The sequence below is a fragment of the Streptomyces sp. NPDC041200 genome, assembly GCF_055591805.1.
In genome coordinates this window covers 54,419-108,951 of the sequence record NZ_JBVIZF010000010.1, presented here as the reverse complement: position 1 = coordinate 108,951, position 54,533 = coordinate 54,419, and the positions used below count along the sequence as shown (strand labels likewise).

The window sequence follows — 54,533 nt, the reverse complement described above, 5'->3', positions numbered from 1 at the left end:
GGTTCGAGTTCCAGACCCACGGCCTTGGCCGGGCCGGTCACCGCCTCGCGCAGCTCGGCGGCGGTCAGCGGGCCGAGCACCATGTGGCGGTGCTGGAGCGCGTCGGCCAGTTCGGGGTACGCCAGGCACTGTTCGTAGAAGTCGGCGCGTATGCCGAGGACGACGAGGACGGGCGCCGGGTCGCCGGGCCCGGCGGGCGAGCACGCGGCGTGCAGCAGCTGGATGAACGTACGCCGGTCCGCCTCGTCGGTGGCGAGGGTGAACGCCTCCTCGAACTGGTCCACGATGACGACCGGACGGGCCGCGGCGGACGTCTCACGCTCCGCCCACGCCGTGACGGCCTCCCGCACCGCGCGCGTGAACCGCGGCGTATCGGCCTCTTCCCCGGTGCGGACGAGGCCCGCGAGCTGGGGGACGCGGCGGGTCAGCTCCGCGAGCGGATCGCCGCCCGGCGCCAGCTGGAGGACCTCCCGCGCCCGGCCGTCCCCGCCACCCAGCGCGCCGTTCTCCAGCGCGGGCACCAGGCCGGCGTTCAGCACCGAGGACTTCCCCGCCCCCGAGGCGCCCACGAGCATGACCAGGCCGCCCGTCTTCTCCGCCGCACCCAGCTGGGTGACGAGCGCCTCCGTGCTGCGCTCCCGGCCGAAGAACCACCGGGCGTCCTGCTGCCGGTACGCGGCCAGCCCCCGGTACGGGCACACCGCGCCGGGGACGGACGGGGCGTCGGCCGGGGGCCGTACCTCCTCGTCCGCGGCTGCCGGGGGGCGCATCCCGACCGGGTCGGCCACCGCGCGCTCCCACAGGCGCTGCCACTGGCCCATGTCGTACAGGCCGGTGGACACCGGCGCGGGCCGCAGCCGCCGTGCGTCGGGGATCAGTACGTGCAACACCGCCGCGAGCGCAGCGAACTGAGCGGGTACGTTCTTGGCACGCCGCCAGTCGCTGATCCGCTGAGCGGACACCCGTACGGGCCGCCCCCGCTCGTCGACCCGCTGGAGCCGGACGACCGCCTCGGACACGCTCTTGAGGGGAGGGTTGCCGGCCTCTCGGTACAGCAGCGCGAGACGTTCCGCGAAGGCCGTGCGTACCCCTGAGTCGGAACTCAAGGTCTCCACTCCCTACTTCCCCCACGCCTGGATATCCGGACCGGAAAACTCACTTTATACGGATGACCTGCGACGACGGCCGTGCACCCGAACCGGTATCTCCTCGGCGGAACGCGTAGCTGGCAGGATCACAGCCCTGCAGCTCTCCCGAGATCCGCACCCGAACGGGGGGGTGCGGATCGGCACCGCCCCACCGTTCGGCACCGGTCCCCGCGTGGGGAGGGACCGGCGCCGAACGCCGTGGGGTGTGCGGACGGGGGCGGTGCGCGGCGTGCTGACGCTCAGACATGCGTCGATCCCATGGCCGCCGCCGCCGAAAGGCAAGAGGGTCGCCCGGAATTCCGGCCATGATGGCCGGAATCTTGGCGTCAGACCGTCCGGTCCTTGTCGGCTTTGTCGAAGTCCAGCTCCAGCATCCGGATCGCGTTGCCGCGCAGGATCTTGTACGTGGTCTCCGGCGGCAGCCCCGCGACATGCTCGGCCGCGACCCGCTTGGTGTGCGGCCAGGTGGAGTCCACGTGCGGGTAGTCGGTCTCGAACGTGGCGTTGTCCACGCCGACCGTGTCGAGCGAGGCGACGCCGTGCCGGTCGCGGAAGAAGCAGCAGTAGATCTGCCGGTAGTAGTACGTGGACGGCGGCTCCGGGATGAGGTCCCGCACGCCGCCCCACGCCCGGTGTTCCTCCCATACGTCGTCCGCGCGCTCCAGGGCGTAGGGGATCCAGCCCATCTGGCCCTCGGCGTACGCGAGCTTCAGCCTCGGGAACCTCACCAGGACGCCGCTGAAGAGGAAGTCCGTCATCGAGGCCATGGCGTTGTTGAAGCTCAGCGCCGCCTGCACGGCGGGCGGGGCGTCGGGGGAGGCGGCGGGCATCTGCGAGGACGAGCCGATGTGCATGCACACGACCGTCCCCGTCGCCTCGCACTCGGCGAAGAACGGGTCCCAGTAGCCGCTGTGGATGCTGGGCAGGCCGAGGTAGGTGGGGATCTCGCTGAACGTCACCGCCCGCACGCCCCGCGCCGCGTTCCGGCGGATCTCCCGTACGGCCAGCTCGACGTCCCACAGCGGGATCAGACACAGCGGGATCAGCCGCCCGCCGCTGTCACCGCACCACTCCTCCACCATCCAGTCGTTGTACGCCCGCACACAGGCCAGCCCGACCTCCTTGTCGTCCGCCTCGGCGAACGTCTGGCCGCAGAAGCGGGGGAAGGTCGGGAAGCACAGCGACGCCTCGACGTGGTTCATCTCCATGTCCGCGATCCGGGCCTTGGGATCCCAGCACCCGCGGCGCATCTGCTTACGGGTGATGCCCTCCAGGGTCATCTCGTCGCGCGAGAAGCCGACGGCCGCGATGATCCGCTTGTACGGGAACAGCCCGCCCTCGTACTCCCACCAGTCCGTGAGCGGGCCGTCCGGGTCGGTCGTGATGCGGTACTTGCCGCCGACGTACGCAAGTTCCCCGATCCCGGCCGTGAGCGGCTTCGGCCCGCGGTCCCGGTACCTGGCCGGGAGCCAGGTCTCGAAGAGATGGGCGGGCTCGATCACATGGTCGTCCACGCTGATGACCATGGGCAGCTCGGTCGCGCCGGTCGTCTCGCCCGTCATGGCCTCATCTCCCCGATAATCTGACGATCCGTCAGATTCACAGTAGAGGTGATCGCCTCAGGCAACAAGAGAGGGCCGCTCCCGTTTCCGCCGACCCGTCCGGGGCAAACGCCGCACCAGCGGCCGGGTTCGGACATCGGAGGTAAACGGTGAACGTGTCGTCGATCGCACGAGGACTGGGACCGGCACCACGCACCGGAGCCCCGCACCGCGCCATCGAGGCCGCGGCCCGCGGCGGCCTCACCGCCCGCGGCGTCCTCTACCTGCTCGTCGGCGTCATCGCGCTGCGCATCGCCTTCGGCGACGGCGGCAAACAGGCCGACCGGAGCGGGGCCCTCCAGATCCTCGCCCAGCAGCCGTTCGGCGAGGCGCTGGTCTGGGCCGTCGGGGCCGGGCTGGTCTGCATGGCGCTGTGGCGGCTGTCCGAGGCGGTCTTCGGGGCCGCCGGGCCGGACGGCCGCAAGGCCACCAAGCGCCTCGCCGGCGCCGCCCGCGCGGTCTTCTACGCCTTCGTCGCCTACTCCGTCCTCGCCTTCGCGGCCGGGGAAGCGGGCAGCGGCTCCAGCGACCGCCAGTCCCAGGACGTCACGGCCCGCGCCCTAGCCCTGCCGGAGGGACGGTGGCTGGTCGGCCTGGCCGGTGCGGTGGTCGCCGGGGCCGGGGTGTGGATCGCCGTACGGGCCCTGCTGCGCACCTTCCGCAAGCACCTGGCGCTCTCCCGGATCCCCCGCCGGGCCGAACGCGCCGTCGAGGCCCTGGGCGTGTGCGGCGGTGCGGCACGCGGCGCCGTGTTCGCCGCGGCGGGCTGCTTCGCCGTCTCGGCCGCCGTACGGTACGACCCGGACCGGGCCAAGGGCGTCGACGACACCCTGCGCACCTTCGCCGCGACCTCGGCCGGGCCGTGGCTGCTGGTGGCGGTCGCGGTGGGGCTGGCGCTGTTCGGCGTGTTCTCCTTCGCCATGGCCCGCTGGCGCCGCGTCTGACCAGGCGCCGGGCCGGGTTCCTCTCCCCTGCCCCGCCCCTCCCCGAAACCGGGGACACCCGGCCCCCGACCTGCTCGCGCTGTGCCCCCGCCCGACACCTGCCCAGCGCGAGCCGGGACCGGACCGCACGCCGGGCGGGGGCGCCCCGCCCCCGCCCCCGCACCCGTCAGCCGCCCACGGCCCCGTCCGCGGCCGCCCGCACCGCCTCCGCCACCGGCGTGGAGCCGCCCAGCAGCTCCAGGGTGCGGCCCGCCGTACGCGGTTCGTCGAGGAGGGCGGCCAGGACGGCGGCCACGTCGTCGCGGGTCACCTCGTCCCGGCCGGTGTGCTCGGCCAGCCGCACCAGACCCGTACCCGGGCCATCGGTGAGGCGCCCCGGGCGCAGCACGGTCCAGTCGAGGGCGCCGCGCGCCCGGACGTCGTCGTCCGCGGCCCCCTTCGCGCGCAGGTAGGCGGCGAAGACCGGGTCCGTACCGGGCGGGGGCTCGTGCCCCGCGCCCATCGCGGACACGGTGAGGAACCGCCGTACGCCCGCCCGCTCGGCCGCGTCCGCGAACAGCACCGAGGCCCCGCGGTCGACGGTCTCCTTGCGGGCGGCCCCGCTGCCGGGACCCGCACCGGCGGCGAAGACCGCCGCGTCCGCGCCCTCCAAGTGCTTGGCCACGTCGTCCACGGAGGCCGATTCGAGGTCGCAGACGACGGGTTCGGCGCCCGCCGCCAGCAGGTCGCCCGCCTGTTCCGGCTTGCGGATGATGCCCGCCACTTCGTCTCCGCGCGCGGAGAGCAGCCGCTCCAGCCGCAGCGCGATCTGTCCATGTCCACCAGCGATGACAATGCGCATGATCCCGACCGTACGCCGCTTGGGCTACGCCTGCGCGTCGCCGTCCGGAGGGCGGGACCGGGGGCGGGACTGGCGGGGGAGGTCGAGGGCGACCGCGGCGGCCGAGTCGCAGTACTCCCGGACCGCGCTGGTGCGGGCGACCACCCGCCCGTCGTGCACCACGACCCGGCTGTACGCGAGCGACAGCACCCCCGCGAGCCCGTCGCCCCGCACCGCCAGCAGCTCCGCGGGGAACCCGGCCTCCACCCGCACCTCGGGCAGCCCCAGCGCGGCCCGTGCCCGGGCGCAGACCGCGTCGTAGGCCTCCGCAGGCCCCAGTTCGCCCCGGGAGGCGAGCAAGTAGGCGGCCTCCAGGGGATCGCCGCGCCCCACCGGGTTCACGGTGTCGCGCAGGGCGCCGCTCCCGGCGGTCACCCGGACGCCCGCGGCCCGCAGCAGCCGCACCGGCGCGCACCCGGCCACGCGCGCCCCCTGCTCGCCCCGATCCTCCAGCCCGACGCAGTCGCCCTGCGGCAGGCAGACCACGGTGACGCCCGCGGCCGCGAGCCGGTCGGCGATCCGCCCCGCGACGTCCCGGGGCAGCCGGGCCAGCCCGCCGCAGGGGCCGATGGTGACGCCGGGCCGCAGGCCCCCGGCCATCGCCGCGAGCCGGGCCAGCCGGGCCGGGTCGTCACCGTCCGTGTGGAGGTCGACGGCGCAGCCGGTGCGGGCGGCGAGGTCGAGGAGGGCCTCGGCGTGACCGGTCGGGTCGGGGTCGAGGTCGGGGCAGCCGCCGATGGCGGAGGCGCCCATCCGTACGGCGTCCCGCAGCATCGCGAGCCCGTCCGCCCCGGCCGCCCCGGTCAGCACCCGCGCCACCGCGACCGCGCCGAGGTCGATGAGTCCGCGCAGGCTGTGCCGGGCCTCCAGGACCGCCTCCAGGGAGCGCAGACCGTGCACCCCGCCGATCCGCACATGGGTGCGCACGGCGGTCGCCCCGTGGCCGAGGTGCAGCAGGGCGGCCTCGGTGGTGCGGCGCTGGACGTCCTCGGCGGCGTCCGGGACGGGGCCCGCGATGTCGGCCGTCAGGGCGGTGTCGCAGTGCGCGTGCGGTTCGGCGGGGGCCGGGAGCAGCAGATAGCCGCCGAGGTCGAGCCGCGGCCCGGGGACCAGGCTCCCGGTCGTGCCGACCGCCTCGATCCGCCCGCCGCTGAGCCGTACGTCCACCGTTCGGCCGTCGGCGAGCCGGGCGCCGCCGAGGACCAGCGCGGTGGGGCCGCCGGTCGCCCCGCCGTCGTTGCCGGAGGGCTGCTGCTGATGGCTCTCGGGCGGCTGGCTCTCGGGCATCGCACTCCTGGGGCGGCGCAAGATCACTCGGGGCGACCCGAGCCTAGGACCAGGCGGCGACGGCTTCGCGGAGGAGCCGAATAGTCGTACCGGTGTGGTGCGTGAGGTGGTGCGTGAGCACGCTGTGTCGCACGCGATCGCCCTGGGCCGATACGGATTTCACCTTCGGCGGCCGAGCGTGTAATGTCTTCATCGCTCGCCCCAATAGCTCAGTCGGCAGAGCGTCTCCATGGTAAGGAGAAGGTCTACGGTTCGATTCCGTATTGGGGCTCTGATGTGCGAGGTATCCCGTTCGACTCCGGTTGGACGGGGTCCTGATCACATCGAAGCGGTGTAGCTCAGTCGGTAGAGCAAGCGGCTCATAATCGCTGTGTCACCGGTTCAAGTCCGGTCACCGCTACACACAGTAGCCGATTGTGGGGTCGGTCCTCCGGTCGGCTACTCTTTACTGCGTTCTTCTGTCCTATCCGTTCGTCAAGGAGCACTCAACGTGGCTGCCACCGACGTCCGCCCGAAGATCACGCTGGCCTGCGTGGAGTGCAAGGAGCGGAACTACATCACCAAGAAGAACCGGCGTAACGACCCGGATCGTCTTGAGATCAAGAAGCACTGCCCGCGTTGCAACGCGCACACCGCGCACCGCGAGACGCGATAGCAATAAACTCTCATTCGAGGCCGCCCCCACTAGCGGGGGTGGCCTCGTTTCGTTAGTCATCAACCGCAGGAGGTGCCGAGGCGATGGCGCTTGATCCGTCTTTCGTCGGGCGGACCTACCCGCCCACCGACCCGTATGAGGTCGGCAGGGAGAAGATCCGCGAATTCGCCGAATCGATCGGCGAGACCAATCCGGTCTACACCGATCCGGAGGCGGCCAAGGCGCTCGGCTACTCCGATGTGATCGCCCCGCCCACGTTCGTCTTCGCGATCACCTTCAAGGCCGCACGGCACCTGGTCGTCGGCGACCCGCAGCTGGGCCTGGACTTCAACCGGGTGGTGCACGGCGACCAGAAGTTCACGTACACCCGGCCCATCGAGGCGGACGACCGGCTCACCGTCATCACCAGGATCGACGACATCAAGTCCCTCGCGGGCAACGATGTGATCCTGATCAGCGGTGAGGTGCGCGACGCCGCGGGCGAGCACGTGGTGACCGCGATGACGAAACTGGTGGCGCGCGCCGCCGAAGCGGAGGACAGCAGATGACCGCCAAGATCTCGTACGACGCCGTCGAGGTCGGCACCGAACTTCCCGCGCAGATCTTCCCGGTGAACCGCGCCGACCTGATCCGGTACGCCGGTGCCTCGGGCGACTTCAACCCGATCCACTGGAACGAGAAGTTCGCCAAGGAGGTCGGCCTCCCCGACGTCATCGCCCACGGCATGTTCACCATGGCCGAGGCGATCCGTGTGGTGACCGACTGGACCGGTGACCCCGGGACCGTCGCCGACTACGGCGTGCGCTTCACCAAGCCGGTCGTCGTCCCGAACGACGACAAGGGCGCGCTCATCGAGGTCGCCGCCAAGGTCGCCGCCAAGCTGGACGACGAGGCCCGCACCGTCCGGGTGGACATCACGGCGACCAGCGAGGGCCAGAAGGTGCTGGGCATGGCCCGCGCCGTCGTCCGTCTCGCCTAGGCCCTGTCCGGCGGGGCCCTCGCGTCCACGCCGCACCGCCCCCGGCACCGCGCCGGGGGCGCCCCCGTACTCTGGAGCGCGTGCAGGAACTCCATGACGCCCCCCTCGCCCCCCTCACCACCTTCCGCCTCGGCGGCCCGGCCACCCGGCTGATCACGGCCACCACGGACGACGAGGTGATCGCCGCGGTCCGCGAGGCCGACGCGACCGGCACCCCGCTGCTGCTGATCGGCGGCGGCAGCAACCTGGTCATCGCGGACAAGGGCTTCGACGGCACGGCCCTGCACATCGCGACCACCGGCTTCATCCTCGACGGCACCCGGCTGGAGCTGGCCGCGGGCGAGAACTGGTCCGCCGCGGTGGCCCGTACGGTCGAGGCGGGCCTCGCCGGGATCGAGTGCCTGGCCGGAATCCCCGGCTCCGCGGGCGCGACGCCGATACAGAACGTCGGGGCGTACGGTCAGGAGGTCTCCGCCACCCTCAGCGAGGTGGTCGCCTACGACCGCCGCGAGGACGCCGTGGTGACGATCTCCGCCGCCGACTGCGACTTCTCCTACCGCCACAGCCGCTTCAAGGCCGAGCCGGACCGCCACGTGGTGCTGCGGGTCCGCTTCGAGCTGGAGGACGCGGGCGGGGCGTCCGCGCCCATCAAGTACGCCGAGACCGCCCGGGTGCTCGGCGTCGAGGTGGGCGACCGGGTGCCCGCCGACACCGCCCGCCGGACCGTGCTGTCGCTGCGCGCGGGCAAGGGCATGGTGCTCGACCCCGAGGACCACGACACCTGGTCCGCGGGATCGTTCTTCACCAACCCGGTGCTGACCGAGAGCGCGTACGAGGCCTTCCTGGCCCGCGTCGCCGACCGCCTCGGCACCGACATCGCCCCGCCCGCCTTCCCGGCGGGGGAGGGGCGGATCAAGACCTCCGCGGCCTGGCTGATCGACAAGGCGGGCTTCACCAAGGGCTACGGCACCGGCCCGGCCCGCATCTCCACCAAGCACACCCTCGCCCTCACCAACCGCGGCGAGGCCACCACCGAGGACCTGCTGGCGCTGGCCCGCGAGGTGGTGGCCGGGGTCGAGGAGGCGTTCGGCGTACGGCTGGTCAACGAGCCGGTGACGGTGGGCGTGAGCCTGTAGCCGCGAAGCCACCTCCGAATTTTCGGAAGTGGTCTCCTCAACCCGCCAGCCACCCGTCGATCCCGGCCAGCAGCTGCCCCCGCACATCCTCCGGCGCCGCCGACCCCCGCACCGACTGCCGCGCCAGCTCGGCCAGTTCCTCGTCGCTGAACCCGTGGTGCTCGCGCGCCAGCTGGTACTGGGCCGCCAGCCGCGACCCGAACAGCAGCGGGTCGTCGGCGCCCAGCGCCATCGGCACCCCGGCCTCGTACAGGGTGCGCAGGGGTACGTCCTCGGGCTTCTCGTAGACCCCGAGCGCGACGTTGGAGGACGGGCACACCTCGCAGGTCACCCCGCGGTCGGCCAGCCGGGCGAGCAGCCGCGGGTCCTCGGCCGCACGCACCCCGTGGCCCACCCGGGCCGCGACGAGGTCGTCCAGGCAGTCGCGGACGCTGCCCGGCCCGGACAGCTCGCCGCCGTGCGGGGCGGCGAGCAGCCCGCCGTCCCGGGCGATGGCGAAGGCGCGGTCGAAGTCGCGGGCGAAACCGCGCCGTTCGTCGTTGGAGAGCCCGAAGCCGACCACCCCGCGGTCCGCGAAGCGCACCGCGAGCCGGGCCAGGGTGCGGGCCTCCAGGGGGTGCTTCATCCGGTTCGCGGCGACCAGGACCCGTATCCCGAGCCCGGTGTCCCGGGAGGCGCTTTCGACCGCGTCGAGGATGATCTCCAGGGCCGGGATCAGCCCGCCCAGGCGCGGGGCGTACGAGGTGGGGTCGACCTGGATCTCCAGCCAGCCGGAGCCGTCCGCGACGTCCTCCTCGGCGGCCTCGCGCACCAGCCGCTGGATGTCCTCGGGCTCCCGCAGACACGACCGCGCGATGTCGTACAGCCGCTGGAAGCGGAACCAGCCGCGCTCATCGGTCGCCCGCAGTCTCGGCGGCTCGCCGCCGCTCAGCGCCTCGGGCAGGTGGACGCCGTATTTGTCGGCGAGTTCGAGGAGCGTGCCGGGGCGCATCGAGCCGGTGAAGTGCAGATGCAGATGCGCCTTGGGGAGCAGATGTACATCGCGTGCCATCTGCAGATTTTGCCGCACGTCCGGAGCCGCCGGTACCGCTTTCGCCGAACGTGGGCTTGCCCGTACATGAATCCGAGTCCGGACCGGGCCCGAACGAGAGCGGGCGCCCAGCCGTGGCCGGGCGCCCGCTCTCATGGGGGAGGCGCTTAAGCGCGCGCCTCCGCCAGCAGCTTCTGGACCCGCGAGATGCCCTCGACGAGGTCCTCGTCGCCCAGTGCGTAGGACAGCCGCAGATAGCCCGGTGTGCCGAACGCCTCACCCGGCACCACGGCGACCTCGGCCTCTTCCAGGATCAGCGCGGCCAGCTCGACGGTGGTCTGCGGCCGCTTGCCGCGGATCTCCTTGCCGAGCAGCCCCTTCGCCGACGGGTAGGCGTAGAACGCGCCCTCCGGCTCCGGGCATTCGATGCCGTCGATCTCGTTGAGCATGCGCACGATGGTGCGGCGACGGCGGTCGAACGCCTCGCGCATCGTGGCGACGGCGTCGAGGTCACCGGAGACGGCGGCCAGGGCGGCGGCCTGCGCGACGTTGCTCACATTGGACGTGGCGTGCGACTGGAGGTTGGTCGCGGCCTTCACCACGTCCTTCGGGCCGATGATCCAGCCGACCCGCCAGCCGGTCATCGCGTACGTCTTCGCGACACCGTTGACCACGACGCACTTGTCGCGCAGCTCGGGCACCACCACCGGCAGCGAGTGGAACGTCGCGTCGCCGTAGACCAGGTGCTCGTAGATCTCGTCGGTGAGCACCCACAGCCCGTGCTCGGCGGCCCAGCGGCCGATCTCCTCGATCTGCTCGCGGCTGTAGACCGCGCCGGTCGGGTTGGACGGCGAGACGAAGACCAGCACCTTGGTGTGCTCGGTGCGGGCGGCCTCCAGCTGCTCGACGGAGACGCGGTAGCCGGTCGTCTCGTCCGCGACGACGTCCACCGGGACACCGCCGGCCAGCCGGATCGACTCCGGGTAGGTGGTCCAGTACGGCGCGGGGACGATGACCTCGTCGCCCGGGTCGACGATCGCGGCGAACGCCTCGTAGATCGCCTGCTTGCCCCCGTTGGTCACCAGGATCTGGGACGCCTCGACCTCGTAGCCGCTGTCGCGCAGCGTCTTGGCGGCGATGGCGGCCTTCAGCTCGGGAAGCCCGCCGGCCGGGGTGTACCGGTGGAACTTGGGGTCACGGCAAGCCGCCACCGCCGCCTCGACGACATAGTCGGGCGTCGGGAAGTCCGGCTCGCCCGCGCCAAAGCCGATCACCGGGCGCCCGGCGGCCTTGAGGGCCTTGGCCTTGGCGTCGACGGCGAGGGTGGCGGACTCGGAGATGGAACCGATCCGGGCCGACACCCGTCGGTCGGTCGGGGACTGTACTGGGGGAGTAGCAGCGGTCATAGAGGCATCGTCGCAGACGGGCGAAAAGGGCGGTACACGGGTTTAACGAGACTCACACAAGTCCCCTGCCGAAACCCGAGCGGAAGCCGAGTGGAAAGCTGACCGAAGGGCGCGGGCGCTTCTCGTTCGACGCCTGGCCGTCAAGCACGTACACTCAACCGTCGTTGGCCGCTCAACAGACGTATCCGACCCGCACACTCCGTGCAGCGGGATGGATGCGGTAGGTTGGGGGTTGCCGCAAAGGGTCGTAGCTCAATTGGTAGAGCACTGGTCTCCAAAACCAGCGGTTGGGGGTTCAAGTCCCTCCGGCCCTGCTACACGCACTTGATCGTCAGGGTGCGTGCATGCGTACGCAAGGACAAGCACCGCTGTGCGGCCGGGCCGGACGCGGCACGGCCACGACCCGGATTCAGGTGAGGACGAGTGACGGAAGCCCTTGGCTCCACCGCGACGCCTGAGAGCGGTCGTCCCGACGAGGACGAGGTGGCGACCAAGAAGGGCCGCCGTGGTGGCAAGCGCGCGAAGAAGGGGCCGTTCGGCCGCCTCGCGCTGTTCTACCGCCAGATCATCGCCGAGCTGCGCAAGGTCGTCTGGCCCACGCGCAGCCAGCTGTCGACGTACACCAGCGTGGTGATCGTCTTCGTGCTGATCATGATTGGCATCGTGACCGTGATTGACTATGGGTTCAACAACGCCATCAAGTACGTCTTTGGCTGAGATCCCGCGGAGGGCGGCCGTGTCCCGGCAGCGCCCTTTCGCACGTTCCACCCCTTGAAGCCAGGAAGAAGCAGCCACCGTGTCTGACCCGAACCTGAACGACGCCGCCGAGCCCGTCGAGTCCCGTGAGGACGAGCTCGACATCGTCGAGGCGGCGGACTCCGACCAGGCTGAGGCCGCTGACGCCGCGGCGGGCGAGCCCGCCGAGGAGGCCGCGCTGCACGTCGAGGACGAGGCCGAGGCCGTCGTCGAGGTCGCCGAGGACGAGACCGCGGAGGCCGCCGAGGTCGAGGTCGACGTCGACCCGGTCGAGGCGCTCCGCGAGGAGCTGCGCGGGCTGCCCGGCGAGTGGTACGTGATCCACACCTACGCGGGCTACGAGAAGCGCGTGAAGGCCAACCTGGAGCAGCGTGCCGTCTCGCTGAACGTCGAGGACTTCATCTACCAGGCCGAGGTCCCCGAAGAAGAGATCGTCCAGATCAAGAACGGCGAGCGCAAGAACGTCCGCCAGAACAAGCTCCCGGGCTATGTGCTGGTGCGCATGGACCTGACGAACGAGTCCTGGGGCGTCGTGCGGAACACCCCCGGCGTCACCGGCTTCGTGGGCAACGCCTACGACCCGTACCCGCTGACCCTGGACGAGATCGTCAAGATGCTCGCCCCGGAGGCCGAGGAGAAGGCCGCCAAGGCCACCGCCGAAGAGGGCGGCGCCCCGGCGCCCAGCCGCAAGGTCGAGGTCCAGGTGCTGGACTTCGAGGTCGGCGACTCCGTCACCGTCACCGACGGCCCGTTCGCCACGCTGCAGGCCACGATCAACGAGATCAACGCCGACTCGAAGAAGGTCAAGGGCCTGGTCGAGATCTTCGGCCGGGAGACCCCGGTCGAGCTGAGCTTCGACCAGATCCAGAAGAACTGACGCTTCTTCCCCCACCCTTCCGACAGGTCAGACGGGCCCTTCCGGGGCCCGTCTGACCTGCTCGGTTTTAAGCCGCGCATCCATACCCGTTATCGTTGTGCGGTATGCCTCCATCCGGATGACCGGAACGGAGGCGGACCACCTCTCACTAGGACCCGGAGAGAGCATGCCTCCCAAGAAGAAGAAGGTCACGGGGCTGATCAAGCTCCAGATCCAGGCCGGCGCCGCGAACCCGGCCCCGCCGGTCGGCCCCGCGCTGGGTCAGCACGGCGTCAACATCATGGAGTTCTGCAAGGCCTACAACGCCGCGACCGAGTCGCAGCGTGGCATGGTCGTGCCGGTGGAGATCACGGTCTACGAAGACCGTTCCTTCACCTTCATCACCAAGACTCCGCCGGCCGCGAAGCTGATCCTCAAGGCCGCGGGCGTGGAGAAGGGCTCCGGCGAGCCGCACAAGACCAAGGTCGCCAAGATCACCCGCGACCAGGTCCGCGACATCGCCACCACCAAGATGCCCGACCTGAACGCCAACGACCTGGACGCCGCCGAGAAGATCATCGCCGGCACCGCCCGTTCCATGGGCATCACGGTCGAGGGCTGACAGCCACCCCGTAGCACCACCGTGGCAGGACCAATGCGCGGTCCGGACCACGACTCCGAACTCATATCTCAGGAGCAGAGTTGAGCAAGCGCAGCAAGTCCCTCCGCGCTGCGGACGCCAAGATCGACCGGGAGCGCGTGTACGCCCCGCTCGAGGCCGTCCGTCTCGCCAAGGACACCTCCCCGAGCAAGTTCGACGCGACCGTCGAGGTCGCCATGCGCCTGGGCGTCGACCCGCGCAAGGCCGACCAGATGGTCCGCGGCACCGTGAACCTGCCGCACGGCACCGGTAAGACCGCCCGGGTCCTGGTCTTCGCGACCGGTGACCGTGCTGCGGCCGCGGAGGCCGCGGGCGCCGACATCGTCGGCTCCGACGAGCTGATCGACGAGGTGTCCAAGGGTCGCCTGGACTTCGACGCCGTCGTCGCCACCCCGGACCTCATGGGCAAGGTCGGCCGCCTCGGCCGGGTGCTCGGTCCGCGTGGTCTGATGCCGAACCCGAAGACCGGCACCGTCACCCCGGACGTGGCCAAGGCCGTCACGGACATCAAGGGCGGCAAGATCGAGTTCCGCGTCGACAAGCACTCCAACCTGCACTTCATCATCGGCAAGGTGTCGTTCGGTGAGGCGCAGCTGGTGGAGAACTACGCCGCGGCGCTCGAGGAGATCAACCGTCTCAAGCCGTCCGCCGCGAAGGGCCGCTACATCAAGAAGGCGAGCCTGAGCACGACGATGGGCCCCGGCATCCCGCTGGACGCCAACCGCACGCGCAACCTGCTGGTCGAGGAAGAGGCCGTCTGAGCCTCCCCCTGACTGGAACCGCCGGGCCCCCGCACCTCGTGAAAGGTGCGGGGGCCCGGCGCGTTGACGTCGGTGACCCCCTCGGTAGGGTCATGAACCGACAGTCGTAAAAGAAAAATCAGGGGGAACCGTGCGCGGTACTCATATGGGCGTGCGATGCGTGATCGCGGCCTGTGGCGTTGTTCTGATGGCCGGGCTCACCGCGTGCGGGAGCGACAGCAAGTCCAGTGACGACAAGGCGGGCGACAAGGGCGGCAACGGCGGCCAGTCGGTGGGCAGTCCGCTGGCGGCGCTGAAGCTCGCCTCGCAGCGTACGGACCAGCAGCACTCGGCCAAGGTCGAGGGCAGCACCCAGAACGGTCCCATGAACATGGACATGAACGGCTCGATGGACTGGTCCGACGGCATGCGCGCCACCATGGTCCTCACCCAGAAGGGCGGCGCCAGCTCCTCCACTCCCGGGGGCGGCGCGGCGCCCATGAAGGCCCGCTACACGCCGGACGCGATGTTCGTGAACCTGGGCCAGAGCTTCCCGCCGCAGGCCACCAGCGGCAAGAGCTGGATCAAGTACGACTACGACGCCTTCGCCAAGCAGACGGGCGCCTCCGGGGCCTTCCTCAAGGACCAGATGCAGAACAACAACCCGTCGCGCTCGGTGCAGCTGCTGATGGCCTCGGGCAAGGTGAAGAAGGTCGGCTCGGAGAGCGTCAAGGGCGCCGAGGCCACGCACTACACCGGCACGGTCGAGGTCTCCGAGCTGGCCAAGATGCAGTCCAAGGACCTGAGCCAGTCGGACCTGGACGCCCTGCAGCGGCAGATGGAGCAGTCCGGCATGAAGACCGAGACCATCGATCTGTGGATCGACAGCAAGAACCTGCTGGTCAAGAAGCGTGAGCAGGCCAAGAGCAAGAACGGCGTCTACGACTCGACGGTCTTCTACTCGGACTACGGCACCAAGGTCACGGTCGAGGAGCCGGCGGCCTCGGAGACCGTGGACTTCCAGGAGCTGCAGGGGACGCAGCAGTAGCTGATTTGCCCGGCCGAGGCCCGTTCGCGTAATCTGCTGCAGAAGCCAAAGACCGCTGGTTGTCGCTGTGTCTCCGCAAGGGGAGACGGCGGCTGAAGGATCCGCTAGCTGCGGACGACCCGCGCAGGTGACTGTGGTGAGAACTCCCGAACGGGCCGTTGGTCCGTGCGGTCGAGTCACGCCCCGTGCGCCTGCGCCGGGGCGTTTTCGTGTTGTTCAGCCTCCTTCCTTCAGGCCGTTGCGGTCCTCATCACCCGGAAGGAGGCCGAGGCTCATGGCGAGTCCCGACAAGGTCGACGCCGTCGACGAGATGCGGGAGAAGTTCAGCACCTCGAACGGCGCCGTTGTGACCGCGTACACCGGTCTCACCGTCGCGCAGCTCAAGGAGCTGCGCCGTTCGCTCGGTGAGAACGCCCAGTACCGTGTGGTGAAGAACACGCTGACCAAGATCGCGGCCAACGAGGCCGGGATCAACCAGATCGACGACCTGTTCACAGGTTCGTCGGCCGTCGCCTTCGTGACCGGTGACCCGGTCGAGGCGGCGAAGGGTCTCCGTGACTTCGCCAAGGACAACCCCGCTCTCGTCATCAAGGGCGGTGTCCTTGACGGCAAGGCGTTGTCCGCCGACGAGATCAAGAAGCTCGCGGACCTCGAGTCCCGCGAGGTGCTGCTCTCCAAGCTGGCGGGCGCCATGAAGGCCAAGCAGTCTCAGGCTGCCGCGCTCTTCCAGGCCCCGCTCTCGAAGTTCATCCGCACCGCGGAGGCGCTTCGGGCCAAGGTTGACGAGCAGGGCGGTGCCGGCGAGCCGGCTCCCGCCGAGGCCGAGGCCGCCGAGTAACTCGGCCCCGGTCGCAGCGGGCCCGGAAGAAGCCCGCCACCATTTTCATCCGGCACCTGCCGAACTAGTGGAAGGACCGCCATCATGGCGAAGCTCACCCAGGACGACCTGCTCGCGCAGTTCGAGGAGATGACCCTCATCGAGCTCTCCGAGTTCGTGAAGGCCTTCGAGGAGAAGTTCGACGTCACCGCCGCCGCCCCGGCCGCCGTCGTCGCCGCCGGTGCCCCGGGTGCCCCGGCCGCCGCCGAGGCCGAGGAGGAGCAGGACGAGTTCGACGTCGTGCTCACCGGCGCCGGCGACAAGAAGATCCAGGTCATTAAGGTCGTGCGTGAGCTGACCTCTCTGGGCCTGAAGGAGGCCAAGGACCTCGTCGACGGCACCCCGAAGCCGGTCCTCGAGAAGGTCAGCAAGGAGGCCGCGGAGAAGGCCGCCGAGTCCCTCAAGGGCGCCGGCGCCTCCGTCGAGGTCAAGTGATCTCACGGGTCGGATGACCCGCTGTGCCGTGAGGGCGATCACCCGTTGGGGTGGTCGCCCTTCGGTGTTCTTGTGACGGCTACGCTGACTTTCCGGTTCCGGCAGGTATGGTGATCTTCGTTGCCCGTCGCCACGCCCTGTGACGATCTCGGCGGAGTGGGGGGCCTTGACGAACGGCACGCAGCGCGCAATTCTCGGGACGCGACGTCACACCGATCCGTAAGTCCGAGGCATGGATCGTCGGCGAAGCGGGCAGTATCGATATGCGCTGGCGAAGCGCGGGCTGCCGATCAGGCGGGTGAAGGACAACGAGGGGCGTGCCCCCTCACCGGAGGGAGAGATTGGCGCTGCCGGTCTCAGAAACTCGGCGCTGGACATCAGTGTGCCAAGTGGCTACACTGACCCTTTGCGCTGCCTGTTAGCTGCTCCCTGCCCGTCACCAGGGGCATACCCACCTTTGAGCACTGCCGATGAAACCGCCCTGACAGGGGATTTCATCCATGGGTTCGCGGTGGGACCGGTACGCGCGTAGTGAGTCCGAGCCCTCGGAAGGACCCCCTCTTGGCCGCCTCGCGCAACGCCTCGACTGCCAATACGAACAATGGCGCCAGCACCGCCCCGCTGCGCATCTCCTTTGCGAAGATCAAGGAGCCTCTCGAGGTTCCGAACCTCCTTGCACTGCAGACCGAGAGCTTCGATTGGCTGCTCGGCAATGCCGCCTGGAAGGCTCGCGTCGAGGCTGCGCTGGACAGCGGTCAGGACGTCCCCACCAAGTCCGGTCTGGAAGAGATCTTCGAGGAGATCTCCCCGATCGAGGACTTCTCCGGGTCGATGTCCCTGACCTTCCGTGATCACCGCTTCGAGCCGCCGAAGAACTCGATCGACGAGTGCAAGGAGCGCGACTTCACGTTCGCCGCGCCGCTCTTCGTCACCGCCGAGTTCACCAACAACGAGACCGGCGAGATCAAGTCCCAGACGGTCTTCATGGGCGACTTCCCGCTCATGACGCCGAAGGGCACCTTCTGCATCAACGGCACCGAGCGTGTCGTCGTCTCGCAGCTGGTCCGCTCGCCGGGTGTGTACTTCGACTCCTCCATCGACAAGACGTCCGACAAGGACATCTTCTCGGCCAAGATCATCCCGTCCCGGGGTGCCTGGCTGGAGATGGAGATCGACAAGCGCGACATGGTCGGCGTCCGCATCGACCGCAAGCGCAAGCAGTCCGTCACCGTCCTGCTCAAGGCGCTCGGCTGGACCACCGAGCAGATCCTCGAGGAGTTCGGCGAGTACGAGTCCATGCGCGCCACCCTGGAGAAGGACCACACCCAGGGCCAGGACGACGCGCTGCTCGACATCTACCGCAAGCTGCGCCCGGGCGAGCCGCCGACGCGTGAGGCCGCGCAGACGCTGCTGGAGAACCTGTACTTCAACCCGAAGCGCTACGACCTCGCCAAGGTCGGCCGCTACAAGGTCAACAAGAAGCTCGGCGCGGACGCCCCCCTCGACGCCGGCGTGCTGACCACCGACGACGTCATCGCGACCATCAAGTACCTGGTCAAGCTGCACGCCGGGGAGACCGAGACGGTCGGCGAGGCCGGCGACATGATCGTCGTCGAGACCGACGACATCGACCACTTCGGCAACCGCCGCCTGCGGAACGTCGGCGAGCTGATCCAGAACCAGGTCCGCACCGGTCTCGCCCGTATGGAGCGCGTCGTCCGCGAGCGGATGACCACCCAGGACGTCGAGGCGATCACGCCGCAGACCCTGATCAACATCCGGCCGGTCGTCGCCTCCATCAAGGAGTTCTTCGGCACCAGCCAGCTGTCGCAGTTCATGGACCAGACCAACCCGCTGTCGGGCCTGACCCACAAGCGCCGTCTGTCGGCGCTGGGCCCGGGTGGTCTGAGCCGTGAGCGGGCCGGGTTCGAGGTCCGTGACGTGCACCCCTCGCACTACGGCCGCATGTGCCCCATTGAGACGCCGGAAGGACCGAACATTGGTCTGATCGGCTCGCTCGCCTCCTACGGCCGGGTCAACGCCTTCGGCTTCGTCGAGACCCCGTACCGCAAGGTCCACGAGGGTGTCGTCACCGACAAGGTGGACTTCCTCACCGCCGATGAGGAAGACCGCTTCGTCATCGCCCAGGCGAACGCGCCGCTGGCCGAGGACAACACGTACGCCGAGAACCGCGTCCTGGTCCGCCGCCGTGGCGGCGAGGTCGACTACGTGCCCGGCTCCGAGGTCGACTACATGGACGTCTCGCCGCGCCAGATGGTGTCGGTCGCGACCGCCATGATCCCCTTCCTCGAGCACGACGACGCCAACCGCGCGCTCATGGGCTCGAACATGATGCGTCAGGCCGTGCCGCTGATCAAGGCGGAGTCCCCGCTGGTCGGCACCGGCATGGAGTACCGCTGCGCGGTCGACGCCGGTGACGTCATCAAGGCCGACAAGGACGGTGTCGTCCAGGAGGTCTCCGCCGACTACGTGACGGTGGCCAACGACGACGGCACCTACACCACGTACCGGATCGCCAAGTTCTCCCGCTCCAACCAGGGCACCTCCTTCAACCAGAAGGTCGTCGTCGATGAGGGCGCCCGCGTCATCACCGGCCAGGTCCTGGCCGACGGCCCGTCCACCGAGGACGGCGAGATGGCGCTCGGCAAGAACCTGCTCGTCGCGTTCATGCCGTGGGAGGGCCACAACTACGAGGACGCGATCATCCTCAGCCAGCGGCTGGTGCAGGACGACGTCCTCTCCTCGATCCACATCGAGGAGCACGAGGTCGACGCCCGGGACACCAAGCTCGGCCCCGAGGAGATCACCCGGGACATCCCGAACGTCTCCGAGGAGGTCCTGGCCGACCTCGACGAGCGCGGCATCATCCGCATCGGCGCCGAGGTCGTGGCCGGGGACATCCTGGTCGGCAAGGTCACCCCGAAGGGTGAGACCGAGCTGACCCCGGAGGAGCGCCTGCTGCGCGCGATCTTCGGCGAGAAGGCCCGTGAGGTCCGTGACACCTCGCTGAAGGTGCCGCACGGCGAGATCGGCAAGGTCATCGGCGTCCGCGTCTTCGACCGCGAAGAGGGCGACGAGCTGCCCCCCGGCGTGAACCAGCTGGTCCGCGTCTACGTGGCGCAGAAGCGCAAGATCACCGACGGTGACAAGCTCGCCGGCCGCCACGGCAACAAGGGCGTCATCTCGAAGATCCTGCCGGTCGAGGACATGCCGTTCCTGGAGGACGGCACCCCGGTCGACATCATCCTCAACCCGCTGGGTGTCCCGTCCCGAATGAACCCGGGACAGGTCCTGGAGATCCACCTCGGCTGGCTGGCCTCCCGCGGCTGGAAGGTCGAGGGCTCCGAGGAGTGGATGCAGCGGCTGCAGGCGATCGGCGCCGACGAGGTCCAGCCCGGCACCAACGTCGCGACCCCGGTCTTCGACGGTGCCCGTGAGGACGAGATCGCCGGTCTCTTCGAGTCGACGATCCCGAACCGCGACGGGGACCGCCTGGTCCAGTCGTCCGGTAAGGCCCGGCTCTTCGACGGCCGCTCCGGCGAGCCGTTCCCGGACCCGATCTCGGTCGGCTTCATGTACATCCTCAAGCTGCACCACCTGGTGGACGACAAGCTGCACGCCCGGTCCACCGGCCCGTACTCGATGATCACCCAGCAGCCGCTGGGCGGTAAGGCTCAGTTCGGTGGCCAGCGCTTCGGAGAGATGGAGGTGTGGGCGCTGGAGGCTTATGGCGCCGCGTACGCCCTCCAGGAGCTGCTGACCATCAAGTCCGACGACGTCACCGGCCGCGTGAAGGTCTACGAGGCCATCGTCAAGGGCGAGAACATCCCCGAGCCCGGCATCCCCGAGTCCTTCAAGGTGCTCATCAAGGAGATGCAGTCCCTGTGCCTCAACGTGGAGGTGCTGTCCAGCGACGGCATGTCCATCGAGATGCGCGACACCGACGAGGACGTCTTCCGCGCTGCGGAGGAGCTCGGCATCGACCTGTCGCGGCGCGAGCCGAGCAGCGTCGAAGAGGTCTGACGGGTCTGGCCGGGGCGGCACGTACGCACCCGCCCCGGCCTCTCCCCGGACCCCCAGTCAGACCCGAAGACACGACCCTGAAAGAGGGATTGACGACAAGTGCTCGACGTCAACTTCTTCGACGAGCTGCGGATCGGCCTCGCCACTGCTGACGACATCCGTCAGTGGTCCCACGGCGAGGTCAAGAAGCCGGAGACCATCAACTACCGCACCCTGAAGCCCGAAAAGGACGGACTCTTCTGCGAGAAGATCTTCGGTCCGACCCGGGACTGGGAGTGCTACTGCGGCAAGTACAAGCGCGTCCGCTTCAAGGGCATCATCTGTGAGCGCTGTGGCGTCGAGGTCACCCGCGCCAAGGTGCGCCGTGAGCGGATGGGCCACATCGAGCTGGCCGCTCCCGTCACCCACATCTGGTACTTCAAGGGCGTCCCGAGCCGTCTGGGTTACCTGCTCGACCTCGCCCCGAAGGACCTCGAAAAGGTCATCTACTTCGCCGCCTACATGATCACGTGGGTCGACGAGGAGCGCCGCACGCGCGACCTGCCCTCGCTGGAGGCCCACGTCTCCGTCGAGCGCCAGCAGATCGAGCAGCGCCGCGACGCCGACCTGGAGGCCCGCGCCAAGAAGCTCGAGGCGGACCTCGCCGACCTGGAGGCCGAGGGCGCCAAGGCCGACGTGCGCCGCAAGGTGCGCGAGGGCGCCGAGCGCGAGATGAAGCAGCTGCGCGACCGCGCCCAGCGCGAGATCGACCGTCTCGACGAGGTGTGGAACCGCTTCAAGAGCCTCAAGGTCCAGGACCTGGAGGGCGACGAGCTGCTCTACCGTGAGCTGCGTGACCGCTTCGGCACGTACTTCATGGGCGGCATGGGCGCCGCTGCCCTGCAGAAGCGCCTGGAGTCCTTCGACCTCGACGAGGAGGCCGAGAAGCTCCGCGAGATCATCCGGACCGGCAAGGGCCAGAAGAAGACCCGTGCGCTCAAGCGCCTCAAGGTCGTCTCCGCCTTCCTGCAGACCCGCAACAGCCCCAACGGCATGGTGCTGGACTGCATCCCGGTGATCCCGCCGGACCTGCGTCCGATGGTGCAGCTGGACGGTGGCCGCTTCGCGACCTCCGACCTGAACGACCTGTACCGCCGTGTGATCAACCGGAACAACCGCCTCAAGCGTCTCCTTGACCTCGGTGCGCCCGAGATCATCGTGAACAACGAGAAGCGGATGCTGCAGGAGGCCGTCGACGCGCTGTTCGACAACGGCCGCCGCGGCCGCCCGGTGACCGGGCCCGGTAACCGTCCGCTGAAGTCCCTCAGCGACATGCTGAAGGGTAAGCAGGGCCGGTTCCGTCAGAACCTGCTCGGTAAGCGCGTCGACTACTCGGCCCGTTCGGTCATCGTCGTCGGCCCGCAGCTCAAGCTGCACCAGTGCGGTCTTCCCAAGGCCATGGCGCTGGAGCTCTTCAAGCCGTTCGTGATGAAGCGCCTGGTGGACCTCAACCACGCGCAGAACATCAAGTCGGCCAAGCGCATGGTCGAGCGCGGCCGCACGGTCGTGTACGACGTGCTCGAAGAGGTCATCGCCGAGCACCCGGTGCTGCTGAACCGTGCGCCGACCCTGCACCGCCTCGGCATCCAGGCCTTCGAGCCGCAGCTGGTCGAGGGCAAGGCCATTCAGATTCACCCGCTCGTCTGCACCGCGTTCAACGCGGACTTCGACGGTGACCAGATGGCCGTGCACCTGCCGCTGTCCGCGGAGGCCCAGGCCGAGGCCCGCATCCTGATGCTGTCCTCGAACAACATCCTCAAGCCGGCCGACGGCCGGCCGGTGACCATGCCGACCCAGGACATGGTGCTGGGTCTGTTCTTCCTCACCACCGACGAGGAGGAGCGCAAGGTCATCGGCGAGGGCCGGTCCTTCGGCTCCAGCGCCGAGGCGATCATGGCGTTCGACGCCCGGGAGCTGTCGCTCCAGGCGAAGATCGACATCCGCTTCCCGATCGGCACGGTCCCGCCCCGCGGCTGGACCCCGCCGGCTCCCGAAGAGGGCGAGCCCGCCTGGCAGCAGGGTGACAGCTTCCGGCTGCGCACCACGCTGGGCCGCGCGCTCTTCAACGAGCTGCTGCCCGAGGACTACCCGTTCGTCGACTACTCGGTGGGCAAGAAGCAGCTCTCCGAGATCGTCAACGACCTCGCCGAGCGCTACCCCAAGGTCATCGTCGCGGCGACCCTGGACAACCTGAAGGCGGCCGGTTTCCACTGGGCCACCCGCTCCGGTGTCACCGTGGCCATCTCCGACATCGTCGTGCCCGAGGCCAAGAAGGCCATCATCACGGGCTACGAGGCGCAGGACGAGAAGGTCCAGAAGCAGTACGAGCGCGGTCTGATCACCAAGGACGAGCGCACCCAGGAACTGATCGCGATCTGGACCAAGGCGACCAACGAGGTCTCCGAGGCGATGAACGCGAACTTCCCGAAGACCAACCCGATCTTCATGATGGTCGACTCGGGCGCGCGCGGAAACATGATGCAGATGCGTCAGATCGCCGGTATGCGTGGTCTGGTGTCCAACGCGAAGAACGAGACCATCCCGCGGCCCATTAAGGCGTCGTTCCGTGAGGGTCTCTCCGTGCTGGAGTACTTCATCTCCACCCACGGTGCCCGTAAGGGTCTCGCGGACACCGCCCTGCGTACCGCCGACTCGGGTTACCTGACCCGTCGTCTGGTGGACGTCTCGCAGGACGTGATCATCCGCGAGGAGGACTGCGGCACCGAGCGCGGCCTCAAGCTGGCGATCGCGACCACGGGCGCGGACGGTGTGCTGCGCAAGACCGAGGACGTCGAGACCAGCGTGTACGCGCGCTGCCTCGCCGAGGACATCGTCGTGGACGGGAAGGTCCTGGCCCCGGCCGGCACCGACCTGGGCGACGTGCTCATCGACGAGCTGGTCCGGCACGGCGTCGGGACGGTCAAGACCCGCTCGGTGCTCACCTGCGAGTCCGCCGTCGGCACCTGCGCCATGTGCTACGGCCGCTCGCTGGCGACCGGCAAGCTGGTGGACATCGGCGAGGCCGTCGGCATCATCGCCGCCCAGTCCATCGGTGAGCCCGGCACCCAGCTGACGATGCGTACCTTCCACACCGGTGGTGTGGCCGGTGACGACATCACCCAGGGTCTGCCGCGTGTCGTCGAGCTCTTCGAGGCCCGTACGCCCAAGGGCGTCGCGCCGATCTCGGAGGCGGCCGGCCGCGTCCGGATCGAGGAGACCGAGAAGACCAAGAAGCTCGTCGTCACCCCGGACGACGGCTCCGACGAGACCGCCTACGGCGTCTCCAAGCGGGCCCGTCTGCTGGTGGGCGAGGGCGACCACGTCGAGGTCGGCCAGGCGCTGACCGTGGGTGCCACCAACCCGCACGACGTGCTGCGCATCCTCGGTCAGCGCGCCGTCCAGGTGCACCTGGTCGGCGAGGTCCAGAAGGTCTACAACTCGCAGGGTGTGTCGATCCACGACAAGCACATCGAGATCATCATCCGGCAGATGCTGCGCCGGGTCACGATCATCGAGTCCGGCGACGCGGAGCTGCTGCCGGGCGAGCTGGTGGAGCGCACGCGCTTCGAGGGTGAGAACCGTCGTGTGGTGCAGGAAGGCGGCCACCCGGCCTCCGGCCGTCCGCAGCTGATGGGTATCACCAAGGCCTCGCTGGCGACCGAGTCCTGGCTGTCGGCGGCGTCCTTCCAGGAGACGACCCGGGTGCTCACCGACGCGGCGATCAACGCCAAGTCGGACTCCCTGATCGGCCTCAAGGAGAACGTCATCATCGGTAAGCTCATCCCGGCCGGTACGGGCCTGTCCCGCTACCGCAACATCCGGGTCGAGCCGACCGAGGAGGCGAAGGCCGCGATGTACTCGGCCGTCGGCTACGACGACATCGACTACTCGCCCTTCGGCACCGGCTCCGGCCAGGCCGTTCCGCTGGAGGACTACGACTACGGTCCGTACAACCAGTAAGAGCGTCATCTGTTCGCAGGGCGGTCACCCCATGGCGGGGTGGCCGCCCTGCGGCTATGCTCCGGGTTGGTGTGTCCAGCGCGTGTGCATTTGTTTTGACCGGAGCGGATGCGGTAGGTACGCTCTGACCTTGTGCCTGGGGTGTCCCTGGGCTCCCGTATGCGCTCAGCGCTGCCGGGGGGCCGAGGTGTCGACACCAACAATTCGCACTCTCCTGACTTTCGCAGGGGGCTGCGGTGTGCGACACACCCGACCGCGTGGGTCGGAGAAACCCCAGGTTAGCTTTATCGAGATCGGCACACAGAAACCGGAGAAACGGTGCCTACGATCCAGCAGCTGGTCCGCAAGGGCCGCCAGGACAAGGTCGAGAAGAACAAGACTCCCGCACTGGCGGGGTCGCCGCAGCGTCGTGGCACGTGCACTCGCGTGTTCACCACGACGCCGAAGAAGCCGAACTCGGCGCTCCGCAAGGTCGCGCGTGTCCGGCTGAGCAGTGGGATCGAGGTCACCGCCTACGTCCCGGGTGAGGGTCACAACCTGCAGGAGCACTCCATCGTGCTCGTGCGCGGCGGTCGAGTGAAGGACCTGCCGGGTGTTCGCTACAAGATCATCCGCGGCTCCCTCGACACGCAGGGCGTCAAGAACCGCAAGCAGGCTCGCAGCCGCTACGGCGCCAAGAAGGAGAAGTAAGAATGCCTCGTAAGGGTCCCGCCCCGAAGCGCCCGGTCATCATCGACCCGGTTTACAACTCTCCTCTGGTGACTTCCCTCATCAACAAGGTCCTGCTGAACGGCAAGCGCTCCACCGCCGAGCGCATTGTCTACGGCGCCATGGAGGGCCTGCGTGAGAAGTCCGGCAACGACCCGGTCATCACGCTCAAGCGCGCGCTGGAGAACGTGAAGCCGACCCTCGAGGTCCGCTCCCGTCGTGTCGGTGGCGCCACCTACCAGGTGCCGGTCGAGGTTCGTCCTGGCCGCTCCTCCACCCTCGCGCTGCGCTGGCTCGTGGGTTACTCCCGCGCCCGTCGCGAGAAGACCATGACCGAGCGCCTGATGAACGAGCTGCTGGACGCCAGCAACGGTCTCGGCGCCTCCGTCAAGCGTCGCGAGGACACCCACAAGATGGCCGAGTCCAACAAGGCCTTCGCGCACTACCGCTGGTAGTCGCTACCCCCATCGAGACCGAGAGAAGACTGAAGCCTTATGGCTACCACTTCACTTGACCTGGCCAAGGTCCGCAATATCGGGATCATGGCCCACATCGACGCGGGCAAGACGACGACCACCGAGCGGATCCTGTTCTACACCGGTGTGAGCTACAAGATCGGTGAGGTCCACGACGGCGCTGCCACGATGGACTGGATGGAGCAGGAGCAGGAGCGCGGCATCACGATCACGTCGGCCGCGACGACCTGTCACTGGCCGCTTGAGGACACCGATCACACGATCAACATCATTGACACCCCGGGGCACGTCGACTTCACGGTCGAGGTGGAGCGTTCGCTGCGCGTCCTCGACGGTGCCGTGACGGTGTTCGACGGTGTGGCCGGCGTGGAGCCGCAGTCCGAGACCGTTTGGCGTCAGGCGGACCGCTACGGCGTGCCGCGGATCTGCTTCGTCAACAAGCTCGACCGCACCGGTGCCGAGTTCCACCGCTGTGTCGACATGATCACGGACCGCCTGGGCGCGGTCCCGATCGTCATGCAGCTGCCGATCGGCACCGAGGCCGACTTCAAGGGCGTCATCGACCTCGTCACCATGAAGGCGCTGGTCTGGAACATCGAGGCCTCCAAGGGCGAGATGTACGACACCGTCGACATCCCGGACAGCCACAGCGAGGCCGCCGACGAGTGGCGCGGCAAGCTGCTGGAGACCGTCGCCGAGAACGACGAAGAGATGATGGAGCTGTACCTGGAGGGCGAGGAGCCCTCCGTGGAGCAGCTGTACGCGGCGATCCGCCGCATCACCATCGCCTCCGGCGTGGGCGGCGGCACCACCGTCACCCCCGTGTTCTGCGGCACCGCGTTCAAGAACAAGGGTGTGCAGCCCCTGCTCGACGCGGTCGTCCGGTACCTGCCGTCGCCGATCGACGTCGAGGCGGTCGAGGGCCACTCGGTCAAGGACCCCGAAGAGATCATCAAGCGGCGTCCGACCGAGGAAGAGCCGCTGTCGGCGCTGGCGTTCAAGATCGCGAGCGACCCGCACCTCGGCAAGCTCACCTTCATCCGGGTCTACTCGGGCCGTCTCGTGGCCGGCACTCAGGTGCTGAACTCCGTGAAGGGCAAGAAGGAGCGCATCGGCAAGATCTACCGGATGCACGCGAACAAGCGTGAGGAGATCGAGTCGGTGGGTGCCGGTGACATCGTCGCCGTCATGGGTCTGAAGCAGACCACCACCGGTGAGACCCTCTGCGACTCGTCGAGCCCGGTGATCCTCGAGTCCATGGACTTCCCGGCCCCGGTCATCGAGGTGGCCATCGAGCCGAAGTCCAAGGGCGACCAGGAGAAGCTGGCCGTCGCGATCCAGCGGCTCGCCGAGGAGGACCCGTCCTTCCGCGTCAAGACTGACGAGGAGACCGGCCAGACCATCATCGCCGGTATGGGTGAGCTCCACCTCGACGTGCTCGTCGACCGCATGAAGCGCGAGTTCAAGGTCGAGGCCAACGTCGGCAAGCCGCAGGTGGCCTACCGCGAGACGCTGAACAAGGCGGTCGAGCGGTACGACTACACGCACAAGAAGCAGACTGGTGGTTCCGGCCAGTTCGCCAAGGTGCAGATCGCGCTGCAGCCCCTCGAGGGCGATGGCTACGAGTTCGAGAACAAGGTCACCGGTGGCCGCATCCCGCGGGAGTACATCCCGTCCGTGGACGCGGGCTGCCAGGAGGCCATGGAGTTCGGCGTGCTCGCCGGCTACCCGCTGACCGGCGTCAAGGTCGTGCTTCTCGACGGTGGCTACCACGAGGTCGACTCCTCCGAGATGGCCTTCAAGATCGCCGGTTCGATGGCCTTCAAGGAGGCCGCCCGCAAGGCCAGCCCGGCCCTGCTCGAGCCGATGATGAAGGTCGAGGTCACGACGCCCGAGGACTACATGGGTGACGTGATCGGCGACATCAACTCCCGCCGTGGTCAGATCCAGTCCATGGAGGACCGTAGCGGCGCCAAGCTGGTGATCGGTCTGGTCCCGCTGTCGGAGATGTTCGGCTACGTGGGCGACCTGCGCAGCAAGACCTCTGGCCGCGCCAGCTACTCCATGCAGTTCGACTCCTACGCCGAGGTTCCCAGGAACGTCGCCGAGGAGATCATCGCGAAGGCCAAGGGCGAGTAACGCGGCTTCATCCGCATTCCTCACCCTTTAGGCTGGAGCAAGAGGCATCGGGTGTTCCGTCATAGATCGTCCACCGTGGCGGTCCATGGCGGGGCCCCGGCCGCCGGCCCCCATAACGAATACGGCGAAGGGCATCCCCCTCGGGGTCCTGGCCGGTTCGGTAAGACCACCTGAACCCGTCCGCAAGTCGCGGATGCGTTACAGAACCACTCCGTAGGAGGACCCCAGTGGCGAAGGCGAAGTTCGAGCGGACTAAGCCGCACGTCAACATCGGCACCATCGGTCACATCGACCACGGTAAGACCACTCTTACCGCGGCGATCACCAAGGTGCTGCACGACGCGTTCCCGGACCTGAACGAGGCCTCGGCCTTCGACATGATCGACAAGGCGCCGGAAGAGCGCCAGCGCGGTATTACGATCTCCATCGCGCACGTCGAGTACCAGACGGACTCGCGTCACTACGCGCACGTTGACTGCCCCGGTCACGCGGACTACATCAAGAACATGATCACCGGTGCCGCGCAGATGGACGGCGCGATCCTCGTGGTCGCCGCCACCGACGGCCCGATGCCGCAGACCAAGGAGCACGTGCTCCTGGCCCGCCAGGTCGGCGTTCCGTACATCGTCGTCGCCCTGAACAAGGCCGACATGGTGGACGACGAGGAGATCCTGGAGCTCGTCGAGCTCGAGGTCCGTGAGCTGCTCTCCGAGTACGAGTTCCCGGGCGACGACGTCCCGGTCGTCAAGGTCTCGGCGCTCAAGGCGCTCGAGGGCGACGCCGAGTGGGGCAAGTCCGTCCTCGACCTGATGAAGGCCGTCGACGACGCCATCCCGCAGCCGGAGCGCGACGTCGACAAGCCGTTCCTCATGCCGATCGAGGACGTCTTCACCATCACCGGCCGCGGTACGGTCGTCACCGGCCGTATCGAGCGTGGTGTGCTGAAGGTCAACGAGAACGTCGACATCATCGGCATCAAGAACGAGAAGACCTCGACCACCGTCACCGGTATCGAGATGTTCCGCAAGCTGCTCGACGAGGGCCAGGCCGGTGAGAACGTCGGTCTGCTCCTCCGCGGCATCAAGCGCGAGGACGTCGAGCGCGGCCAGGTCATCATCAAGCCGGGCTCGGTCACCCCGCACACCGAGTTCGAGGCCCAGGCGTACATCCTGTCCAAGGACGAGGGTGGCCGCCACACGCCGTTCTTCAACAACTACCGTCCGCAGTTCTACTTCCGTACCACGGACGTGACGGGCGTTGTGACCCTCCCCGAGGGCACCGAGATGGTCATGCCGGGCGACAACACCGAGATGTCCGTCCAGCTGATCCAGCCGGTCGCCATGGAGGAGGGCCTGAAGTTCGCCATCCGTGAGGGTGGCCGGACCGTCGGCGCCGGTCAGGTCACCAAGATCACCAAGTGACCTGACGCTCTTCGGAGCACGCTCCCCGGAGCACCGAGCCCCACTCGCCTTCACCGGCGGGTGGGGCTTTTCCGTATCTGGGTACCCGGCCATCCGCATCGAAGCTGAGTTCGACTTCGGGAGTACGGATGATGACCAATGGAAAGATCGCGGTCGCGATCACGGGAGGCTACCTCCTGGGGCGCACCAAGAAGGCCAAACTCGCCATCGGGCTGGGCATGTTGCTCGCCGGGAAGAAGATCACCCTCGATCCGCAGCAGCTGGCCCGGGCGGTCGCCGATTCCCCGCTGCTGAGCGGTCTGAACGCGCAGGCGCGCAAGGAGCTGACCGGGGCCGCCAAGAAGGCCGCGACCTCGGCCCTGTCCACCCGCATGAACGGCCTCGCCGATTCGCTGCACGACCGCACCCTGAGCCTTCGGGGCGAAGCGGACGACGGCGCCGAAGCCGAGGACCGCGAGGACGAGGAGCCGGAGGACGACGAGCCGGCCGACGAGGAAGGCGAACGGAAACCGCCGCCCCGCAAGGCACCGCAGGCCAAGACGCCGCAGGCCAAGGCGGCCAAGGCCCCGGCCGGACGGGCGCGCAAGGCCGCCGCCTCGTCCTCCGCGCCCGCGAAGAAGACGGCCAAGAAGGCCGCGAAGAAGACCGCGAAGACCGCTGGGGGCCGCAATGGCTGACACGTTGGGCAAGCTGAAGGACGACATCGTGCGCAGCCCGGCCGCGGACCGCCTCAAGGACGAGCTGCAGTCCTACGTCCAGGCCCGGGCGACCCACGCGATCTCCGGGCTCGGCAGCGGCCTCGCGAAGGGCACCCAGGCGCTCGCCGAGGGGAAGTCGCCGGGCCAGGCCGTGTTCAAGGCCGGAGCCTCCCAGCTGAAGGATTCGCTGAAGGACAAGATCAAGGGGGCCTTCGGCAAGGCCAAGGGCGGCGGCAAGAGCGGCGGCGGCAAGTCCAAGAGCGTCACGGTGGTCGAGGACATCGACGTCGGGGTGCCGGTCCGCGAGGCGTACGACCAGTGGACCCAGTTCCAGGAGTTCAGCACCTTCGCCAAGGGCGTCGTCAGCGTCGAGAAGGCCGACGACACCAGCAGCAACTGGAAGGTGAAGGTCGCCAAGTCCACGCGCAGCTGGAAGGCCAACGTCACCGAGCAGGTGCCCGACGAGCGGATCAGCTGGACGACCGAGGGCGCCAAGGGCACCGTCAAGGGCGTCGTCACCTTCCATCCGCTCGGCGACAGCCTCACCCGGGTGCTGCTGGTGCTGGAGTACTTCCCCAAGGGCCTGTTCGAGAAGACCGGCAACATCTGGCGTGCCCAGGGCCGCCGGGCGCGGCTCGATCTGAAGCTCTACCGCAAGTTCATCATGATGCGCGGCGAGGCCACGGACGGCTGGCGCGGGGAGATCCGGGACGGCGAGGTCGTGGTCGACCACGAGACGGCCGTGGCGGAGGAAGAGGAAGGGCGCGACGAGGAGGCCGGGGGAGAGGCCGATGAGCCGGGGGCCGAGCAGGACGACGAGGACGCGGCGTACGAGGACGAGCCGGAGGCCGAGGACGAGGGTGAGGAGGAGCCCGCGTACGAGGCCGAATCCGAGGGCGAGGGCGACGAGGCCGAGCTGGCCGACGAGGACGAGGAGGCGGCGTACGACGAGGACGCCGACGCCGAGGCTGAGGACGCCGAGCCCGAGGAGGAGTACGAGGAGGAGCCCGACGAGGCCGACGAGCCCGCCGAGGACGCCGAGCCCGAGCGCCCGCGGCGCCGTACCGCGGCAGCTCGCCGCTGACGTCCCCTCCGCGCCACCGCTGGGGCGCCCCCGGCCGACAACGGGCCGGGGGCGCCCGTTACGCCCGCGACGTGGGGCGGGGGCGCCAGATCCAGGGCGTGGCGTTCGGCGCGACGCCCACCACGCAGGTCTCCTGATGAGGGCCGGTCAGCAGGGCGGGGGCGCCGACCGGGGTGAGGTGGCCGGGGGAGCGCAGCGGGCGGTCGCCGGGGCCGGTGCCCCACTGGACCTGGACGTCGCCGTCGAGGCTGCGGCCGAGCAGGAGCAGGGTGGTGGCCTTGCCGTCCTCGCCGTTCCCGCCCTCCTTGCCGGGCTCGGGCACGGTGTGCGCGGCGATGGCCCCGTACCCCTCGAAGTGCGGAACCGTGCGGTTCTTCGCGCCGTTCTCCGCGCCGTGGAGGGCGGGCACGGTGGCCGCGGGGGTGCGGTAGACCAGCGAGAGCGAGCCGCTCTGGTCGAACGCGGCGCCGATCTGGTTGCCGCCGGGGCGGGGCAGTCCGGTGGCGGCCCGCAGGGTGACGGGGCCGCCCGGCCTCTCCTGCGACCAGTGGTGCACGGTGTCGCGGCCCGGGGCGATGACGTGGGCCCGGCCCTCGCGGTCGACCAGGGCGGTCAGCCCGTCCTGGATCTCCGCGCCGCCGAGCCGTTCCCAGGGGCCCCAGCGGCCGCCGGCGTCCCGTACCCGGGTGGCGAGGCCCTTCTCGGCGGTCCGTACGAAGAGGTGGACCTTCCCGTCCGGGGTGGCGACCGCCGCGGGGCAGCCGACGCGGCGGCCGTGCTCGGGGTCGGCCTCGGGTGTGCCGAGCCCGGTCCAGGCGCGGAACGGCCCGTCGGGGCGGCTCTGTTCCAGCGCCACGATCTCGCGCAGGTTGGCTCCGCCCTGGCCGTCCAGCGCCGCGAACCGCAGCGCCAGCAGCACCTGGCGTCCCGCCCTGTCACGTACGGCGCTTAAGGCGGGGGCCAGCGGCCCGCCGCCGAGCCCGAGCGGCGCCCCGAAACGCCCGCTGCCGCGGGCGGTTTCGCGCCACTGGACGGCCTGGGTGCCGAGGACGCCGTACGCGACGAGACGGCCCTCGCGGTCGGTGGCGGGGGTGGGCAGGGCGCTGGGGTAGCGGTAGTGGGTGGAGCGTATCCAGCCCTTGCGGTTCTTGAGCGGCCGCACGCCGCCCTGGCTGTAGTCGCCGCAGCCCGCGCTCTCACCGCACTTCCACTCGGGTGAGCCGCCGTACGCCTTGATCACGCGGGCCTTCTGGGCCAGCACGGCGGGCGGCAGATTGTGCGGCCAGCGCTGGTTGTAGTAGCCGCGGAAGGACGTGGTGGTGAAGCGCGGCGCCTCGTGGTCCCGCCGGGTGGACTCGGCGGCCCACTGCGCGATCGCCTTCCAGGTGAACAGCGCGACGGGGGTGTGGTCCCGGTGGTCCGAGCAGCCCGGCTGGTCGTTGTCCTTGGGGTGCAGCGCGTCGTGGACCTGGAAGTCGGGGTCGGGGTCGAGGGTGTGGATGAGCGTGGGCCGGTAGCGGTCCATGATCTCGGCGAGCACGTCGACCAGGGTCTGGTGGACGTACGAACTGGGGTGCGCCACCGGGGAGCCCTCGGCCAGCAGCGTCCGCATGGCCGTGCCGGGGGTGTCCCACAGGTCGGGCATGCGCAGGTGGCCCTCGGACAGCATGGCGATGTTGAGGAAGATCAGCCGGACTCTGCGGGCGCCGTTGGCGAGCACGTTCGTCTCCGCCTTGACGCCGCCGGGCAGGTTCAGCACCGACCGCTGCCACGGCGTGAACTGGTTCAGCCCCAGCATCTGCGCGTACGCCTGGCGCAGCCCCTGGTGGCGGGCGGCGGAGTACGCGGCCTTGTCCGGCGGCGGCAGCGGCCGCCCGGCCACCCGGTTGAGGCCCAGCGCCTCGCCCGCCGTGACGTACACGCTCACCACGGGAACCCCGGAGCGCAGCACGTGCTCGTTGTCGGGGTTCATGAAGTACAGGTCGTCATCGGGGTGCGCCATGACCTGGAGCAGGGTGCCCCGCTTGTCCCCGACCGCCGGGGTGAACGGCTCGGCGGCCCCCGGGCTGCTGGTCGTGCGGGCCGGGGCGGCGGGGGCGGCGGAAGCCCCGGGACGGCTGCTGCACCCGGTGGCAGCGGCGGCGGTGAGGGCCGCCACCGCGGCCAGTGCCTGCCTGCGTGTCGTGCGCGCGGGCAGAGTCCATCGACTGTTCAATTTGGTGACCCTGTCACTTGTGCAGCCCGTAATCCGCAGCTGCTTCCACGTGGTAGGGGACGATCGATGATCTTGAATGGTTGTCCGATGACCGGGAGGTGTCGGTCACACTCCGGACGCGGCGCTGGACAGGGGGCCTAGGCCACCGAGGGGCCGCCGAGGTACCGCCCGGCCTTGGTGTAGGGCCAGGCGTTGGCGACGCAGCCCTTCAGCCCGTCTATCTGCTGCATCATCGCCGGGGCGGGCTTGCCGGGGCCGGGGCAGGTCTCATGGCCGTGGCCGATGCGGTGGCCCACCTCATGGTTGATGATCAGCGCCCGGTATTCGCCGATGGGGCCGTCGAACTCGGGGGAGCCGGTGTTCCAGCGCGTGAGGTTGACCATGACCTGCGTTCCGGCGGCGCAGTTGACCTTGCCGCGGGTCTTCAGTCCGGCCCGCTCGCAGATCTCGTCGACCGTGTCCGGGGTGGCGATCTTCACCTCGAAGTCGTAGCTGCCGTCGGCCACCAGCTGGAAGGAGTGCTTCTGGTCCCTGGTCCAGCCGCGCTGGTCCGCGAGGACCGCGGATATCTCGGCCGCGGCCTTCTTCGCGTCGACGCCCGTGCCCTCCTCCACCTGGACCTTGAACCGCCGCACGTCGCCGCCGTCGCCGATCACCTCGCCGGACGCCTTCGCGGTGATGAAGGTGCCGGTCCCGGCGGGGGCCGTGGGCCGCGCGGGGCGCGTGGGAGCGGCGTCGCGGGAGGACCGGGAGGGCGGCGCCGAGGGCGTGATGGGGGTGGACGGGGCGGCGGTCGGGGACTGGCTCGCCGCCGGGGAGTCGGCGGCGGAGTCCACGGGAGCCGACCGCGCGCCGCCGCCGTCGGCCGGTAACAGGGCGTACGCGGCCAGCAGGGCGCCCGCCGTCACCGCCGCCCCGGTCAGCAGCGGCACCGCCTTCGACCGGCGGCGCCTGCGGCGCCGGGAGCGGCGGTGCGAGGACCGGGCGGGCGGCGCGGCGGACTGCTCGGCGGACTGTTCGGTGACGGTCATGGGTGGGGGTGCTCCAGGGAGTGGGGGCGGTACGGGGTGTCGGCCGCGGCTCAGGAGAAGCGGGCTCAGGAGAAGCGGGCCGAGGAGAGCGCGGCCTTGACGCGCCCGACGAGCCCGGCGTCCGGGGAGGCGAGGCAGGCGTACGCGGCGACCGTGCTGTCGGGATGGCCGGGCAGCGGCTGCCGCCGGCTGAGGAACGCCGTGCCGCCCAGCTCCCGGCAGACCGGGCTCGGGAGCGACTGCTTGACGGGCAGGTCCCGCCCGGGCCGGTCGTAGGACTCCCGGCGCCACAGCAGCAGGGCGCTGTTCTCCGGGAGCCTGGTCACCGGCAGGCACAGCTCGGGACCGTAGCGGGCGTCCTGGAGGGGGTCGCCGCACGCGCCGTCCGGGGTGCTCCGGAGGGCGCCCGACGCCGTGCTCTCCGGCGCCCTCGACGCCGTGACCGGGGACCGGCCCGCCGCCGTGCTCGACGTCTCGTGCGCCGCCGGGCCCGCCAGGACGTACGTCTCGCTCGCGGGCGCGGCCGTGCCGTTCGCGCCGTTCACGTCGTCTGCGCGGCGCGGCTTGGGCACCCGCCAGTCGCCGGGCACGGACACCCGCAGGCCCATGCCGCCCGAGACGTCCGGCAGCTTCAGCACCTTCCGGGGCGTCGCGGTCCGGTCCGGTCCCGGCGTCGTGGCCGGTGTGGTGGAGCCGGGCTCGGCGGAGCGGCCGTCGCGCAGGCCGGTGGCCAGGGACACCGCCCCCGCGATCAGCGCGACCACCATGGGGGCGGCCACGACGGCGGTACGCCGCCTGCGGGCCCGCGCCACCCGGTGCCGTACCCGCTCCATGCGGTCCTCCGGCGCCGTCAGCGGCGGGGTACCGGCGTCCGCGAGCCGCCGCAGCCCGGCCGCGGCGCGGGTCAGCTCCTCGGTGCCGTACCCGCCGGGGTCCTTCTTCGTCGCCATGGTCCTCACCTCACTTCGGCGCGGCGCGGTCGCGGACCGGCGCCGGGGCGGGCACGAGCCCGGGGTCGAGCCCGGGTAATCGGGAGCGCAGCGTGTTCAGGGCCTTCGACGCCTGGCTCTTGACCGTGCCGGTGGAGCAGCCCAGCACCGTGGCGGTCTGCTCCACGCTCAGATCCTCCAGATAGCGCAGGACGACGACCTCGCGCTGGCGCCGGGGCAGCAGCCGCAGCAGCCCGATCAGCGTCCGTCCCTGGTCGACCTCGCCCACCTGGCCGTACGGACCGGCCGGGCCGCCCCGCGAGGACGGCTCGGGCAGCTCGGAGTGGGGCACCTCGCGCCGCCAGTGCCGCCGCCACCAGGACGCGTGCAGATGGACCAGGGTGCGGCGGACGTACGCCTCGGGGTTCTCCTCGGCGATGCGTCCCCACTTCGGCCAGACCCGGGCGAGGGCGCTCTGCAGCAGATCCTCGGCCAGATGCCGGTCGCCGGTCAGGAACCAGGCGGAACGCAGCAGCCGTGGCCCGCAGGCGGCGACGAACTCCTCGAACTCGGTCCAGTCGCCGCCCGCCATGCCGCCCTCGCGTGATTCGAAGCCGATCCTTCGTGTGATCCACGCACGCCGGAACGCGCTGGGGGCGAGGCCTGGTTGCCCACTGTGGGTCACATCACAGGGAAGGGTCCGCCGAAGGGTTCAAGATCTGGGGCGTGGGGTAACCTGCAGGGCCGATTCGCGGAGGCTGGGTCCCGTATGGCAGACTGTCCGGGTTGCTCGGTTGAGTGCCAATGCTGCGCGCCTCCCGCCGGGAGGACTGGAAGCGAGTCCCGCAGTACTCGTCGCCCCTGATCAGGGGCGGAAGTACGGGAATCTTCCGGGAAGTGTCAGCGGGGCCCCAGCCAGGCGCCCGGTGGGTGACTCTCTCCCCCAGCCAAACCCCTTCACCAGGGATCTCTTCTGTGGAGATTTACGAGAAGGGGCGCGACACGCCCGACCGCGTGGGTCGGGGGTGGGGTGGGAGGGCCGCTAACGCCACCGGGTCCCAGAGCGTTACGAGAGACAGGACTACGAAGTAGCCATGGCGGGACAGAAGATCCGCATCCGGCTCAAGGCCTACGACCACGAGGTCATCGACTCCTCGGCGAAGAAGATCGTCGAGACGGTGACCCGCACTGGTGCGTCGGTCGCGGGCCCGGTGCCGCTGCCCACAGAGAAGAACGTGTACTGCGTCATCAAGTCGCCGCACAAGTACAAGGACGCGCGCGAGCACTTCGAGATGCGTACGCACAAGCGCCTCATCGACATCCTCGACCCCACGCCGAAGACCGTCGACTCGCTCATGCGTCTCGACCTGCCGGCGGGCGTCGACATCGAGATCAAGCTCTGAGGTGACGCGCGAGATGGCTAAGCAGATCAAGGGCGTCCTGGGCGAGAAGCTCGGCATGACGCAGGTGTGGGACGAGAACAACCGTGTCGTCCCGGTCACCGTCGTCAAGGCCGGTCCCTGCGTCGTGACCCAGGTCCGTACCGATGACGCGGACGGCTACAACGCCGTCCAGATCGCCTTCGGCGAGATCGACCCGCGCAAGGTGAACAAGCCCCTCAAGGGCCACTTCGCCAAGGCCGACGTCACCCCGCGCCGCCACCTGGTGGAGCTGCGTACCGCTGACGCCAGCGAGTACACGCTCGGCCAGGAGGTCACCGCCGAGGCGTTCGAGTCCGGTGTCAAGGTCGACGTGACCGGCACCAGCAAGGGCAAGGGCACCGCCGGTGTCATGAAGCGCCACGGCTTCGGCGGCCTCGGCGCCGGCCACGGCACCCAGCGCAAGCACCGCTCGCCGGGCTCCATCGGTGGCTGCGCCACCCCGGGCCGCGTGTTCAAGGGCCTGCGCATGGCCGGCCGCATGGGCAACGAGCGGGTCACCACCCAGAACCTGACCGTCCATGCCGTTGACGCGGAGAAGGGTCTGCTCCTGATCAAGGGAGCGGTTCCTGGTCCGAACGGCGGCCTCGTCCTGGTCCGTACCGCGGCCAAGGGGGCCTGAGGTAACCGATGAGCACCATTGACATCCTTTCGCCGGCAGGCGACAAGGCCGGGAACGTCGAGCTCCCCGCGGAGATCTTCGACGCGCAGGTCAGCGTTCCGCTGATCCACCAGGTCGTTGTCGCGCAGCTGGCCGCGGCCCGTCAGGGCACGCACAAGACCAAGACGCGCGGCGAGGTCCGCGGCGGTGGCAAGAAGCCGTACCGCCAGAAGGGCACCGGCCGCGCCCGCCAGGGTTCGACCCGCGCGCCGCAGTTCGCCGGCGGTGGCGTCGTGCACGGTCCCGTGCCGCGCGACTACAGCCAGCGGACCCCGAAGAAGATGAAGGCCGCCGCCCTGCGCGGTGCCCTCTCCGACCGGGCGCGCCACAACCGCGTTCACGTCGTGACCGGCGTGGTCGAGGGCGACATCTCCACCAAGGCCGCCAAGGCCCTGCTGGGCAAGATCAGCGAGCGCAAGCACGTGCTCCTGGTCGCCGAGCGGAGCGACGAGGCCGCGTGGCTGTCCGCCCGCAACCTGCCCCAGGTGCACATCCTGGAGCCGGGCCAGCTGAACACGTACGACGTGCTCGTCTCCGATGACGTGGTCTTCACCAAGGCCGCCTTCGAGTCCTTCGTGGCTGGTCCCAAGGCCGCTGAGAAGACCGAAGGGAGCGCCGCCTGATGAGTGAGGCGACCGCTGTCACCAGCAAGACCTTCACCGACCCCCGCGACGTTCTCGTCAAGCCGGTGGTGTCGGAGAAGAGCTACGCGCTGCTGGACGAGAACAAGTACACGTTCATCGTCGACCCGCGCGCGAACAAGACCCAGATCAAGCAGGCCGTCGAGGCGGTCTTCTCGGTCAAGGTCACCGGGGTCAACACGATCAACCGGCAGGGCAAGCGCAAGCGCACCCGCACCGGTTACGGCAAGCGCAAGGACACCAAGCGCGCCATCGTGACCCTTGCCGAGGGCGACCGTATCGACATCTTCGGCGGCCCGACCTCCTGACGGAGGCCGGAATCGTCCAGAAGTCCGGAATATTCCGAGGACTGAGAAATGGGTATCCGCAAGTACAAGCCGACGACCCCGGGCCGTCGTGGCTCCAGCGTCGCCGACTTCGTCGAGATCACGCGGTCCACGCCGGAGAAGTCGCTGGTCCGCCCGCTGCACAGCAAGGGCGGTCGTAACAACGCCGGTCGCATCACGGTCCGCCACCAGGGTGGCGGTCACAAGCGTGCGTACCGCGTCATCGACTTCCGCCGTCACGACAAGGACGGCGTCCCGGCGAAGGTCGCGCACATCGAGTACGACCCCAACCGCACGGCGCGCATCGCGCTGCTGCACTACGTGGACGGCGAGAAGCGCTACATCCTCGCGCCGCGTGGCATGAAGCAGGGCGACCGGATTGAGAACGGCCCCGGTGCCGACATCAAGCCCGGCAACAACCTGTCGCTGCGCAACATCCCGGTTGGTACCACGCTGCACGCCATCGAGCTGCGGCCCGGTGGCGGCGCCAAGTTCGCCCGCTCCGCGGGTGCCTCGGTGCAGCTGCTGGCGAAGGAGGGCTCCATGGCCCACCTTCGTATGCCGTCCGGTGAGATCCGCCTGGTCGACGTCCGCTGCCGCGCCACCGTTGGCGAGGTCGGCAACGCCGAGCAGTCGAACATCAACTGGGGCAAGGCCGGCCGCATGCGCTGGAAGGGCGTCCGCCCGACCGTTCGTGGTGTGGTCATGAACCCCGTCGACCACCCGCACGGTGGTGGTGAAGGCAAGACCTCCGGTGGTCGCCACCCGGTCTCGCCGTGGGGTCAGAAGGAGGGCCGTACGCGCTCGCCGAAGAAGGCCAGCAACAAGTACATCGTCCGCCGCCGCAAGACGAACAAGAAGCGCTAGGAGCGGGTTTAGATGCCGCGTAGTCTCAAGAAGGGGCCCTTCGTCGACGACCACCTGATCAAGAAGGTGGATGTTCAGAACGAAGCCGGCACCAAGAACGTCATCAAGACCTGGTCCCGCCGCTCGATGATCGTCCCGGCCATGCTCGGCCACACGATCGCGGTGCACGACGGCCGTAAGCACGTCCCGGTGTTCGTCTCCGAGTCGATGGTCGGCCACAAGCTCGGCGAGTTCGCGCCGACCCGCACCTTCCGCGGCCACGAGAAGGACGACCGCAAGTCGCGTCGTCGCTGATCGGCGGAAATGACTCATGACTGACACCGAAGGGACAACCATGGAAGCCAGGGCCCAGGCGCGGTACATCCGCGTCACGCCCATGAAGGCCCGCCGCGTGGTGGACCTCATTCGTGGCATGGGCGCCACGGAGGCTCAGGCGGTCCTGCGTTTCGCCCCGCAGGCCGCGAGCGTGCCCGTCGGCAAGGTGCTGGACAGCGCCATCGCCAACGCCGCGCACAACTACGACCACACCGACGCCGACAGCCTCGTCATCTCCGAGGCCTATGTCGACGAGGGCCCGACCCTGAAGCGTTTCCGTCCGCGCGCCCAGGGCCGCGCCTACCGGATCCGCAAGCGGACCAGCCACATCACCGTGGTCGTCAGCAGCAAGGAAGGAACCCGGTAATGGGCCAGAAGGTTAACCCGCACGGGTTCCGGCTCGGCATCACCACGGACTTCAAGTCCCGGTGGTACGCCGACAAGCTGTACAAGGACTACGTCAAGGAAGACGTCGCCATCCGCCGGATGATGACGAAGGGCATGGAGCGCGCCGGTATCTCCAAGGTGGAGATCGAGCGCACCCGTGACCGCGTCCGCGTCGACATCCACACCGCCCGGCCGGGCATCGTCATCGGCCGCCGCGGCGCGGAGGCCGACCGTATCCGCGGCGAGCTGGAGAAGCTCACCGGCAAGCAGGTGCAGCTCAACATCCTCGAGGTCAAGAACCCCGAGGTGGACGCTCAGCTGGTGGCCCAGGCCGTCGCCGAGCAGCTGTCCTCCCGCGTCTCCTTCCGTCGCGCCATGCGTAAGAGCATGCAGTCGACGATGAAGGCCGGTGCCAAGGGCATCAAGATCCAGTGTGGTGGCCGTCTCGGCGGCGCCGAGATGTCCCGCTCGGAGTTCTACCGCGAGGGCCGCGTGCCCCTGCACACGCTCCGCGCGAACGTCGACTACGGCTTCTTCGAGGCCAAGACCACCTTCGGCCGCATCGGCGTCAAGGTGTGGATCTACAAGGGCGACGTCAAGAACATCGCCGAGGTCCGCGCCGAGAACGCCGCCGCCCGCGCTGGCAACCGCCCGTCGCGCGGCGGCAGCGACCGCCCGCAGCGCCGTGGTGGCGAGCGTGGTGGCCGTGGCCGTAAGCCGCAGCAGCAGAACGCCGCCGCCGAGGCCCCCAAGGCCGAGGCCGCCGCCGCTGCTCCGGCTGCTGAGAGCACCGGAACGGAGGCCTGACCGACATGCTGATCCCTCGCAGGGTCAAGCACCGCAAGCAGCACCACCCCAAGCGGTCCGGCATGGCCAAGGGCGGCACGGAGCTGGCGTTCGGCGAGTACGGCATCCAGGCCGTCACCCCGGCGTACGTCACGAACCGTCAGATCGAGGCCGCTCGTATCGCGATGACCCGCCACATCAAGCGTGGCGGCAAGGTCTGGATCAACATCTACCCGGACCGTCCGCTGACGAAGAAGCCCGCCGAGACCCGCATGGGTTCCGGTAAGGGTTCGCCGGAGTGGTGGGTCGCGAACGTCAAGCCCGGTCGGGTGATGTTCGAGCTGTCCTACCCGAACGAGAAGACTGCGCGTGAGGCGCTCACCCGCGCTGCTCACAAGCTCCCGATGAAGTGCCGGATCGTGCGGCGCGAGGCAGGTGAGTCGTGATGGCGGCCGGTACCAAGGCGTCCGAGCTGCGTGAGCTGAACAACGAGGACCTCGTTGGCAAGCTGCGTGAGGCCAAGGAAGAGCTGTTCAACCTCCGCTTCCAGGCGGCGACCGGACAGCTCGAGAACCACGGCCGGCTGAAGGCCGTCCGCAAGGACATCGCCCGGATCTACACCCTGATGCGGGAGCGCGAGCTCGGCATCGAGACGGTGGAGAGCGCCTGATGAGCGAGACGAATGTGACTGAGAACGCACCGCAGAGCCGCGGCTTCCGCAAGACCCGCGAGGGTCTGGTCGTCAGCGACAAGATGGACAAGACCGTCGTCGTCGCCGTCGAGGACCGCGTCAAGCACGCGCTGTACGGCAAGGTCATCCGCCGTACGAACAAGCTCAAGGCGCACGACGAGCAGAACGCCGCGGGTGTCGGTGACCGTGTCCTCCTGATGGAGACCCGGCCGCTGTCCGCGACCAAGCGCTGGCGCGTCGTCGAGATCCTCGAGAAGGCCAAGTAAATCCCTGAGGGCATTAGCTCTCAGGTCAGTTCCGCCAGGCTCGGCAGGGGCTCGACATATCGAGCCCCTGCCGGGAACCGGCAGACGATCAGGAGATAGACGTGATCCAGCAGGAGTCGCGACTGCGCGTCGCCGACAACACTGGTGCGAAGGAAATCCTTTGCATCCGTGTTCTCGGTGGCTCCGGTCGCCGCTACGCGGGCATCGGTGACGTCATCGTCGCCACCGTGAAGGACGCGATCCCCGGTGGCAACGTGAAGAAGGGTGACGTCATCAAGGCGGTCATCGTGCGCACCGTCAAGGAGCGCCGCCGCCCGGACGGTTCGTACATCCGCTTCGACGAGAACGCGGCCGTCATCCTCAAGAACGATGGCGACCCCCGCGGCACCCGTATCTTCGGCCCGGTGGGCCGTGAGCTGCGCGAGAAGAAGTTCATGAAGATCATCTCGCTCGCGCCGGAGGTGCTGTAACCGATGAAGGTCAAGAAGGGCGACCTGGTCCAGGTCATCACCGGTAAGGACAAGGGCAAGCAGGGCAAGGTCATCGCGGCCTTCCCCCGCGAGGACCGCGTTCTGGTCGAGGGTGTCAACCGGGTCAAGAAGCACACCAAGGCCGGACAGACCGCTCGTGGTTCGAAGACCGGCGGCATCGTGACGACCGAGGCCCCGATCCACGTGAGCAACGTTCAGCTCGTGGTGGAGAAGGACGGCAACAAGGTCGTCACTCGCGTCGGGTTCCGCTTCGACGACGAGGGCAACAAGATCCGCGTTGCCAAGCGGACCGGTGAGGACATCTGATGACTGCCACCACCAGTGCACCGCGTCTCAAGACGCGCTACCGCGAAGAGATCCAGGGCAAGCTGCAGGAGCAGTTCTCCATCGAGAACGTCATGCAGATCCCCGGTCTCACCAAGGTCGTGGTCAACATGGGTGTGGGCGACGCCGCCCGCGACTCCAAGCTGATCGAGGGCGCCATCCGCGACCTCACCACGATCACCGGCCAGAAGCCGGCCGTCACCAAGGCCCGTAAGTCCATCGCGCAGTTCAAGCTGCGTGAGGGCCAGCCGATCGGTGCCCACGTCACCCTCCGGGGCGACCGCATGTGGGAGTTCCTGGACCGTCTGGTGTCGCTCGCGCTGCCGCGCATCCGCGACTTCCGTGGTCTGTCGCCGAAGCAGTTCGACGGCCGTGGGAACTACACCTTCGGTCTCACGGAGCAGGTCATGTTCCACGAGATCGACCAGGACAAGATCGACCGCGTCCGGGGTATGGACATCACCGTGGTGACCACGGCGACCACCGACGACCAGGGCCGGGCCCTGCTTCGTCACCTCGGCTTCCCGTTCAAGGAGGCGTGAGCCGTGGCGAAGAAGGCTCTTATTGCCAAGGCCGCCCGCAAGCCCAAGTTCGGCGTGCGTGGGTACACCCGCTGCCAGCGCTGCGGCCGTCCGCACTCCGTGTACCGCAAGTTCGGCCTGTGCCGCGTGTGCCTGCGTGAGATGGCTCACCGTGGCGAGCTGCCGGGCGTGACCAAGAGCTCCTGGTAACCAGCCCGCTCAGGCTGGTACCGGAGGCTCTCGGTAAGCAATGGATGGCGAGGCCCGCCCTCTCACTCCCGTAGGGTGGAAGGGTTGGGTTCTCGTCGCCCAGAATTGTCTTACTACGCCGAAGGTCCCCGCGCCACACCCGTGCCCACCCAGAGTGGGTGAGAGGGATGGTGCAGATAGGAAACCCCGGCGAGAGAGGCCGAAGGCCAAACATGACCATGACCGATCCGATCGCAGACATGCTGACCCGTCTGCGGAACGCGAACTCGGCTTATCACGACGACGTCGTGATGCCCCACAGCAAGATCAAGTCGCACATCGCGGAGATCCTCCAGCAGGAGGGCTACATCACCGGCTGGAAGGTCGAGGACGCCGAGGTTGGCAAGAACCTCACCCTCGAGCTGAAGTTCGGTCCGAACCGTGAGCGCTCGATCGCGGGCATCAAGCGGATCTCGAAGCCGGGCCTGCGGGTCTACGCAAAGTCCACCAACCTGCCGAAGGTGCTCGGCGGCCTGGGCGTGGCGATCATCTCCACGTCGCACGGGCTCCTCACCGACAAGCAGGCCGGCAAGAAGGGCGTGGGTGGGGAAGTCCTCGCCTACGTCTGGTAACCAGGGAACGGAGGAAGCACATGTCGCGTATTGGCAAGCTGCCCATCCAGGTTCCCGCTGGTGTGGACGTCACTATCGATGGCCGTACGGTCGCCGTGAAGGGTCCCAAGGGCTCTCTCTCGCACACCGTCGCCGCGCCCATCGAGGTCGCCAAGGGTGAGGACAACAACCTCGTTGTCACCCGCCCGAACGACGAGCGTCAGAACAAGGCCCTGCACGGCCTGTCCCGCACGCTGGTGGCGAACATGATCACCGGCGTGACCCAGGGCTACAGCAAGGCGCTCGAGATCAGCGGTGTTGGCTACCGCGTCCTGGCGAAGGGCTCCAACCTGGAGTTCTCGCTCGGCTACAGCCACCCGATCCTGGTCGAGGCCCCCGAGGGCATCACCTTCAAGGTGGAGTCCCCGACCAAGCTGAGCGTCGAGGGCATCGACAAGCAGCGGGTCGGCGAGGTCGCCGCGAACATTCGCAAGCTTCGCAAGCCCGACCCCTACAAGGCCAAGGGCGTGAAGTATGCGGGCGAGGTCATCCGCCGCAAGGTCGGAAAGGCTGGTAAGTAAGCCATGACATACGGTGTGAAGATCGCTAAGGGCAACGCGCGCAAGGCCGCTGCCATCAAGCGCCGTCACATCCGCGTCCGCAAGCGGATCTCCGGTACGCCGGAGCGTCCCCGTCTCGTGGTGACGCGGTCCAACCGCCACATGGTGGCCCAGGTCATCGACGACATCGCGGGCCACACGCTCGCCTCGGCGTCGACTCTGGACACCTCGATCCGTGGTGGCGAGAGTGACAAGAGCGACCAGGCCAAGCAGGTCGGCGCGCTGGTGGCCGAGCGGGCGAAGGCCGCGGGTGTCGAGGCCGTCGTGTTCGACCGCGGTGGCAACCAGTACGCCGGGCGCATCGCCGCTCTGGCGGACGCCGCCCGCGAAGCCGGGCTGAAGTTCTAAGCCCCGGTTCCGGAGCTAGCGGACGTAACAGAGAGAGGTAAAACCAATGGCTGGACCCCAGCGTCGCGGTGGCGGCGCCGGTGGCGGCGAGCGGCGGGACCGGAAGGACCGGCGGGACGGCGGCGCAGCTGCCGAGAAGACCGCCTACGTCGAGCGGGTTGTCGCGATCAACCGTGTCGCCAAGGTTGTGAAGGGTGGTCGTCGCTTCAGCTTCACCGCGCTGGTCGTGGTGGGCGATGGTGACGGCACCGTGGGTGTCGGTTACGGCAAGGCCAAGGAGGTGCCGGCCGCGATCGCCAAGGGCGTGGAGGAGGCCAAGAAGCACTTCTTCAAGGTCCCCCGGATCGCCGGCACCATTCCGCACCCGATCCAGGGTGAGGAGGCCGCGGGTGTCGTGCTGCTCAAGCCGGCGTCCCCCGGTACCGGTGTGATCGCCGGTGGCCCGGTGCGCGCCGTTCTGGAGTGCGCGGGCATCCACGACGTGCTGAGCAAGTCGCTCGGCTCGTCGAACCCGATCAACATCGTGCACGCCACGCGAGCCGCTCTGCAGGGCCTTCAGCGCCCCGAGGAGATCGCCGCCCGCCGTGGTCTGCCGCTCGAGGACGTCGCCCCCGCCGCTCTGCTGCGGGCGCGTGCCGGGGTGGGTGTGTGAGCATGGCCCGCCTCAAGATCACGCAGACGAAGTCGTACATCGGCAGCAAGCAGAACCACCGCGACACCCTGCGTTCGCTCGGGCTGAAGAAGCTCGGCGACGTGGTTGTCAAGGAGGACCGCCCCGAGTTCCGCGGCATGGCGACCACCGTGCGGCACCTCGTGACGGTCGAGGAGGTCGACTGACATGGCGGAGAACAACCCGCTGAAGGTCCACAACCTCCGGCCCGCCCCGGGCGCCAAGACCGCCAAGACCCGTGTCGGTCGTGGTGAGGCGTCCAAGGGTAAGACCGCTGGTCGTGGTACCAAGGGCACCAAGGCCCGTTACCAGGTTCCGGAGCGCTTCGAGGGTGGGCAGATGCCCCTCCACATGCGGCTCCCGAAGCTGAAGGGCTTCAAGAACCCCTTCCGCACCGAGTACCAGGTCGTGAACCTGGACAAGCTGACCGCGCTCTACCCGCAGGGTGGCGAGGTCACGGTGGCCGACCTGGTCGCCAAGGGTGCGGTGCGCAAGAACCAGCTCGTCAAGGTGCTGGGCTCCGGCGAGGTCTCCGTGGCGCTCCAGGTGACGGTCGACGCCGTCTCCGGCTCCGCCAAGGAGAAGATCACCGCTGCCGGCGGCACTGTCACCGAGCTCGTCTGAGCAACGTGCGAAACTGGCCGGGGATGCCCCAGATCTGGGGCATCCCCGGTTGGTCGTTCCTAGGGGGGCCCGGTCGCCGGTAAGGTGGCGTGCGCTGTTACCTTCCGTGCGGTACGTCTCCGTACGGGTCCTGGCTGATAAGTATTCGTCGATCCTCAAGACCGTCACCTCTCGCGCAACGAACGCGGGGGGCGCAGGAGGCACCGTGCTCACCGCGTTCGCCCGGGCGTTCAAGACGCCCGACCTGCGCAAGAAGCTGCTGTTCACGCTGGCCATCATCGTGCTCTTCCGGCTCGGGCAACATGTCCCGATCCCGGGCATCGACTACAAGAACGTCCAGACGTGCATGGACTTGGCCAAGGGTCAGCAGGGGCTGTTCGGCCTGGTCAACATGTTCAGTGGTGGCGCACTGCTCCAGATCACCATCTTCGCGCTCGGGATCATGCCGTACATCACGGCGAGCATCATCCTGCAGCTGCTGACCGTGGTGATTCCGCGTCTGGAGGCCCTCAAGAAGGAGGGCCAGACCGGGCAGGCGAAGATCACGCAGTACACCCGTTACCTGACTGTCGCGCTGGCGATCCTCCAGGGCACTGGCCTGGTCGCCACGGCGCGCAGCGGTTCTCTGTTCCAGAGCTGCCCGGTCGGCAATCAGATCGTCCGGGACGATTCGATCTTCACCACCGCCGTGATGGTCATCACGATGACCGCCGGCACCGCGCTGATCATGTGGCTCGGTGAGCTGGTCACCGACCGCGGCATCGGCAACGGCATGTCGATCCTGATGTTCGTCTCGATCGCCGCCGGTTTCCCCAGCGCCATGTGGAGCATCAAGCAGCAGGGCAAGATCATGGGGGGCTGGCTGGAGTTCGGCCTGGTGATCCTCTGTGGTCTGGCCATGGTCGGCCTGGTGGTCTTCGTCGAGCAGGCGCAGCGCCGCATCCCGGTGCAGTACGCCAAGCGGATGATCGGCCGCCGCTCCTACGGCGGCACGTCGACGTACATCCCGATGAAGGTGAACCAGGCGGGCGTGATCCCCGTGATCTTCGCCTCGTCCCTGCTCTACATTCCGGCGCTGATCGTTCAGTTCAGCCAGTCCAAGGCGGGCTGGGCGAACTGGATCTCGCAGAACCTGGTCAAGGGCGACCACCCGATCTACATCGCCTCGTACTTCCTGCTGATCGTCTTCTTCGCGTTCTTCTACGTCGCCATCAGCTTCAACCCCGAAGAAGTTGCCGACAACATGAAGAAGTATGGTGGGTTCATCCCGGGTATTCGGGCTGGTCGTCCCACTGCTGAGTATCTGAGCTACGTGCTGAACCGCATCACGTGGCCGGGTGCGCTCTATCTGGGTCTGATCGCCCTGGTGCCCACGGTGGCGCTGGTGACGCTCAATGCCAATCAGAACTTCCCGTTCGGCGGCACGAGCATCCTGATCATCGTGGGTGTCGGCCTGGAGACCGTGAAGCAGATCGAGAGCCAGCTTCAGCAGCGACACTACGAAGGGTTCCTCCGCTGATGCGAATCGTCCTCGTCGGGCCTCCTGGAGCCGGTAAGGGTACGCAAGCCACGTACCTCGCCGCGAACCTGTCGATCCCGCACATCTCCACGGGCGACCTCTTCCGCGCGAACATCAGCCAGGGCACACCGCTCGGCAAGCAGGCGCAGGAGTACATGAGGGCCGGGCAACTGGTACCGGACGAGGTCACGGTCGGCATGGCCGAGGACCGGATGAGCCAGCCGGACGCCGCGGGCGGCTTCCTGCTCGACGGCTTCCCGCGGAACGTGGCCCAGGCCCAGGCGCTGGACGCCTACCTGCGGGACAACGATCTGACGCTGGACGCCGTGCTGGACCTGGAGGTCCCGGAGGACGAGGTGGTCAAGCGGATCGCCGGCCGCCGGACCTGCCGCAACGACAGCGCGCACACCTTCCACGTGGAGTACAAGAAGCCCGAGGCCGAGGGCGTGTGCGACGTGTGCGGCGGCGAGCTGTACCAGCGCGAGGACGACAGCGAGGAAACCGTCCGCAAGCGCCTTGAGGTCTACCACCGCGAGACCGAGCCGATCATCGACTACTACAAGGCCAAGGGCCAGGTCGTGACGATCCCGGCGCTCGGCAAGGTATCCGAGGTCACGCAGCGCGCGATGGGCGCGCTGGCCGCCAAGGCGGCCTGAGGGCCGGGCAAGCCGGTATACGGCCGCGGCGCCCGCGAAGGGCGTCGCGGCCGTACTGTTGAGCAGAAACGATGGACCGCGGAAGGTATGGCGATGGTGGAGATCAAGACGGCCGAGCAGATCGCGAAGATGCGTGAGGCGGGGCTGGTCGTCGCCGCCATCCACGAGGCGACGCGGGCGGCCGCCGTCCCCGGCGCCTCCACCAAGGACCTGGACGACGTCGCCCGCAAGGTGATCGCCGACCACGGCGCCAAGTCGAACTTCCTGGGCTACGGCGGCTTCCCCGCGACCATCTGCACCTCGGTGAACGACATCGTCGTGCACGGCATCCCGGACCGGGAGACCGTGCTCAAGGACGGTGACCTGCTCTCCATCGACGCGGGCGCGATCATCGAGGGCTGGCACGGGGACGCCGCCTTCACCGTCTTCGTCGGCGAGGGCCACGCCCCGGAGCTGCATGAGCTGAGCCGGGTCACCGAGGAGTCGATGTGGGCCGGGATCGCCGCGGTCCGCAAGGGCAACCGGCTGATCGACATCTCCAAGGCGATCGAGGGCTACATCCGCCGCCAGCCGCGTCCGGCCTCCGGTAAGTACGGGATCATCGAGGACTACGGCGGCCACGGCATCGGCAGCCAGATGCACATGGACCCGCATCTGCTGAACTACGTCTCCCGCAAGCGCGGCAAGGGCCCGAAGCTGGTGCCCGGCTTCTGCATCGCGATCGAGCCGATGGTGAGCCTCGGCACCGCGAAGACGCACGTCCTCGCCGACGACTGGACCGTCAAGACGGACGACGGCACCTGGTCCAGCCACTGGGAGCACTCGGTCGCGCTGACCGAGGAGGGCCCGCTGGTGCTGACCGCGGTCGACGGCGGCAAGGCGAAGCTGGCCGAGCTGGGCGTCGAGACCGCGCCCGACCCGCTGGCCTGAACCGGCCCCCTCGCGTGATCTTCATTGGCATAAAAACCACGGAATCCGGGCATGCTGACCCGGATTCGTGTTTCGGGATGCCCTGACGTAGACTGACACGTCGGCTCACGCATGCCCTCCCGCATGTCGCGAGCCGATCAAGGTAGCCGATCCCGAAAGCAGGACATGGCCAAGAAGCAAGGCGCCATCGAAATCGAGGGCACCGTGATCGAGTCTCTGCCGAACGCGATGTTCAAGGTGGAACTGCAGAACGGTCACAAGGTCCTCGCGCACATCAGCGGCAAGATGCGCATGCACTACATCCGCATCCTGCCCGATGACCGAGTCGTCGTGGAGCTGTCTCCGTACGACCTCACGCGCGGACGGATCGTCTACCGCTACAAGTAGATCTCACGACCCGGAGAACCTCACACCATGAAGGTCAAGCCGAGCGTCAAGAAGATCTGCGACAAGTGCAAGGTGATCCGCCGCCACGGCCGGGTCATGGTCATCTGCGACAACCTGCGCCACAAGCAGCGCCAGGGCTGACGCACGCCGACCGCAGACCTGCACCTCTCGCAGCAATCTTCGCGCGACGTATAGCTGTACGTACATACGCAGTCACCCGTTCCCGCAGGCGCGGGGGCGACACCCCCGGTCGGAGGCCGGGGACCCGGCCCGACCGGCCGGGACAGGTGCTGCGGAAGACCTCCGACAACCAATGGAGCCAGATTCATGGCACGCCTTGCAGGCGTTGATCTCCCGCGCGAAAAGCGCGTCGAGGTCGCCCTCACCTACGTCTTCGGCATCGGTCGCACCCTTGCCCAGCAGACGCTCGCCAACACCGGTGTGAACCCGGACACCCGCGTTCGCGACTTGGCCGAAGAGGACCTGGTCAAGATCCGCGAGTACGTGGACAACAACATCAAGACCGAGGGTGACCTCCGTCGTGAGATTCAGGCCGACATCCGCCGCAAGGTGGAGATCGGCTGCTACCAGGGCCTGCGTCACCGCCGCGGCCTGCCGGTCCACGGCCAGCGCACCAGCACCAACGCCCGGACCCGCAAGGGCCCGCGTCGCGCGATCGCCGGTAAGAAGAAGCCGGGCAAGAAGTAGTCCGCACCGGACGCTGACAAGCGGTCCGAGCTGTAGGACCGACCACCTCCACGGGAGAATTCAGGAATGCCTCCGAAGAGCAGGACGGCCGGCGCCAAGAAGGTGCGCCGCAAGGAAAAGAAGAACGTCGCCCACGGGCACGCTCACATCAAGAGCACGTTCAACAACACCATCGTTTCGATCACGGACCCCACCGGGAACGTGATTTCTTGGGCCTCGGCCGGCCACGTCGGCTTCAAGGGCTCGCGCAAGTCCACTCCGTTCGCCGCGCAGATGGCCGCCGAGTCGGCCGCCCGCCGCGCGCAGGAGCACGGCATGCGCAAGGTCGACGTGTTCGTCAAGGGTCCGGGCTCCGGCCGTGAGACCGCGATCCGCTCGCTCCAGGCCACCGGCCTGGAGGTGGGCTCGATCCAGGACGTCACTCCGACTCCGCACAACGGATGCCGCCCGCCCAAGCGCCGGCGCGTCTGACCTCGCTGCTGAAGTAGGAGACAACTAGAAAATGGCGCGTTACACCGGGGCCGACTGCAAGCGTTGCCGTCGGGAAAAGCAGAAGCTCTTCCTCAAGGGGAGCAAGTGCGAGAGCGCAAAGTGCCCGATTGAGATCCGTCCTTACCCCCCGGGTGAGCACGGTCGCGGGCGCACCAAGGACAGCGAGTACCTGCTGCAGCTCCGAGAGAAGCAGAAGGCGACCCGCATTTACGGCGTCCTTGAGAAGCAGTTCCGTGGCTACTACGCGGAGGCGAACAAGAAGACCGGCAAGACCGGTGAGAACCTTCTTCGCATCCTCGAGACGCGGCTGGACAACGTGGTCTACCGGGCCGGCTTCGCCAAGTCCCGGGACCACGCCCGCCAGCTGGTGCGTCACGGCCACTTCACCGTGAACGGCGTCAAGACCGACATTCCGTCGGCCCGCGTCGCCGTGAACGACATCATCGAGGTTCGTCAGAAGTCCCGGACCATGACCCCCTTCCAGGTGGCCGTGGCCGAGGCGGGCGAGCGCACCGTGCCGGCGTGGCTTGAGGCCATTCCGTCCAAGCTGCGCATCCTCGTGCACTCGCTGCCCGAGCGCCCGGTGATCGACACCCAGGTGCAGGAGCAGCTGATCGTCGAGCTCTACTCCAAGTAGTAGACAGGGACGAGACGGGCGGTACGGCGCCGTTTGGCACGTACCGCCCGTACCATTGAAGGGTTCGGCGTCAAATAGCGGGCGCCGGAGACTGGAGGAAAACCCCATGCTGATCGCTCAGCGTCCCTCGTTGACCGAAGAGGTCGTCGACGAGTTCCGCTCCCGGTTCGTGATCGAGCCGCTGGAGCCGGGCTTCGGCTACACCCTCGGAAACTCCCTGCGGCGTACGCTCCTGTCCTCGATTCCCGGTGCGGCGGTCACGTCCATCCGGATCGACGGGGTCCTGCACGAGTTCACCACCGTGCCGGGCGTCAAGGAGGACGTCACCGACCTGATCCTCAACATCAAGCAGCTGGTCGTCTCCTCGGAGCACGACGAGCCGGTCGTGATGTACCTGCGCAAGCAGGGCCCGGGTCTGGTCACCGCCGCCGACATCGCCCCGCCGGCCGGTGTCGAGGTGCACAACCCGGACCTGGTCCTCGCCACGCTGAACGGCAAGGGCAAGCTGGAGATGGAGCTGACCGTCGAGCGCGGTCGCGGCTACGTCTCCGCCGTCCAGAACAAGCAGGTCGGCCAGGAGATCGGCCGGATTCCGGTCGACTCGATCTACTCGCCGGTCCTCAAGGTCACCTACAAGGTCGAGGCGACCCGTGTCGAGCAGCGCACCGACTTCGACAAGCTGATCGTCGACGTCGAGACCAAGCAGGCCATGCGTCCGCGCGACGCCATGGCGTCGGCCGGTAAGACCCTGGTCGAGCTGTTCGGCCTGGCCCGCGAGCTGAACGTGGACGCCGAGGGCATCGACATGGGCCCGTCCCCGACGGACGCCGCCCTGGCCGCCGATCTGGCGCTGCCGATCGAGGAGCTGGAGCTCACGGTCCGCTCGTACAACTGCCTCAAGCGCGAGGGCATCCACTCCGTGGGCGAGCTGGTCGCGCGGTCCGAGGCGGACCTGCTCGACATCCGCAACTTCGGCGCCAAGTCGATCGACGAGGTCAAGGCGAAGCTGGCCGGTATGGGCCTCGCGCTCAAGGACAGCCCGCCCGGATTCGACCCGACCGCCGCCGCCGACGCCTTCGGCGCGGACGACGACGCGGACGCCGGTTTCGTCGAGACCGAGCAGTACTGATCTTCCGGCGGGCACACGCTCGTCGGTAACTGACACCGGTACCTGATACGGCCGGTGCAGACATCTAGGAGATACACCATGCCGAAGCCCACCAAGGGCGCCCGTCTGGGCGGCAGCGCTGCGCACGAGCGGCTCCTGCTGGCGAACCTCGCCACCGCGCTGTTCGAGCACGGCCGGATCACCACGACCGAGGCGAAGGCCCGCCGCCTGCGCCCGGTCGCGGAGAAGCTGGTCACCAAGGCGAAGAAGGGCGACCTTCACAACCGCCGCCTGGTGCTCCAGACCGTCCGGGACAAGAGCGTCGTGCACACTCTCTTCACCGAGATCGCGCCGCGCTACGAGAACCGGCCGGGTGGCTACACCCGCATCACCAAGATCGGCAACCGTCGTGGCGACAACGCCCCGATGGCGGTCATCGAGCTGGTCGAGGCCCTGACCGTGCAGCAGGAGGCGGTCGGCGAGGCCGAGGCCGCCACCAAGCGCACCGCGAAGGACGCCGCTGGCGACCAGGCCGTCGCGGACCTCAAGAAGGACGAGGCCCCCGAGGCCGAGACCGCTGAGGCCCCGGCGGAAGAGTCCAAGGACGCCTGACGTCCGAGGCTTACGGACGGGCCCGCACCCAGAACCTGGGTGCGGGCCCGTTCCGCGTTGCCAGGAGTGGAGAGGAACGGTTGCGTGAGTGACGAGGCGGCGCCCGGTTTCGTACGGATCCGGCTGGATCTGTCCTACGACGGCAAGGACTTCTCGGGCTGGGCCAAGCAGCGCGAGCGGCGCACCGTCCAGGGCGAGCTGGAGAGCGCCCTGCGCACGGTGACCCGTTCGTCGCAGACGTACGAGCTGACCGTGGCGGGCCGCACCGACGCCGGGGTGCACGCCCGTGGGCAGGTCGCCCACGTCGACCTGCCGGAGGAGGTCTGGGCCGAGCACCGGGACAAGCTGCTGCGCCGCCTGGCGGGGCGGCTGTCGCACGACGTACGGGTCTGGCGGGTGGCGGAGGCGCCGCCCGGTTTCAACGCGCGCTTCTCGGCGATCTGGCGGCGGTACGCCTACCGGGTGGTGGACCATCCGGGCGGGGTCGACCCGCTGCTGCGCGGCCATGTGCTGTGGCACGACTGGCCGCTGGACGTGGACGCGATGAACGAGGCCTCGGCGCCGCTGCTCGGCGAGCACGACTTCGCCGCGTACTGCAAGCGGCGGGACGGCGCCACCACCATCCGCACCCTCCAGAAGCTGAGCTGGGAGCGCGGCGCGGACGGTGTGATCACTGCGACGGTGCGGGCCGACGCCTTCTGCCACAACATGGTCCGCTCCCTGGTCGGCGCGCTGCTGTTCACCGGCGACGGCCACCGCCCGGCGGACTGGCCCGGGAAGGTGCTGGCGGCGGGGGTGAGGGATTCGGCGGTCCACGTCGTACGCCCCCACGGCCTGACCCTCGAAGAGGTCGGCTATCCGGCCGACGAACTGCTCGCGGCCCGGAACAAAGAAGCCCGCAACAAGCGTTCGCTTCCGGGCGCGGGGTGCTGCTGACCCCAGCGGTGGGTATGTGATCGCGGGCGGCGGGTAGACGATTGCACGCATCTGTGTCTGGAGCCGGAGCACAGGAGATCGATAACATTTGAGCCGCAGAGTCCGGGTGGCCGACCGGGAAGGGACGTAAGCCGCGTGAGTACCAGTGAGGCCGCCGTACGTGAACAGCTGACGAGGGCTCTGCAGGAGCGCGACGAGGAGATCGCCGACCGCTGGGTCAGGCTCCAGCTGGAGCAGGCCCTGCTCGGCACGGACATCAGCGAGGCCGAACTCCGCGAGGAGGCCGACTCGTTGATCGACGCGCTGGTGCCGGGGCTGGAGAGCGACGTCCCGGTGGAGCGGGTCGTCACCTCCCACCCGGGGCTGCACCAGGCGGTCGTCGGACTGTCCATGCGCCGCGCGCGGGCCGGGGCGACCCCGACCGCCACCTCGCTCGCCGTGCTGGCGCTCAAGGAGGCGCTGCTGAAGGCCGTCCAGCGGGAGACCCGGGACGCCGAGGAGCTGTTCGCCACGGCGGTCTTCATCAACCGGCTGCTCGACGTGGCCGGGGCGCTGTCCTTCGAGACGTATGTAGAGGGCCGCGAGGAG

The 54,533-nt window shown here is 68.8% G+C and carries 63 protein-coding genes and 3 tRNA genes (2 of these 66 running past the window's edge); 56 read left to right on the top strand and 10 right to left on the bottom strand.

The features are described 5' to 3' along the window. A protein-coding gene (locus ACZ6CL_RS23005; RefSeq protein WP_468938131.1) for an nSTAND1 domain-containing NTPase crosses the window boundary here: on the bottom strand, positions 1-1,115 show its 5' end (the start). The gene continues 2,881 nt to the left of window position 1, outside the view; only the first 1,115 of its 3,996 coding nucleotides appear in the window; the start codon lies at positions 1,113-1,115; its stop codon lies beyond the left edge, outside the window. 359 nt (positions 1,116-1,474) lie between these two features. Beyond that, entirely contained in the window at positions 1,475-2,710 is a 1,236-nt protein-coding gene (locus ACZ6CL_RS23000) for an amidohydrolase family protein (protein WP_468938129.1), read from the bottom strand. A gap of 149 nt (positions 2,711-2,859) precedes the next feature. Between ACZ6CL_RS23000 and ACZ6CL_RS22995 the strand changes: the two genes are divergently transcribed. Beyond that, on the top strand, positions 2,860-3,693 hold the full coding sequence (locus ACZ6CL_RS22995) for a DUF1206 domain-containing protein (RefSeq protein WP_468938127.1): 834 nt from the start codon (positions 2,860-2,862) through the stop codon (positions 3,691-3,693). Positions 3,694-3,859: 166 nt separating this feature from the next. On the opposite strand, the gene ACZ6CL_RS22990 is transcribed toward ACZ6CL_RS22995, so the two are convergent. Then, on the bottom strand, positions 3,860-4,534 hold the full coding sequence (locus ACZ6CL_RS22990; protein ID WP_468938125.1) for an SDR family oxidoreductase: 675 nt from the start codon (positions 4,532-4,534) through the stop codon (positions 3,860-3,862). 24 nt (positions 4,535-4,558) lie between these two features. Further along, positions 4,559-5,860 carry an amidohydrolase family protein gene (locus tag ACZ6CL_RS22985; protein ID WP_468938123.1) on the bottom strand — a complete coding sequence of 434 codons (1,302 nt, stop codon included), beginning with the start codon at positions 5,858-5,860 and terminating at the stop codon, positions 4,559-4,561. A 198-nt stretch (positions 5,861-6,058) separates the two neighbouring features. Between ACZ6CL_RS22985 and ACZ6CL_RS22980 the strand changes: the two genes are divergently transcribed. The 6 genes from ACZ6CL_RS22980 (at position 6,059) to ACZ6CL_RS22955 (ending at position 8,630) form a co-directional block, all read left to right on the top strand. Further along, positions 6,059-6,131, top strand: a tRNA-Thr gene (locus ACZ6CL_RS22980). 56 nt (positions 6,132-6,187) lie between these two features. Next, positions 6,188-6,260 (top strand) — tRNA-Met (locus tag ACZ6CL_RS22975). 90 nt (positions 6,261-6,350) lie between these two features. After that, positions 6,351-6,515, top strand: coding sequence for a 50S ribosomal protein L33 (rpmG, locus tag ACZ6CL_RS22970; RefSeq protein ID WP_009715907.1), 165 nt, complete (start codon positions 6,351-6,353; stop codon positions 6,513-6,515). Between the two features lie 83 nt (positions 6,516-6,598). After that, positions 6,599-7,063 (top strand): MaoC family dehydratase N-terminal domain-containing protein, encoded by a 465-nt coding sequence (locus tag ACZ6CL_RS22965; RefSeq protein ID WP_468938121.1) that lies wholly within the window; start codon positions 6,599-6,601, stop codon positions 7,061-7,063. After that, a complete protein-coding gene (locus ACZ6CL_RS22960; protein WP_468938119.1) occupies positions 7,060-7,494 on the top strand; it encodes a MaoC family dehydratase in 435 nt (144 codons plus the stop codon). Before ACZ6CL_RS22965 ends, ACZ6CL_RS22960 begins: the two co-directional genes overlap by 4 nt. 80 nt (positions 7,495-7,574) lie before the next feature. After that, positions 7,575-8,630, top strand: a complete 1,056-nt coding sequence (locus tag ACZ6CL_RS22955) for a UDP-N-acetylmuramate dehydrogenase (protein ID WP_468938117.1) — start codon at positions 7,575-7,577, stop codon at positions 8,628-8,630. A 37-nt stretch (positions 8,631-8,667) separates the two neighbouring features. On the opposite strand, the gene ACZ6CL_RS22950 is transcribed toward ACZ6CL_RS22955, so the two are convergent. Beyond that, positions 8,668-9,681, bottom strand: coding sequence for an adenosine deaminase (locus ACZ6CL_RS22950; RefSeq protein ID WP_468938116.1), 1,014 nt, complete (start codon positions 9,679-9,681; stop codon positions 8,668-8,670). A gap of 146 nt (positions 9,682-9,827) precedes the next feature. Then, positions 9,828-11,066 (bottom strand): pyridoxal phosphate-dependent aminotransferase, encoded by a 1,239-nt coding sequence (locus tag ACZ6CL_RS22945; protein ID WP_468938115.1) that lies wholly within the window; start codon positions 11,064-11,066, stop codon positions 9,828-9,830. Between the two features lie 241 nt (positions 11,067-11,307). Between ACZ6CL_RS22945 and ACZ6CL_RS22940 the strand changes: the two genes are divergently transcribed. The 16 genes from ACZ6CL_RS22940 to ACZ6CL_RS22865 all read left to right on the top strand — a co-directional run bounded on the left by ACZ6CL_RS22940 (position 11,308) and on the right by ACZ6CL_RS22865 (position 31,008). Then, positions 11,308-11,380: transfer RNA gene (locus tag ACZ6CL_RS22940), tRNA-Trp, on the top strand. A 109-nt stretch (positions 11,381-11,489) separates the two neighbouring features. Next, positions 11,490-11,783, top strand: coding sequence for a preprotein translocase subunit SecE (secE, locus tag ACZ6CL_RS22935; protein WP_009715901.1), 294 nt, complete (start codon positions 11,490-11,492; stop codon positions 11,781-11,783). Positions 11,784-11,862: 79 nt separating this feature from the next. Beyond that, complete coding sequence (gene nusG, locus ACZ6CL_RS22930) at positions 11,863-12,699, top strand: transcription termination/antitermination protein NusG (RefSeq protein ID WP_468938112.1); 837 nt, start codon at positions 11,863-11,865, stop codon at positions 12,697-12,699. A gap of 166 nt (positions 12,700-12,865) precedes the next feature. After that, positions 12,866-13,300 carry a 50S ribosomal protein L11 gene (gene rplK, locus ACZ6CL_RS22925; protein WP_009715899.1) on the top strand — a complete coding sequence of 145 codons (435 nt, stop codon included), beginning with the start codon at positions 12,866-12,868 and terminating at the stop codon, positions 13,298-13,300. 80 nt (positions 13,301-13,380) lie between these two features. After that, positions 13,381-14,100, top strand: coding sequence for a 50S ribosomal protein L1 (rplA, locus tag ACZ6CL_RS22920; protein ID WP_385440604.1), 720 nt, complete (start codon positions 13,381-13,383; stop codon positions 14,098-14,100). Positions 14,101-14,245: 145 nt separating this feature from the next. Continuing rightward, positions 14,246-15,127, top strand: coding sequence for an SCO4651 family lipoprotein (locus ACZ6CL_RS22915; protein ID WP_468938397.1), 882 nt, complete (start codon positions 14,246-14,248; stop codon positions 15,125-15,127). 274 nt (positions 15,128-15,401) lie between these two features. Next, positions 15,402-15,965 (top strand): 50S ribosomal protein L10, encoded by a 564-nt coding sequence (gene rplJ, locus ACZ6CL_RS22910; protein ID WP_468938108.1) that lies wholly within the window; start codon positions 15,402-15,404, stop codon positions 15,963-15,965. Positions 15,966-16,049: 84 nt separating this feature from the next. Next, entirely contained in the window at positions 16,050-16,439 is a 390-nt protein-coding gene (rplL, locus tag ACZ6CL_RS22905; protein WP_385440598.1) for a 50S ribosomal protein L7/L12, read from the top strand. A 561-nt stretch (positions 16,440-17,000) separates the two neighbouring features. Continuing rightward, positions 17,001-20,483, top strand: a complete 3,483-nt coding sequence (gene rpoB / locus ACZ6CL_RS22900) for a DNA-directed RNA polymerase subunit beta (protein WP_468938107.1) — start codon at positions 17,001-17,003, stop codon at positions 20,481-20,483. 99 nt (positions 20,484-20,582) lie between these two features. Beyond that, positions 20,583-24,482: a DNA-directed RNA polymerase subunit beta' gene (locus ACZ6CL_RS22895; protein WP_468938104.1), complete on the top strand. Its 3,900-nt coding sequence runs from the start codon at positions 20,583-20,585 to the stop codon at positions 24,480-24,482. Positions 24,483-24,800: 318 nt separating this feature from the next. After that, positions 24,801-25,172 (top strand): 30S ribosomal protein S12, encoded by a 372-nt coding sequence (rpsL, locus tag ACZ6CL_RS22890; protein ID WP_014054153.1) that lies wholly within the window; start codon positions 24,801-24,803, stop codon positions 25,170-25,172. Positions 25,173-25,174: 2 nt separating this feature from the next. After that, positions 25,175-25,645 (top strand): 30S ribosomal protein S7, encoded by a 471-nt coding sequence (gene rpsG, locus ACZ6CL_RS22885; RefSeq protein WP_014178748.1) that lies wholly within the window; start codon positions 25,175-25,177, stop codon positions 25,643-25,645. 39 nt (positions 25,646-25,684) lie between these two features. Next, positions 25,685-27,805, top strand: coding sequence for an elongation factor G (gene fusA, locus ACZ6CL_RS22880; RefSeq protein ID WP_468938101.1), 2,121 nt, complete (start codon positions 25,685-25,687; stop codon positions 27,803-27,805). 227 nt (positions 27,806-28,032) lie between these two features. After that, the gene (gene tuf / locus ACZ6CL_RS22875; protein ID WP_009715889.1) at positions 28,033-29,226 is read left to right on the top strand and encodes an elongation factor Tu; all 1,194 of its coding nucleotides are present in this window, start codon (positions 28,033-28,035) and stop codon (positions 29,224-29,226) included. Positions 29,227-29,354: 128 nt separating this feature from the next. Continuing rightward, positions 29,355-29,903 (top strand): hypothetical protein, encoded by a 549-nt coding sequence (locus tag ACZ6CL_RS22870; RefSeq protein WP_468938098.1) that lies wholly within the window; start codon positions 29,355-29,357, stop codon positions 29,901-29,903. Then, entirely contained in the window at positions 29,896-31,008 is a 1,113-nt protein-coding gene (locus tag ACZ6CL_RS22865) for an SRPBCC family protein (protein WP_468938095.1), read from the top strand. The genes ACZ6CL_RS22870 and ACZ6CL_RS22865 overlap by 8 nt, the downstream gene beginning before the upstream one ends. A gap of 58 nt (positions 31,009-31,066) precedes the next feature. On the opposite strand, the gene ACZ6CL_RS22860 is transcribed toward ACZ6CL_RS22865, so the two are convergent. The 4 genes from ACZ6CL_RS22860 to ACZ6CL_RS22845 all read right to left on the bottom strand — a co-directional run bounded on the left by ACZ6CL_RS22860 (position 31,067) and on the right by ACZ6CL_RS22845 (position 35,775). After that, a complete protein-coding gene (locus ACZ6CL_RS22860; protein ID WP_468938094.1) occupies positions 31,067-33,223 on the bottom strand; it encodes a PIG-L family deacetylase in 2,157 nt (718 codons plus the stop codon). A gap of 137 nt (positions 33,224-33,360) precedes the next feature. Then, positions 33,361-34,254 carry a DUF3152 domain-containing protein gene (locus tag ACZ6CL_RS22855; RefSeq protein ID WP_468938092.1) on the bottom strand — a complete coding sequence of 298 codons (894 nt, stop codon included), beginning with the start codon at positions 34,252-34,254 and terminating at the stop codon, positions 33,361-33,363. A gap of 65 nt (positions 34,255-34,319) precedes the next feature. Next, the gene (locus ACZ6CL_RS22850; RefSeq protein WP_468938090.1) at positions 34,320-35,204 is read right to left on the bottom strand and encodes a hypothetical protein; all 885 of its coding nucleotides are present in this window, start codon (positions 35,202-35,204) and stop codon (positions 34,320-34,322) included. A 10-nt stretch (positions 35,205-35,214) separates the two neighbouring features. Further along, positions 35,215-35,775 (bottom strand): SigE family RNA polymerase sigma factor, encoded by a 561-nt coding sequence (locus ACZ6CL_RS22845; RefSeq protein WP_468938088.1) that lies wholly within the window; start codon positions 35,773-35,775, stop codon positions 35,215-35,217. Positions 35,776-36,277: 502 nt separating this feature from the next. Here ACZ6CL_RS22845 and rpsJ point away from each other — a divergent pair. The 33 genes from rpsJ to ACZ6CL_RS22680 form a co-directional block, all read left to right on the top strand. Further along, positions 36,278-36,586: a 30S ribosomal protein S10 gene (gene rpsJ, locus ACZ6CL_RS22840; protein ID WP_014054162.1), complete on the top strand. Its 309-nt coding sequence runs from the start codon at positions 36,278-36,280 to the stop codon at positions 36,584-36,586. A gap of 13 nt (positions 36,587-36,599) precedes the next feature. Beyond that, positions 36,600-37,244, top strand: coding sequence for a 50S ribosomal protein L3 (gene rplC / locus ACZ6CL_RS22835; protein ID WP_398325031.1), 645 nt, complete (start codon positions 36,600-36,602; stop codon positions 37,242-37,244). A gap of 8 nt (positions 37,245-37,252) precedes the next feature. Then, positions 37,253-37,906, top strand: coding sequence for a 50S ribosomal protein L4 (gene rplD, locus ACZ6CL_RS22830; RefSeq protein WP_468938083.1), 654 nt, complete (start codon positions 37,253-37,255; stop codon positions 37,904-37,906). Next, positions 37,906-38,232, top strand: coding sequence for a 50S ribosomal protein L23 (gene rplW / locus ACZ6CL_RS22825; protein ID WP_009715880.1), 327 nt, complete (start codon positions 37,906-37,908; stop codon positions 38,230-38,232). Before rplD ends, rplW begins: the two co-directional genes overlap by 1 nt. Before the next feature lie 48 nt (positions 38,233-38,280). Then, positions 38,281-39,117, top strand: a complete 837-nt coding sequence (gene rplB / locus ACZ6CL_RS22820) for a 50S ribosomal protein L2 (RefSeq protein ID WP_468049115.1) — start codon at positions 38,281-38,283, stop codon at positions 39,115-39,117. A 12-nt stretch (positions 39,118-39,129) separates the two neighbouring features. Continuing rightward, positions 39,130-39,411 (top strand): 30S ribosomal protein S19, encoded by a 282-nt coding sequence (rpsS, locus tag ACZ6CL_RS22815; RefSeq protein ID WP_009715878.1) that lies wholly within the window; start codon positions 39,130-39,132, stop codon positions 39,409-39,411. A gap of 40 nt (positions 39,412-39,451) precedes the next feature. Next, on the top strand, positions 39,452-39,799 hold the full coding sequence (gene rplV, locus ACZ6CL_RS22810; protein WP_039938067.1) for a 50S ribosomal protein L22: 348 nt from the start codon (positions 39,452-39,454) through the stop codon (positions 39,797-39,799). Continuing rightward, complete coding sequence (gene rpsC / locus ACZ6CL_RS22805; protein ID WP_009715876.1) at positions 39,799-40,626, top strand: 30S ribosomal protein S3; 828 nt, start codon at positions 39,799-39,801, stop codon at positions 40,624-40,626. Before rplV ends, rpsC begins: the two co-directional genes overlap by 1 nt. Positions 40,627-40,631: 5 nt before the next feature. Next, positions 40,632-41,051, top strand: coding sequence for a 50S ribosomal protein L16 (rplP, locus tag ACZ6CL_RS22800; protein WP_009715875.1), 420 nt, complete (start codon positions 40,632-40,634; stop codon positions 41,049-41,051). After that, positions 41,051-41,275 carry a 50S ribosomal protein L29 gene (rpmC, locus tag ACZ6CL_RS22795; RefSeq protein ID WP_009715874.1) on the top strand — a complete coding sequence of 75 codons (225 nt, stop codon included), beginning with the start codon at positions 41,051-41,053 and terminating at the stop codon, positions 41,273-41,275. The genes rplP and rpmC overlap by 1 nt, the downstream gene beginning before the upstream one ends. Next, positions 41,275-41,562 (top strand): 30S ribosomal protein S17, encoded by a 288-nt coding sequence (rpsQ, locus tag ACZ6CL_RS22790; protein WP_009715873.1) that lies wholly within the window; start codon positions 41,275-41,277, stop codon positions 41,560-41,562. The genes rpmC and rpsQ overlap by 1 nt, the downstream gene beginning before the upstream one ends. 101 nt (positions 41,563-41,663) lie before the next feature. Continuing rightward, positions 41,664-42,032 (top strand): 50S ribosomal protein L14, encoded by a 369-nt coding sequence (gene rplN / locus ACZ6CL_RS22785; protein WP_003992364.1) that lies wholly within the window; start codon positions 41,664-41,666, stop codon positions 42,030-42,032. Between the two features lie 3 nt (positions 42,033-42,035). After that, a complete protein-coding gene (rplX, locus tag ACZ6CL_RS22780; protein WP_468938078.1) occupies positions 42,036-42,359 on the top strand; it encodes a 50S ribosomal protein L24 in 324 nt (107 codons plus the stop codon). Beyond that, positions 42,359-42,919, top strand: a complete 561-nt coding sequence (gene rplE / locus ACZ6CL_RS22775) for a 50S ribosomal protein L5 (protein WP_468938075.1) — start codon at positions 42,359-42,361, stop codon at positions 42,917-42,919. The genes rplX and rplE overlap by 1 nt, the downstream gene beginning before the upstream one ends. Positions 42,920-42,922: 3 nt before the next feature. Continuing rightward, positions 42,923-43,108, top strand: a complete 186-nt coding sequence (locus tag ACZ6CL_RS22770; protein ID WP_003948630.1) for a type Z 30S ribosomal protein S14 — start codon at positions 42,923-42,925, stop codon at positions 43,106-43,108. Between the two features lie 212 nt (positions 43,109-43,320). Beyond that, entirely contained in the window at positions 43,321-43,719 is a 399-nt protein-coding gene (rpsH, locus tag ACZ6CL_RS22765; protein WP_385440561.1) for a 30S ribosomal protein S8, read from the top strand. A gap of 20 nt (positions 43,720-43,739) precedes the next feature. Continuing rightward, positions 43,740-44,279 (top strand): 50S ribosomal protein L6, encoded by a 540-nt coding sequence (gene rplF, locus ACZ6CL_RS22760; RefSeq protein WP_385440558.1) that lies wholly within the window; start codon positions 43,740-43,742, stop codon positions 44,277-44,279. A 3-nt stretch (positions 44,280-44,282) separates the two neighbouring features. Beyond that, positions 44,283-44,666, top strand: a complete 384-nt coding sequence (rplR, locus tag ACZ6CL_RS22755; protein ID WP_385440556.1) for a 50S ribosomal protein L18 — start codon at positions 44,283-44,285, stop codon at positions 44,664-44,666. A 46-nt stretch (positions 44,667-44,712) separates the two neighbouring features. Next, positions 44,713-45,318, top strand: coding sequence for a 30S ribosomal protein S5 (gene rpsE / locus ACZ6CL_RS22750; RefSeq protein ID WP_009715867.1), 606 nt, complete (start codon positions 44,713-44,715; stop codon positions 45,316-45,318). Positions 45,319-45,320: 2 nt separating this feature from the next. Continuing rightward, positions 45,321-45,503 carry a 50S ribosomal protein L30 gene (rpmD, locus tag ACZ6CL_RS22745; RefSeq protein WP_009715866.1) on the top strand — a complete coding sequence of 61 codons (183 nt, stop codon included), beginning with the start codon at positions 45,321-45,323 and terminating at the stop codon, positions 45,501-45,503. A 1-nt stretch (position 45,504) separates the two neighbouring features. Continuing rightward, positions 45,505-45,960: a 50S ribosomal protein L15 gene (gene rplO / locus ACZ6CL_RS22740; protein WP_009715865.1), complete on the top strand. Its 456-nt coding sequence runs from the start codon at positions 45,505-45,507 to the stop codon at positions 45,958-45,960. A gap of 205 nt (positions 45,961-46,165) precedes the next feature. Further along, on the top strand, positions 46,166-47,479 hold the full coding sequence (gene secY, locus ACZ6CL_RS22735) for a preprotein translocase subunit SecY (RefSeq protein ID WP_468049106.1): 1,314 nt from the start codon (positions 46,166-46,168) through the stop codon (positions 47,477-47,479). After that, complete coding sequence (locus tag ACZ6CL_RS22730; protein WP_468938072.1) at positions 47,479-48,135, top strand: adenylate kinase; 657 nt, start codon at positions 47,479-47,481, stop codon at positions 48,133-48,135. Before secY ends, ACZ6CL_RS22730 begins: the two co-directional genes overlap by 1 nt. Before the next feature lie 93 nt (positions 48,136-48,228). Further along, positions 48,229-49,065 (top strand): type I methionyl aminopeptidase, encoded by an 837-nt coding sequence (map, locus tag ACZ6CL_RS22725; RefSeq protein WP_468938070.1) that lies wholly within the window; start codon positions 48,229-48,231, stop codon positions 49,063-49,065. Positions 49,066-49,230: 165 nt separating this feature from the next. Then, positions 49,231-49,452, top strand: a complete 222-nt coding sequence (infA, locus tag ACZ6CL_RS22720; RefSeq protein WP_003956442.1) for a translation initiation factor IF-1 — start codon at positions 49,231-49,233, stop codon at positions 49,450-49,452. Between the two features lie 27 nt (positions 49,453-49,479). Then, a complete protein-coding gene (gene rpmJ, locus ACZ6CL_RS22715; protein WP_003956441.1) occupies positions 49,480-49,593 on the top strand; it encodes a 50S ribosomal protein L36 in 114 nt (37 codons plus the stop codon). Between the two features lie 186 nt (positions 49,594-49,779). Beyond that, positions 49,780-50,160: a 30S ribosomal protein S13 gene (gene rpsM, locus ACZ6CL_RS22710; RefSeq protein WP_009715861.1), complete on the top strand. Its 381-nt coding sequence runs from the start codon at positions 49,780-49,782 to the stop codon at positions 50,158-50,160. A 66-nt stretch (positions 50,161-50,226) separates the two neighbouring features. Further along, positions 50,227-50,631 (top strand): 30S ribosomal protein S11, encoded by a 405-nt coding sequence (gene rpsK, locus ACZ6CL_RS22705; protein WP_009715860.1) that lies wholly within the window; start codon positions 50,227-50,229, stop codon positions 50,629-50,631. A 31-nt stretch (positions 50,632-50,662) separates the two neighbouring features. Continuing rightward, on the top strand, positions 50,663-51,289 hold the full coding sequence (gene rpsD, locus ACZ6CL_RS22700) for a 30S ribosomal protein S4 (protein ID WP_385446563.1): 627 nt from the start codon (positions 50,663-50,665) through the stop codon (positions 51,287-51,289). Between the two features lie 106 nt (positions 51,290-51,395). Then, positions 51,396-52,418 carry a DNA-directed RNA polymerase subunit alpha gene (locus tag ACZ6CL_RS22695; RefSeq protein ID WP_009715858.1) on the top strand — a complete coding sequence of 341 codons (1,023 nt, stop codon included), beginning with the start codon at positions 51,396-51,398 and terminating at the stop codon, positions 52,416-52,418. Between the two features lie 78 nt (positions 52,419-52,496). Beyond that, positions 52,497-53,009: a 50S ribosomal protein L17 gene (rplQ, locus tag ACZ6CL_RS22690; protein ID WP_468938067.1), complete on the top strand. Its 513-nt coding sequence runs from the start codon at positions 52,497-52,499 to the stop codon at positions 53,007-53,009. A gap of 84 nt (positions 53,010-53,093) precedes the next feature. After that, on the top strand, positions 53,094-53,945 hold the full coding sequence (gene truA, locus ACZ6CL_RS22685; protein ID WP_468938065.1) for a tRNA pseudouridine(38-40) synthase TruA: 852 nt from the start codon (positions 53,094-53,096) through the stop codon (positions 53,943-53,945). 135 nt (positions 53,946-54,080) lie between these two features. Then, positions 54,081-54,533 carry the 5' portion of an STAS domain-containing protein gene (locus ACZ6CL_RS22680; protein ID WP_468938064.1) on the top strand. Its footprint extends 426 nt past the window's final position, so only the first 453 of its 879 coding nucleotides appear in the window; its start codon is at positions 54,081-54,083; its stop codon lies beyond the right edge, outside the window.

Excerpts from the sequence above, each read along its gene's own strand:
- rplP (WP_009715875.1), top strand. The coding sequence starts at position 40,632 with ATGCTGATCCCTCGCAGGGTCAAGCACCGCAAGCAGCACCACCCCAAG.
- map (WP_468938070.1), top strand. The coding sequence starts at position 48,229 with ATGGTGGAGATCAAGACGGCCGAGCAGATCGCGAAGATGCGTGAGGCG.
- ACZ6CL_RS22695 (WP_009715858.1), top strand. The coding sequence starts at position 51,396 with ATGCTGATCGCTCAGCGTCCCTCGTTGACCGAAGAGGTCGTCGACGAG.
- infA (WP_003956442.1), top strand. The coding sequence starts at position 49,231 with ATGGCCAAGAAGCAAGGCGCCATCGAAATCGAGGGCACCGTGATCGAG.
- ACZ6CL_RS22845 (WP_468938088.1), bottom strand. The coding sequence starts at position 35,775 with ATGGCGGGCGGCGACTGGACCGAGTTCGAGGAGTTCGTCGCCGCCTGC.
- rpmD (WP_009715866.1), top strand. The coding sequence starts at position 45,321 with ATGGCCCGCCTCAAGATCACGCAGACGAAGTCGTACATCGGCAGCAAG.
- ACZ6CL_RS22730 (WP_468938072.1), top strand. The coding sequence starts at position 47,479 with ATGCGAATCGTCCTCGTCGGGCCTCCTGGAGCCGGTAAGGGTACGCAA.
- rplF (WP_385440558.1), top strand. The coding sequence starts at position 43,740 with ATGTCGCGTATTGGCAAGCTGCCCATCCAGGTTCCCGCTGGTGTGGAC.
- rpsE (WP_009715867.1), top strand. The coding sequence starts at position 44,713 with ATGGCTGGACCCCAGCGTCGCGGTGGCGGCGCCGGTGGCGGCGAGCGG.
- rpmC (WP_009715874.1), top strand. The coding sequence starts at position 41,051 with ATGGCGGCCGGTACCAAGGCGTCCGAGCTGCGTGAGCTGAACAACGAG.
- ACZ6CL_RS22960 (WP_468938119.1), top strand. The coding sequence starts at position 7,060 with ATGACCGCCAAGATCTCGTACGACGCCGTCGAGGTCGGCACCGAACTT.
- rplK (WP_009715899.1), top strand. The coding sequence starts at position 12,866 with ATGCCTCCCAAGAAGAAGAAGGTCACGGGGCTGATCAAGCTCCAGATC.
- rpmJ (WP_003956441.1), top strand. The coding sequence starts at position 49,480 with ATGAAGGTCAAGCCGAGCGTCAAGAAGATCTGCGACAAGTGCAAGGTG.
- rplD (WP_468938083.1), top strand. The coding sequence starts at position 37,253 with ATGAGCACCATTGACATCCTTTCGCCGGCAGGCGACAAGGCCGGGAAC.
- rplV (WP_039938067.1), top strand. The coding sequence starts at position 39,452 with ATGGAAGCCAGGGCCCAGGCGCGGTACATCCGCGTCACGCCCATGAAG.
- rpsQ (WP_009715873.1), top strand. The coding sequence starts at position 41,275 with ATGAGCGAGACGAATGTGACTGAGAACGCACCGCAGAGCCGCGGCTTC.
- rpsJ (WP_014054162.1), top strand. The coding sequence starts at position 36,278 with ATGGCGGGACAGAAGATCCGCATCCGGCTCAAGGCCTACGACCACGAG.
- rplE (WP_468938075.1), top strand. The coding sequence starts at position 42,359 with ATGACTGCCACCACCAGTGCACCGCGTCTCAAGACGCGCTACCGCGAA.
- rpsK (WP_009715860.1), top strand. The coding sequence starts at position 50,227 with ATGCCTCCGAAGAGCAGGACGGCCGGCGCCAAGAAGGTGCGCCGCAAG.
- ACZ6CL_RS23000 (WP_468938129.1), bottom strand. The coding sequence starts at position 2,710 with ATGACGGGCGAGACGACCGGCGCGACCGAGCTGCCCATGGTCATCAGC.
- ACZ6CL_RS22850 (WP_468938090.1), bottom strand. The coding sequence starts at position 35,204 with ATGGCGACGAAGAAGGACCCCGGCGGGTACGGCACCGAGGAGCTGACC.
- rplO (WP_009715865.1), top strand. The coding sequence starts at position 45,505 with ATGGCGGAGAACAACCCGCTGAAGGTCCACAACCTCCGGCCCGCCCCG.
- rpsS (WP_009715878.1), top strand. The coding sequence starts at position 39,130 with ATGCCGCGTAGTCTCAAGAAGGGGCCCTTCGTCGACGACCACCTGATC.
- ACZ6CL_RS22865 (WP_468938095.1), top strand. The coding sequence starts at position 29,896 with ATGGCTGACACGTTGGGCAAGCTGAAGGACGACATCGTGCGCAGCCCG.
- rplQ (WP_468938067.1), top strand. The coding sequence starts at position 52,497 with ATGCCGAAGCCCACCAAGGGCGCCCGTCTGGGCGGCAGCGCTGCGCAC.
- ACZ6CL_RS22985 (WP_468938123.1), bottom strand. The coding sequence starts at position 5,860 with ATGCCCGAGAGCCAGCCGCCCGAGAGCCATCAGCAGCAGCCCTCCGGC.
- rpsC (WP_009715876.1), top strand. The coding sequence starts at position 39,799 with ATGGGCCAGAAGGTTAACCCGCACGGGTTCCGGCTCGGCATCACCACG.
- ACZ6CL_RS22945 (WP_468938115.1), bottom strand. The coding sequence starts at position 11,066 with ATGACCGCTGCTACTCCCCCAGTACAGTCCCCGACCGACCGACGGGTG.
- rplW (WP_009715880.1), top strand. The coding sequence starts at position 37,906 with ATGAGTGAGGCGACCGCTGTCACCAGCAAGACCTTCACCGACCCCCGC.
- ACZ6CL_RS22915 (WP_468938397.1), top strand. The coding sequence starts at position 14,246 with ATGGGCGTGCGATGCGTGATCGCGGCCTGTGGCGTTGTTCTGATGGCC.
- ACZ6CL_RS22855 (WP_468938092.1), bottom strand. The coding sequence starts at position 34,254 with ATGACCGTCACCGAACAGTCCGCCGAGCAGTCCGCCGCGCCGCCCGCC.
- rplR (WP_385440556.1), top strand. The coding sequence starts at position 44,283 with ATGACATACGGTGTGAAGATCGCTAAGGGCAACGCGCGCAAGGCCGCT.
- rpsD (WP_385446563.1), top strand. The coding sequence starts at position 50,663 with ATGGCGCGTTACACCGGGGCCGACTGCAAGCGTTGCCGTCGGGAAAAG.
- fusA (WP_468938101.1), top strand. The coding sequence starts at position 25,685 with ATGGCTACCACTTCACTTGACCTGGCCAAGGTCCGCAATATCGGGATC.
- ACZ6CL_RS22950 (WP_468938116.1), bottom strand. The coding sequence starts at position 9,681 with ATGGCACGCGATGTACATCTGCTCCCCAAGGCGCATCTGCATCTGCAC.
- ACZ6CL_RS22870 (WP_468938098.1), top strand. The coding sequence starts at position 29,355 with ATGATGACCAATGGAAAGATCGCGGTCGCGATCACGGGAGGCTACCTC.
- rpsM (WP_009715861.1), top strand. The coding sequence starts at position 49,780 with ATGGCACGCCTTGCAGGCGTTGATCTCCCGCGCGAAAAGCGCGTCGAG.
- ACZ6CL_RS22965 (WP_468938121.1), top strand. The coding sequence starts at position 6,599 with ATGGCGCTTGATCCGTCTTTCGTCGGGCGGACCTACCCGCCCACCGAC.
- rplJ (WP_468938108.1), top strand. The coding sequence starts at position 15,402 with ATGGCGAGTCCCGACAAGGTCGACGCCGTCGACGAGATGCGGGAGAAG.
- rplX (WP_468938078.1), top strand. The coding sequence starts at position 42,036 with ATGAAGGTCAAGAAGGGCGACCTGGTCCAGGTCATCACCGGTAAGGAC.
- rpsH (WP_385440561.1), top strand. The coding sequence starts at position 43,321 with ATGACCATGACCGATCCGATCGCAGACATGCTGACCCGTCTGCGGAAC.
- rplL (WP_385440598.1), top strand. The coding sequence starts at position 16,050 with ATGGCGAAGCTCACCCAGGACGACCTGCTCGCGCAGTTCGAGGAGATG.
- rplC (WP_398325031.1), top strand. The coding sequence starts at position 36,600 with ATGGCTAAGCAGATCAAGGGCGTCCTGGGCGAGAAGCTCGGCATGACG.
- rplB (WP_468049115.1), top strand. The coding sequence starts at position 38,281 with ATGGGTATCCGCAAGTACAAGCCGACGACCCCGGGCCGTCGTGGCTCC.
- ACZ6CL_RS22990 (WP_468938125.1), bottom strand. The coding sequence starts at position 4,534 with ATGCGCATTGTCATCGCTGGTGGACATGGACAGATCGCGCTGCGGCTG.
- rpsG (WP_014178748.1), top strand. The coding sequence starts at position 25,175 with ATGCCTCGTAAGGGTCCCGCCCCGAAGCGCCCGGTCATCATCGACCCG.